We start from the raw sequence: 57,671 nt of genomic DNA, 5'->3' as shown, positions 1-57,671 counted from the left end.
AATCAGGCCGATCTCGCTGGAGACGAAGTTGGGGTCCAGCCGGTCGATGGTCTCGGTCAGCATCGAGTGGCCGAAGCGAAAGACCGTGTGTGCGAACTCGGCGACGATCGACGGATCGATTGTGTCATCGAAGTCAACGAAGGCATCGACCTGCGGTTGAATGGTACGCGCGAACTCTTCGAACACCAGATGCTGATACTGCATCTCGGTGCCGAATTTCGCCGCCTGGAACAGGCGCTCACCGTTCCAGTTCAAGGTCGACAGATCAGCAGGAACAGCCGTGACGGGCGTCAACAGCCACTGGTTCAGGAACGTCAGGTCGCCGGCGGCCGCCGAGGCGAGGACCGTGTCCTTGGTCTGCTGGACCAGCCGGTTGTGCTCCGAGTGGAAGATGGAGTGGACGGTGGTCAGGCCGATGTTCTCGTTGACCCGGCCGTCACCGGCGATGTAGTGCGCGTCGAGCAGTTCGTTGTCGTAGAAGCCTGCGGCCACCGGGCCGCCGGCAACGAGGTCGGCATCGGCCGTCAGTGGCGCACCGGACTGGCTGTCCACCGGGCTGGCACTGTGCGCGATGTCGATGAGGAACTGGTGACCGGTGCGGATCGCCAACGATGCGTCGATCGGCGCCAGCGGATTGCCCTCGACCAAGCCGGTCGCGGTCACGATCTGCGCAAAGCCGTTCGCCCCCCGAATGAAGTTGCCGTACGCGTCGGTCGCCAACAGCGGCAGGTCGAGGACGTCGAGATCGTCGAGATCGATGCCGAGCATGTCGCGCGCCTGCGCCTTCACCACTTTCCAGGTGGCCATGCCGCCGATTTCGACGTCGTCGGCAGTGCCGAACAGGCCATCGGCGCCCAGGTCACGATTGGTGATCAGCTTGCCGGTCGCCACCGGCTTGCCGGCGGCATCGAGTTCATAGGCGCGCAGGAACACCTGGTGCGAGGGATGGGAGCTGTAGGTCTGGTTCTGATCGACGAATGGCGTGGTGGTGTTTGAAGCCTCGTGGATGTCGTCGGCGGTGCCGAGGATGCCATCAGGCCCGGGCAGGTTGGTGGCCCGCGTCAACACCATGAAATTGGTCGGGCTGCCCGGGACGAACAGCGGATCGTCCGGCTGCAGCGGGATGAACACCGTGCCGCTGGCGCCCTTGGTCACCAGGTCAAGGCCGTGGTCGAAGAACTGACCGAAGAAGGTCATCCAGGGATTGAAGGGTGCGGACAGACCCACGTCCGGCGACTGGTTAGGAATGAAAAAGGTCTGGAAAGTCGTGCCGTCAGTGCGGGTTCCAGTAACGACCTGCGCACCGGCCTTGAGGACATCGTCAACCGTGCCGAGGATGCCATCCAGACCGGGATCGAACGTGGCCGCGACCGCTGCCGGGTTGTTGGCGGTATTGTCGACGATCAGGTTGCTGATGGTGCGTGGCTGCGAGTCGATCACCAGGCCGCTGGGCTGGGTGTAAGAGGTGCCCGCCTCAGCCGGGAGGAAGACTGGAGTGGTCAAGCGCGGGAAAATGTTGTCGGCTGCGCCGAACTCGCTCTGACCGAGTCTCAGGTTGTTAAACGTCCCGTCGACCGTGCGTAGACCGAAAGCAAATTCCGGGTTCGGTATCAGGCTGGCGAGCGACTGGCCGGCAGCATTCGCTTCCGCGATGAAAATCTGCTGGAGAACGAACTCCAGGTCCGACTTGTTGAAATTGGCCATTTTGTATTGCCCTCGATCTGTCTGGGTAAAGGCACGGGACGAGAAAAGCCGCCCGCGCCCAGTCAAGTGCTGGCTTGCGCAGTTTTTCAGTCGTGATTTTTTGGCGAGATATCTGGCGTTACCCGGGACCCGGGATACACGCCTGGAATTCGCGTAGTGAATTGCTCGCCGGTCGATCAGGCAGAGCGGATACGAGCCCTGGGCGGGCCATGGAATCTGGAAGTGAAGGCGAACGTCCTGTACAGCCCCGTCCCTCTGAAAAAGCACGCAATGGGCGACATGACTCTGCTCCTCTCGGGAGAATCACCGCGCCTTGCGTTGCCAAAGCGATGGCAAGCTTCAGGCGGGTGGTCCCCCCCGATAACTAAGACTAAAGTCCTATCGCAATTTTTTGTCAATATTACGTCATCAAAACAGACGACCGGTGCTAAAGCCATACAACTGGCTGTTTTTAAAAGACATATAGGCGGTTGAGTGCAGGTATAGAGCGAAATGTTATTTCGAATTGTTACTCCGCCACCTACGCTGCTGCATAAGGGAGCAACGCAGCGATTTCGGAAGACTCGCCATCCACAGAGCGACCAGCCTGCGTGTGCATAAGCTGTTAGAGGAACTACATTTATCGTTAGCTGTTGCGCCACAAGGGCGACCGGCATTTCGATGTGGGAGGACCAACATGCCCAAGCAGGCGAGCATCCGTTCTGAACTGGCCGACGCGCTTTTTCGCATGCGCCGCAGTTTTTACTTGCTGGCAGGGTTCAGCGGCGTCATAAACGTCATGATGTTGACGCCAGCCGTTTATATGCTGCAGGTCTATGATCGAGCCCTGGTCAGTCGAAATGTCACGACACTGACGATGCTGACTGTCCTGGTGGTAGGACTGTTCCTGCTGATGTCCACACTCGAAATGGTCCGCACCCGCGTGCTGATCCGGGTCGGCAACTGCCTCGACATGGACCTCAACCGGCGCATTTTCACCGCGGCATTCGAGCGCAACCTGAGCCGCGCCGGAGGTAATCCGGCCCAGGCCCTGCAAGATCTCGCCCAGGTTCGTCAGTTCGTCACCGGCAATTCCCTGTTCGCCTTCTTCGATGCACCGTGGACGCCGATCTACCTGCTGGTCGCCTACCTGATCCACCCACTGCTCGGACTGCTGACACTGATCGGCTCGCTGATTCTGATGGGCCTGGCTTATCTCACTGAAAAGGCGACGCAGAAGCCGCTGGCCGAAGCCAACCAGGCTGCCCTCTCCTCCGCCCAATACGCCAACAACAACCTGCGCAATGCCGAGGTCATCGAGGCCATGGGCATGTTGCCGTCGATCAGCAAGCGCTGGTACCTGAGCCATTTGCGCATTCTGGAAATGCAGACCCTGGCCTCCGACCGCGCCGCCTTGATCAGCAGCACCGGACGCTTCGTGCGGATCACGTTGCAGTCCCTGATCCTCGGCGCCGGCGCGCTGCTGGCAATCGAAGGCAAGATCACCCCGGGGATGATGATTGCCTGCTCGATCCTCACCGGCCGCGCACTGGGGCCGGTGGAACAGGTCATCGCGTCGTGGAAGCAACTGCTCGGCTGCCGCACGGCCTGGGGCCGGCTCAACGAGATGCTGCACGACTATCCGCGTCGGCCACCGAGCATGTCGCTGCAGCGGCCGCAGGGCATGCTGGCGGTGGAGAATGTGTATGCCGGTGCCCCCGGCACCAACAACACGATTCTGCGCGGGGTAGGCTTCAGCCTTGTTCCCGGCGAAAGCCTTGGCATCATCGGTCCGTCCGCCTCGGGCAAATCCACCCTCGCCCGCCTGCTGGTTGGCGTCTGGCCGGCCCAGGCCGGCAAAGTGCGCCTGGACGGTGCGGACATATTCACCTGGAACAAGGGCGAACTAGGCCCATGGCTCGGCTACCTGCCACAGGACGTCGAGCTGTTCGAGGGCAACATCGCCGACAATATTGCGCGCTTTGGCGAAGTGGACAGCGAAGCGGTCATCCGCGCCGCCAAGACCACTGGCGTGCACGAGATGATCCTGCGTTTTCCGCAGGGCTATGACACCCGTCTGGGCACCGATGGCAGCCCGCTTTCCGGTGGCCAGAAGCAGCGCATCGCCTTGGCCCGGGCGTTGTATGGCGAGCCCAATCTGATCGTGCTGGATGAGCCGAACGCCAACCTCGACGACCTCGGCGAAAAGGCCTTGGTCGATGCGCTGGCCGAACTCAAGGGCCGTGGCGCTACCGTCATTCTGATTTCCCACCGCCCCAACGTACTCTGCGCCGTCGATAAGGTGCTGATGCTGCGCGACGGCGGCGTGCAGATGCTCGGCACGCGCGATGAAGTATTCGCAGCGCTGCGCAAGGCCAGTGTGATGCCGGCAGGCGCATCGACTCCGCTAGCCTCCGTCAAAGCACGGGAGTGACCGATCATGCAAATGAGCCAACACACCGAGATGATCAAAGCCGATACCAAGAGCGTGGTAGATCTGGACGTCGGTAAACCCGCGCGGTGGGGCGTGTGGCTGGTGCTCGCCGGCTTCGGCGGTTTCCTCCTGTGGTCCTGGCTGGCGCCGCTGGATGCCGGCGTAGTAGCGACAGGCACGGTCAAAGTCACCAACAATCGCAAAGCCGTGCAGCACCTCAGCGGCGGTACCGTAGAAGCCATTCTCGTTCGCGAAGGCGATCTGGTGGTAAAAGGTCAGGAGGTGGTCCGCCTCGACTCGTTGCGTGCCACTGCCGAAGAGGGTGCGGTCAGCGCCCAGTACATCGTCAGCAAGACCGTGGAAAACCGCCTGGAAGCGGAACGTGACGGCCGCGACGTGGTGAACTTCGACCCCGATTTGCTCCAGCGCTTCAAAGGCGACCACCGTCTGGAAGCCGCCATGGACCTGCAACAGCGCCTGCTGGACACCCGGCGCGCCGGTCTCGCTGGCGAAATCAGCATCCTGCAGGAGAACCTTGCGGCGTCAGCAGTGCAGCTCAAGGGCTTGCAGCAGGTCTATAGCGCCCGCGCCTCACAGATCAGCTTCCTCAACCAGGAACTGCAAGGCACTCGCGTGCTGACGGCCGAAGGCTATGTGCCGCGCAACCGCCTGCTTGAGCTGGAACGCAACAATGCCGAGCTCTCCGCCGGCCAGGCCGAGAACCTCAACAACATCGCCCGCGTGCGCAGCCAGACCACCGAAATCAAGCTGCGCATCCTGCAGCGCCAGCACGATTACCTGAAGGAAGTCGAGTCGCAGCTGACTGAAACCGCCAAGGAAAACACGACCCTGGCCGACCGCTTGCGCTCGCTCGACTATGAAGTGACCCACACGGTGATTCGTGCGCCAATCGACGGCATGGTCCAGGCACTGAGCATTGCCACCGTCGGCGGGATCATTCAGCCCGGCTTCAAGATCATGGAAATCGTTCCGCTCAACGAACCACTGCAGGTCGACGCGATGATTCCCGTGCAGGCCATCGACAAGATGGTCCCCGGCCTGCCCGTGGACATTTCCTTCCCGGCCTTCAACCATGCCAGGACGCCAAACATCCCCGGCCGCGTGAAGACCATCTCCGCCGACCGTCTGATGGACGAGGAAAGCAAGCAACCGTTCTATCTGGCCCAGGTGGAAGTCACACCCGATGGCATGGGCCTGCTTGGCAGCAATCACATTCGCCCCGGCATGCCCGCCAGCGTCACCATCAAGACAGGCGAACGCAACATGATCAGCTATCTTCTTAAACCAATGCTCGATCGTGTGGACAGTTCATTCAAGGAACAATGAGATGGAACGTCATTGCCTGTTCTTCTGCCTGCTGGGGTTGGCCCTGCCGGCCGGTGCCATGGACCTCAAGCAAGCCTGGGACCTGTTGCAGTTCCAGGGCCCCATCTACCAGGCCTCCGTGCATGAAAAAGAGGCCGGCCAGGAAAACCGCGCCATTGGCAAGTCTGGCCTGCTCCCGCAGATCAATGCCTCGGGCTACCACAACAAGGTCAATGGCTCCCAAAGCCAGAGCGGCATCGACAGAGATCTCCATTACGACTCCAAGGGCGCCAACGTGCGCCTGCGCCAGCCGCTGTTCAACAAACAGAAGATGGCCGAGTACCGCCAGGGTCAGCAGCGTGCCGACTACAGCAACGCGGTATTCGATGCCAAGACCCAGGACGCTGCGGTGCGCTTGTCCGAAAGCTATTTCGATGTGCTCCTGGCCAGCGAAACCATCGTCCTGGCCAAATCCAAACTGACCGCCTTCGAAGAGCAACTCGCTTCGGCAAAGCGGCGCATGGAGCTGGGGGCCGGCACCGTCACCGACATCGACGAGTCGGCCGCTCGCCGCGACCTCGCTGACGCCGAGCTGATCGAAGCGCAAGACAACCTGATCAACGCACGCCGCAAACTTGAGGAATATATCGGTGAAACCCCCGAGTCACTGACCACTTTGCGCCCGAGCTTCGATACCCCCCCGCTGCTACCGAGCAGCCTGCAGGACTGGCTGGTCAAAGCCCAGACCGACAGCCCGCTGATCCATGCGCGCCGTTACAGCAGCGACCTCGCAGCAGAAGAAGTGAATCGTGCCAGGGCCGGCCACTGGCCAACACTGGATTTCATTGCCGGCTACACCGCGGGTGAGAGCCAGTCACTTTCCGAGTTGAATCAACGCAACCACTACGGCTCAATCGGGCTGGAGGTCAATATCCCGCTGTACAGCGGTGGCGGCGTCAGCGCGCTGACACGCCAGGCCAGTGCCAATAGCGATAAGGCCATGGACGAACTCGACGCCGCGCGACAGGAAGTCATCACCGAAACCACCCGTGAGTATCAAGGCATTCTGAGCGGCGCCAAACGCATTCGCGCACTGGAGAAGGCCGTTGAGTCCAACGAACGCTCACTGGCATCGTCACGCAAGGGCTTCAAAGAGGGCGGCACCAGCACCAACTCGGACGTCCTCAATGCCGAAGAGCTGCTCTTCGTTGCGCGCCACGATCTGTTCGAAGCCAAGATACGTTATTTGCTGTCGCGCCTGCGTCTGGCCTCTTCGGTAGGCAGCCTGGGCGACGACGATATCGATCAGATCAACAACTACCTCGGCCCGGAACTGCTGGTCACCAAATGATGCTCACCAACTGGGCTGGTCTAGCGAAGTGATGGCTGAACGGCACTTCCCGCCCATGATCCCCGCCTGTCAATGCACTTCTCGCTTGCCCCCTTCGTTCATGACTGCATCCCGGTGCAGAACGACAGCCGCCAGCGAAAAGACCGCCAACGTTGAAATTTGCCCACTAAGCCCTTGATTCCCTTTATGCTCGATCCAGCCCCTAATGAAAAGCCAAGCCCGGCTCCAGGCTGTAAACTGTTTCCCCATGCGCAAACTTTTGTACCTGACATTCTCCATGGCGTTACTCGCCGCCCTCACGACCTACGCGATGTGGGCCGCGGACCGGCCGGTGGGGCATTACCTTTCGGACCTGCGGATCAACCTGGCTGTCGACCGGGGTACGCCTGCGGACCGTGGCAATCTGTTGGGCATTCAGCCCGAGTTGTTTCCTACCGATTATCAAAGTCCCGAGCGTTTGCACCGCAAGCTTGCGGCCTATCTGCAAGCAGCCCGGGACCAGGGTTTGTTGAACGGCAAGACTGTCGTGGTGTTGCCGGAACATGTCGGTACCTGGCTGATGGTCAGCGGCGAGAAGGATGAGCTGTATCAGGCCAGCACCCTCAAGGAGGCCATGAACTGGCTGGCGGTGAGCAATCCCCTCAAGTTCGCCAAGGCGCTGATCAGCGCCGAGGGTGGCAACCGTCTGGACGATGCCCACCTGCGCATGAAAGCCAAGGCGATGGCCAGGGACTACCAGGCATTGTTCGGAGGGCTGGCCAGGGAATTTCATGTGACGCTGGTGGCAGGCTCCATTGTGCTGCCCGAACCGAGCATCATCGACGGCACTTTGAAAATCGGCCGCGGCGCGCTGTACAACAGCAGTGTCGTATTCGACAACGAAGGCCTGCCGATTGGCCAGCCCCAGCGCCAGATGCATCCGTTCTTCGCAGGACATGCCGGGATCAAGGCGAACGGCGAGCACTCGCTCAACGTCGTTGATACCCCGGCAGGAAGGCTGGGTGTTTTGATCGGCCGCGACAGCTGGTACCCGGAAAACTACCTCAAGCTCAACGAACAAAGCGTTCAGCTGGTTGCGGTACCGGCCTTTGTCGCCGGCCGTGGCACCTGGGATCAGCCGTGGCGCGGCTACAGGGGGTCGCCTGCGCCTTCCTCGGTCAACTTGAAGCCAGGAGAAGTCAGTGAAGGCCAGGCCTGGCAACACCTGACCCTCACGACCCGGAAACCGGACAGTCAGGCTGTCGCCGGCATGAGTGTGTTCCTGCGGGGCCGGTTCTGGGATCAGGGCAGCGCCGGGAACAGTTTCCTCAGCAGCAACGGCCAACACTTTGCCGACGGCAACGCCCAGGGTGCGCGCTTGCTGAACCTCTGGTTGTAAGCCATGAAACCGCAGCCGATGCGCCTGGGCGATCTGTCGGTGGGCTTCGTTCATAGCCTGGCCGATGCGGTGGGCAGTCATGGCGTCGATCCGCTGCCACTGCTCGATCAATACGGCCTCGATGCCGCGCGCCTGAGCGAAGCCGGTGCCCGGCTGTCGATACCGCGCTACATGCGCCTGGGCCACAGCGCCATTCAACTGACCGACAACCCGGCCCTTGGCTTGCGCATGGGACAGCTCAGTCGCCTGAGCCAGATCGGCCTCGCTGGAGTCACCGCCGCCCAGGCGCCGACAGTACGTGAAGCCGCCCGGTGCCTGATTCGATTCGAAGCCTTGTATGGTTCCAATTATCGGGGCCAATCAAGTTTTCACGAAGATGCCCAGGGCGCCTGGCTGCGTTTCTATTCGATCAGCCCCTATAACGCCTACAACCGCTTCGTGGTGGATTCGATCATCGCTGGCTGGTTGCAACAATTATCCAGTGTCAGCCCTGCCCCGCTTCGCGCCGAACGTATCGAGATCGAATTCGAGGAGCCCGGTTACCGCGCGGCCTATGACGTTTTGGGTGACTGTCCGATTCAGTTTGGCGGCGAGCGCAATCAACTGCGCCTGAGCCTGGCAAGTCTCGCCCAGCGCAACCCCGAGCATTGCCCGAGCACCTGGCGGCATTTGCTGCAACTGTGCGAGCGGGAGCTGGAACAATTGACACGCACCCGCAGCCTGCGTGAACGCATCATCGCGCTGCTGGGGCCGTTGCTCAATGGTGGCCGGGAACCCGAACTGGAAGAAGTGGCGGCACGCCTGAAGCTGCCCACCTGGACCTTGCGCCGCAAGCTTGCCGAGGAAGGCACGCAATTTCGCGCAATCCTCAATGAAACCCGTCGCGACCTGGCCATGACCTACATACGCGACACCGAACTGGCGTTCGGAGAAATCGCCTACCTGCTGGGCTTTGCCTCAGCCGAAGCGTTTCAACGCGCATTCAAACGCTGGAACGGGCAGACTCCCGGCGAATTTCGCCGCAGCCATCGCCAATCCGCCTGATGCCTACAACTCGGTAGCGTCTTCCGCCGGCTCCAGCGGGTCCAGTTCGAAAGCCTGGTACTCGAGCAGCTCTTCTTGATAATCGTCCATTCTTGAATCCCCCGACCAGTATTGAAAACGTCTGAATAAATGACCCATTCCTTGAGCATAAAGTGCCCGCGTGAAAGAAAAATGACGCGGACACGACACTCTGTCGCTACTGAATAAAACGTAGCAGCTGGTCAGGAATCTATCATCGGCTTTTTCGCGGGAGGCCGCAGAACAGCGGACTTGCTTGATGCGGGTCAATCATTGAGCTGGCCACAGGATCGTTTGATCCGATCCTGTGGCATCACTCTCACTGGCCGGTGACCGGCATCGCCGGAATGGGTTCGCTCGGCGGTGGCAAGTCACTCGGGTTCGACGGTGGCGTGATGATCTGCGGAGACAAGGCAGGCTCTACACTGGCCGGTGTGATCGGCGCCGCTTCAGGAGGCGGCGCAACCGGCTCGGAGGCCGCAGGCGTTGCCTCGACGGGTGCCGACCCGGGAACAACTGCAGCAGGCTCTGCAGCGGGTGCGGCTGCCGGGGCAGGCGCGAGCGGTGCGGTCTTGGCTTCAGGAATGCCCAGGTCTGTTTTCGGCTTTTCGGTGATATGCGCAGCCTTTTTCGCTTCCGGCGGCAGGAACAGTTCGACCAGTGCGAAGAAACGCTCGTAGAACTTGGCAGACGATACGGTTTCGCTGGCGACCTTGACCATCGAGTCATCGGAGGAGCCGATCGGCATCGACACCGAGCCCAACACACCCACACCAAGACTGGCAGAGTTGTTGGTTTTCTTCAGCGCATAACGATCCTGCAGGGCGTTGGCGAATACGGTCGCGTGATGCCCTTCGCTGCCATCATCGGCACACACCACACTGAAGCTGATCTCCATGTGGTTCTCGCCGGTCTGCTGAAAGCTCTTGTGACCGCTGACCAGCTTCGAATCGTTGCTGGTGATGATGTAGCCCTGACTGAGCAAGGCGCGACGGGCGGCTTCGCAGCTCTGGGTATCGGTGACCGGATAATTTCGGGAAAAGGTGCCGGAATCGTCGAAATTCTCATGCTCGTAGATGGCGCCTTTGTTCGATGAACAACCGGCCGCGGCGGCAAGCACGGCTGCCAGCCCGACAATCCGCATGGGAAGTGATTTAAACATTGAACATCCTGAGGAAAACGGTTCGGGGCATATTGTGCAACAGATCGATGCTTAGCGGAGCATCGATTGTGTCTTAAAACGGTTACAGGCTGATTGACCCCGATTTTGCACAGAAGTCACCGCGGCAACTGACGTACGGCCAAACAAAAAGACCCCGGCCTTTCGGCCGGGGTCTCCTGTGCAACGCTAAACCTGGTCAGGCATCAGTAACGCTGGATGTCCGCCTGGCTTTCCAGCTGCTTGCGATAAGCCGCAAAGTCTTGCTGGCCGATGCGCGAAGCGAGGTAGCGACGATACTGTGCTTTCTCCTCTTCGGTCGGTGCCGCTGCTTCGTTCACGCCATTGAGACGCACGATCATCAGGCTGCCATCGGCCAGCGTCACGCTGGTGAAGGTCGGCTTGTCCTTGGCCGCTGGCTTCGCCATGCGGAAGAGCGCTTGCAGCACGGCAGGGTCGACCCCTTCCTGAGCGCGAGTGGCCGCTTCAGTGACTTTCCAGGCCTGGCCGTTGACCGCCTGATCCAGCGGGGTCTTGCCATCGCGCAGGCTGGCAATCAGGGCTTCAGCCTTGGTCTTGGCGTCGGCGCTGGCGTGTTCCTTGGCCAATTGCACACGGATCGCGGCAGAGACGCTCTCCAGCGGCAATTGCGAAGGCTTCAGATGCTCCTTGGCACGCAACACGACCACGGTTTCCGGATCGAGCTCGATGGCGGTGCTGTTCGCACCCTCATCCAGGACTTCCGGGCTGAACGCGGCAGTGATTACGGCACGGTTGGCCGCAATACCCTCACCGCCTTCACGGCCGAACGGCTTGGACGTCTGGACGGTCAGTTTCAGGTCCTGTGCTGGCTGCGCCAGATCGGACGCTTCGAACGAGGCGTCTTCCAGTTGCTTGCTCGCCTCGACGAAACGCTGCTCGACCTGCTGGGTTTTCAGACCACGGGTCAGCTTGTCTTTCAGGCTGGCGAACGTTGGCACTTCCGGGGCTTCCACACCCAACAGCTTGATCAGGTGGAAACCGAAGTCGGTGCGAACCGGCTCCGATACCTGGTCCTTGGCCAACGAATACAGGGCCTTTTCGAACGCGGGATCGTAGACGCCGGGACCTGCATAACCCAGGTCACCGCCGTTGTTCGCCGAACCCGGATCCTGGGAGAACTCCTTGGCCAGCGCCTCGAATTTCTCGCCCTTGGCCAGACGGGCCTGAATCTCTTGGATCTTCGCCTTGGCTTGCGCCTCGGTGGACTTGTCATTCACTTCAATCAGAATGTGCGCAGCCCGGCGTTGCTCGGACAGGTTCGCGATTTCTTTCTGATAGGCCGCTTGCAGGTCTTCGTCCTTGACGCTGACCTGATCGAAGAAGGCAGCCTTCTTCAGCTCCAGGTAATCGATGACCACCTGGTCCGGCGTCATGAACTCCTTGGCATGCTCGTCGTAGTAGGCCTTCACCTCTTCGTCGGTCAGCTTCACAGCCGCCGGGTCGGCCTTGATGTTCAGGGAGGCGAAATCGCGGGTCTGTTTTTCCAGACGGGCAAACGCCAGCACCTGTGCATCGGTCACGAAACCGCTACCTGCCAGGCCGGCACGCAGCTGGCCAATCAGCATTTCCTGAGCCAGCATCTGGCGGAATTGCATGCGGCTATAGCCGAGCTGGCGAATCACCTGGTCGAAACGCTCGGAGCTGAACTTGCCATCAACCTGAAACTCTGGTGTTTGCAGGATGACCTGATCAAGCGCGGCTTCGGAAAAGGCGAACTTCGACTTTTCTGCGCCTTGCAGCAGCAGCTTGCGATCGATCAGGCCCTTCAGAGCCGATTCGCGCAACATTTTTTCATCCAGCAGGGAAGCATCGAAATCCTTGCCCAGCTGTTGCATGAGCTGGCGGCGTTGCATATCGACCGCCTGGCTCAGTTCGTTCTGGCTGATTTCATCGCCGTTGACCTTGGCCGCATCATTGCTGTGCGACGTGGCCTTGAAAATGGCATCGAAACCGGTCAAGGCCATCAGAACAACGATGACCCCGATAATAGTCTTGGCAATCCAGCCTTGTGAATTGTCCCTGATATTCTGCAGCATGCGTCCCCCAGAAACGGTTGAACTTCAAAATTAGGCAACCGTGGAGCGTGGGTAGAATCCGGATAGAAGAAAGGCGCATCCGAGGATGCGCCTTCTCGTAACTGGCGGAGCGGATCAAGGGCTCGAACGGGCGACCCTCGGTGTCTTGAACCGGCGACCTGCAGCCAGGACTGCCGCTCCGCTGCCAAGTCAGGCATGACCCCGACCCGGATGGGTAAAAACCTGAATCGAACTTAGTTGACAGCTTCTTTCAGTGCTTTACCGGCTTTGAAACCTGGTTTTTTGGCTGCTGCGATTTCCAGCGTCTTACCGGTCTGAGGGTTACGACCAATGCGAGCTGGACGATCAGTTACGGAGAAAGTACCGAAACCAACCAGAACAACAGAGTCGCCAGCCTTGAGAGCGCCAGTGACGGATTCGATTACAGCGTCCAGCGCACGGCCAGCAGCAGCTTTCGGGATATCAGCGGATGCAGCGATAGCATCAATCAGTTCCGACTTGTTCACTCTAAGTCCCCTTATATCTATTTGAGTATGATTCTAAGTTTTTTTGGTGAAAGCAAAAACGAGTGCTGAATGGCCTACAGACACTTAAGAGCCGCTTTATAACAAGGGCTCTAAAAAGCTGTCAAGAAAGCCCCCCAGGCAAATACGTACTAATGCGTGCTAATTCTTTCCTTAGAATCTGCGTCGCGTTTCTCATCCTTCGCGACTATCTCCGGAGCCACATCCGGCAAGGGCTCCGGCGCGTATTGCAGCGCAATTTGCAGGACCTCGTCAATCCATTTAACCGGTTTAATCTGTAGATCCTGCTTGATATTGTCCGGAATCTCTTTGAGATCGCGCACATTCTCTTCAGGAATGATCACGGTCTTGATTCCGCCACGATGGGCAGCCAGCAGTTTTTCTTTCAAACCGCCAATCGCCAGTACCTGGCCACGCAAAGTGATTTCACCGGTCATGGCGACATCCGCGCGTACAGGAATACTGGTCAATGCCGACACCAGGGCCGTACACATGCCTACACCGGCGCTAGGACCGTCCTTGGGAGTTGCCCCCTCCGGCATATGGATGTGCGTGTCGCGCTTCTCATGGAAGTCCAGGGGAATGCCCAGGCTTTTCGCCCGACTGCGAACAACGGTCAAGGCTGCGGTGATCGACTCGACCATCACGTCACCCAGGGAACCGGTCTTGATCAACTGGCCCTTGCCCGGCACCACAGCGGCTTCGATGGTCAGCAGTTCGCCGCCCACCTGAGTCCACGCCAGCCCGGTCACCTGGCCGATCTGATCCTGCTGCTCGGCCAGGCCGTAGCGGAATTTGCGCACGCCCAGGAAGTGCTCCAGCATGTCTGCGGTGACCTTCACCGAGAAGCGTTTTTCCAGCGCATGCTCCTTGACCGCCTTGCGGCAAACCTTGGCAATCTGACGCTCAAGCCCACGTACACCGGCTTCACGGGTGTAGTAACGAATGATGTCGCGGATCGCTTCTTCGTCAAACTCCAGCTCGCCTTTCTTGAGGCCGTTGGCTGCAATCTGCTTCGGCGAAAGGTATTTGACGGCGATGTTGATCTTCTCGTCTTCGGTGTAGCCCGGCAGACGGATCACTTCCATCCGGTCCAGCAACGCCGGCGGGATGTTCATCGAGTTCGAGGTGCACAGGAACATCACATCGGACAGGTCGTAATCGACCTCCAGATAGTGATCGTTGAAGTTGTGGTTCTGCTCGGGATCGAGCACTTCCAGCAACGCCGACGCCGGGTCGCCACGCATATCGCTGCCCATCTTGTCGATTTCATCGAGCAGGAACAGCGGATTGCGGACCCCCACTTTTGTCATCTTTTGAATCAATCTTCCTGGCATCGAACCGATGTAAGTACGGCGATGACCACGAATTTCCGCTTCATCACGCACACCGCCGAGGGCCATGCGCACGAATTTACGGTTGGTGGCGTGAGCAATCGACTCCGCCAGGGACGTTTTACCTACCCCTGGAGGACCGACCAGGCACAGCACCGGACCACGAATCTTCTTCACGCGCTTTTGCACGGCGAGGTATTCGAGGATGCGTTCCTTGACCTCTTCCAGGCCATAGTGGTCGGCATCCAGAATGTCTTCGGCGCGCGCCAGATCCAGGCGCACCTTGCTCTGGGCCTTCCACGGCACTTGAACCAGCCAGTCGATGTACGAACGCACCACGGTCGCTTCCGCGGACATTGGCGACATCTGCTTGAGCTTGTTCAGTTCAGCCGTCGCCTTGGCCAGCGCGTCTTTCGGCAGGCCGGCCTCATCGATACGCTTTTTCAGCTCTTCGACTTCGTTGTGACCTTCGTCGCTGTCGCCGAGCTCTTTCTGAATGGCTTTCATTTGCTCATTCAGGTAGTACTCGCGCTGACTGCGCTCCATTTGCTTTTTGACGCGACCGCGAATGCGTTTCTCGACTTGCAGCAGATCGATCTCGGCATCCAGCAACGCCAGAACGTGCTCGACCCGGGCCGACAAATCGATGATTTCGAGGATTTCCTGCTTCTGTTCGATCTTCAGGGCCATGTGCGCGGCCATGGTGTCCACCAGGCGGCCCGGCTCGTCGATGCTGTTGAGCGACGACAGGACTTCAGCCGGGACTTTCTTGCCCAACTGCACATATTGCTCGAACTGCGACAGCAGGCTGCGAACGAACACTTCCGACTCGCGCTCTGGCGCTTCGACTTCGTCGATCAGGGAGATTTCGGCACGGCAGTGGCCGTCCACTTCGCTGAAGCGCTCGACGGCGCCCCGCTGCTCGCCTTCGACCAGAACCTTGACCGTGCCGTCAGGCAGCTTCAGCAGCTGCAGAACGGTAGCAATTGTACCAACGCGATACAGGGCATCTTCACCGGGATCGTCGTCAGCCGGGTTTCTCTGGGCCAGCAGAAGAATCTGCTTGTCGCCCGTCATCGCAGCCTCGAGGGCTTCGATAGACTTCTCGCGCCCCACGAACAGCGGGATAACCATGTGCGGATAAACCACGACATCACGCAATGGCAGGAGAGGCAATTCGATGGTTGTCTTCATGATTTCGCCTCTACGGCGGCCATAAGGCCGTAAACAGATGGAAGTAAGCTTGAAACCAAGATGGGGGCTGCCTTGAAAAAAAACAAGCACAAAGACGGTGTTAAAACCCGCAAAAAGCAAAGGGGCCCGAAGGCCCCTTCTTTATTCAAGCTGCGTGACGCTTAAGCGTCTGGCGCGGCCTTGGCGGTCGGCTCACTGTTTTCATAGATATACAGTGGCTTGGACTTGCCTTCTATCACGCTTTCATCGATCACTACTTTGCTCACCTCCGATTGCGAGGGGATTTCATACATAGTGTCGAGCAATACACCTTCGAGAATCGAGCGCAGGCCACGGGCACCGGTTTTACGCTCCAGGGCACGCTTGGCGACCGATTTCAGAGCGTCGGAACGGAATTCCAGATCAACGCCTTCCATCTCGAACAGCTTGGCATACTGCTTGGTCAGGGCATTTTTCGGCTCGGTGAGGATCTGCATCAACGCAGCCTCGTCAAGCTCGTCCAGTGTGGCAAGTACCGGCAGGCGACCGACGAATTCCGGGATCAGACCGAACTTGACCAGATCGTCAGGCTCGACTTCACGCAGGGATTCACCGACTTTCTTGCCTTCTTCCTTGCTGCGCACTTCTGCATTGAAACCGATGCCACCCTTGGTGGAACGGTTTTGAATAACCTTTTCCAGACCGGAGAACGCACCGCCGCAGATGAACAGGATGTTACGGGTGTCGACCTGCAGGAATTCCTGCTGCGGATGCTTGCGACCACCTTGAGGCGGAACGGAAGCGACCGTGCCTTCGATCAACTTGAGCAGGGCCTGCTGCACGCCTTCACCGGAGACGTCCCGGGTAATCGACGGGTTGTCAGACTTGCGCGAAATCTTGTCGATTTCATCGATGTAGACAATGCCCATCTGGGCTTTTTCCACGTCGTAATCGCACTTCTGCAGCAGCTTCTGAATGATGTTCTCGACATCTTCACCCACGTAACCCGCCTCGGTGAGGGTGGTTGCGTCAGCGATGGTGAACGGAACGTTCAGCAAGCGGGCCAATGTTTCGGCAAGCAGGGTTTTACCCGAGCCTGTCGGGCCGATCAGCAGGATGTTGCTCTTGCCGAGTTCGACGTCGTCATTCTTTTTGTCACGCTGATTCAGGCGTTTGTAGTGGTTGTACACCGCTACGGCCAGAACCTTTTTCGCGCGTTCCTGACCAATCACATACTGATCGAGGATGCCGCTGATTTCTTTAGGCGAAGGCAATTTATGCGCGCTGCTTTCGGCCTGTGCTTCCTGCACCTCCTCGCGGATGATGTCATTGCACAGGTCGACGCACTCGTCGCAGATAAAGACCGAGGGGCCGGCAATCAATTTGCGCACTTCATGCTGGCTTTTGCCACAGAAGGAGCAATAGAGCAGCTTGCCGTTGTCCTCGCCGTTGCGGGTGTCAGTCATTCGTTCGATCCAAATCCGATAGGCTTGCAACACAAGATGAAGGCTATTGCGGGCTTTTTCAAGCCCGCTGGTGTCGGACCTGCCGACCAAGCCTGTTTTGAGCTGCTTATTTTAAACAGGGCGCCGGCTGATCACTTCATCGATCAAGCCGTACTCACGTGCAGCGTCTGCACTCATGAAATTATCGCGGTTGGTATCGCGCTCGATTTCTTCAAGCGTGCGCCCGCTATGCTTGGCCATCAGCGTGTTGAGACGCTCGCGGATAAACAGGATTTCCTTGGCATGGATTTCGATATCCGATGCCTGGCCCTGGAAACCGCCCAGCGGCTGGTGAATCATCACACGCGAGTTCGGCAGGCAGTAACGCTTGCCCGGGGCACCGGCCGTCAGCAGGAACGCGCCCATGCTGCACGCCTGACCGATGCAGGTGGTCGACACGTTGGGCTTGATGAACTGCATGGTGTCGTAGATCGACATGCCCGCCGTCACCGAACCGCCCGGGGAGTTGATATAGAGATGGATGTCCTTGTCCGGGTTTTCCGCTTCAAGGAACAGCAGTTGCGCACAGATCAGGTTGGCCATGTAGTCCTCTACCGGGCCAACCAGAAAGATCACTCGCTCCTTGAGGAGGCGCGAGTAGATGTCGTAGGCGCGCTCGCCACGAGCGGACTGCTCGACAACCATCGGGACCAGGCCGCCTGCGGCCTGGATATCAGAGTTCTGCTGAATATACGAATTACGGAACATGCTCTGCAGTCACTCCCAAATAGTTATGTCTTGAATACGCATAAGCCAGCTCGAAGGCTGGCTTATGGTGTTTGCTTCTTACCGCAAAAGTGATCAGTCGGCTTGTGGTGCTTCTACCGGCTTGACCGCTTCTTCGTAAGAGACCGATTTGTCGGTCACGCTAGCTTTCTGCAGAACAGTATCCACAACTTGCTCTTCCAGCACAACCGAACGAACTTCGTTCAGTTGCTGGTCGTTCTTGTAGTACCAGGACACAACTTGCTCAGGTTCCTGGTAGGCCGAAGCCATTTCCTGAATCATCTCGCGAACGCGGGTTTCGTCAGGCTTGAGGTCGAACTGCTTGACCACTTCAGCCACGATCAGACCCAGCACTACGCGGCGCTTGGCTTGCTCTTCGAACAGCTCGGCCGGCAGTTGGTCAGGCTTGATGTTGCCGCCGAACTGCTGAACAGCCTGCACGCGCAGACGGTCAACTTCGTTGGACAGCAGAGCCTTTGGCACTTCAATCGGGTTGGTGGCCAGCAGACCGTCCATTACCTGATTCTTGACCTTGGATTTGATCGCCTGACGCAGCTCACGCTCCATGTTCTTGCGAACTTCGGCACGGAAACCATCCAGACCGGTTTCCTTGATGCCGAATTGAGCGAAGAACTCTTCGGTCAGTTCTGGCAGCTTCGGCTCGGAAACGGTGTTTACAGTCACGGTGAACTCGGCGGTTTTGCCAGCCAGGTCCAGGTTCTGATAGTCCTCTGGGAAGGTCAGGTTCAGAACGCGCTCTTCACCAGCCTTGACACCCACCAGACCGTCTTCGAAGCCAGGGATCATGCGGCCGGAACCCAGAACCAGCTGAGTACCCTTGGCGGAACCACCGGCGAACACTTCACCGTCGACCTTGCCGACGAAATCGATGTTCAGCTGGTCTTCGTTTTGAGCAGCGCGATCGGCCACTTCGAAACGGGTGTTCTGCTTGCGCAGGATGTCCAGCATCTTGTCCAGATCGGCATCAGCCACGTCAGCGCTCAGGCGCTCGACGGTGATACCTTCGAAACCGGCAACGGTGAACTCAGGGAACACTTCGAATACGGCTACGTATTCCAGGTCCTTGCCAGCTTCCAGGGATTTTGGCTCGATCGAAGGCTGACCAGCCGGGTTCAGCTTCTGCTCAACCACAGCTTCGTAGAAGGAAGACTGGATCACGTCGCCTACAGCTTCCTGGCGAGCGTCAGCACCGAAACGGCGCTTGATTTCGCTCATTGGCACCTTGCCTGGACGGAAGCCGGCAATCTTGGCCTTTTGGGCGGTCTGCTGCAGACGCTTGTTGACCTGGCTCTCGATGCGCTCAGCCGGCACGGTGACGCTCATGCGGCGCTCAAGAGCAGTAGTATTTTCAACAGAAACTTGCATGGATATTCCTCGTTGCACAGACGTTAGCCGGCCGTTTCCGACCCCAGAATCAAGGGCATGCATTCTAGTGGGTCAAACTCAAGAAGTCACCCTACTGAAAACGGGTAAAAAAGCAGCAGGCAATTTATAGGGGGGAATGCACCAATGCACCTCACCCCAATGGCAAATACAACCAATCACGCCAGGGCTCTGCACCGACCTTTTCATATATGGAAGAGGTCGCCAATCATCTCCCTGACAGCCGATCTCGCAAGCAAGGCCGGCGGGCAGGACAGCATCATCGAGAAACATAAATACGACGAAACGCCCTGCCCCTGCGACCCGCAACCGGCGGCCGCTGAAACAAAAAAGGCGCCAGACTTTTCAATCTGGCGCCTTTCGAAATATGGGGTGGACGATGGGGATCGAACCCACGACAACGGGAGTCACAATCCCGTGCTCTACCAACTGAGCTACGCCCACCATATTGCCTGTTAAAGAAGCCAAACAACTTCTTTATGAAGATCCAGCCAGGCCGACAGCCTGAATGAAGCTTTATTTGGTGCGGATGAAGAGACTCGAACTCTTACGCCTCGCGGCGCTGGAACCTAAATCCAGTGTGTCTACCAATTCCACCACATCCGCGGATGAAGCCTTTAAAGCAAAGGCGCCAGACTGTTAATCTGGCGCCTTTCGAAATATGGGGTGGACGATGGGGATCGAACCCACGACAACGGGAGTCACAATCCCGTGCTCTACCAACTGAGCTACGCCCACCATATCGCGCTACTTGTGCCAATGCTGCCTAATGGCGCACCCGGCAGGACTCGAACCTGCGACCATCCGCTTAGAAGGCGGATGCTCTATCCAGCTGAGCTACGGGCGCCTTGTTAGCTGTACCCTTGGAGGACTACAAACTAAGTGCTTTCCAGTCTCGCAGAATCGTAATCCTGCTCAACCTTCTTAACCAGTGCTAGGCTGTGCCCGACAAGTGCGACGAATAGTATAGAGCCCCCCGATGGTCGTCAAATCCTTTTTAAAAAAAATTCATTTAATTAAAGGAGTTAGGGGAATTTGCAGACCAAGCGCCTTTGCCCTCACCGCATGACATGCGAGAATGCGTTCTCTTTTTTTCCCCTCTCGATGGTTAATCACGCGCAATGACTGCACAACTAATCGACGGCAAATCGATCGCCGCCAGCCTGCGCCAGCAGATCGCCCAACGTGTCACCGAGCGTCGCCAGCAAGGCCTGCGCACGCCCGGCCTTGCGGTGATCCTGGTCGGCAGCGATCCAGCCTCTCAGGTTTATGTCTCGCACAAGCGTAAAGACTGTGAAGAGGTCGGCTTTCTATCCCAAGCTTATGACCTGCCTTCCGAAACCACTCAAGAAGCGCTGACCGAGCTGATCGATCGCCTGAACGACGATCCTGCAATCGACGGCGTTCTGCTTCAGCTGCCGCTTCCCGAGCACCTGGACGCCTCCCGTCTGCTGGAGCGCATTCGTCCGGACAAGGACGTCGACGGGTTCCATCCTTATAACGTCGGTCGTCTGGCCCAGCGTATCCCGCTGCTGCGCCCATGCACCCCAAAAGGCATCATGACCCTGCTGGAAAGCACCGGTGCCGATCTTTACGGGATGAATGCCGTGGTTGTCGGCGCGTCCAATATCGTTGGCCGCCCGATGGCGATGGAATTGCTGCTGGCCGGTTGCACTGTGACGGTCACCCACCGCTTTACCAAGGACCTGGCCGGTCATGTCGGCCGTGCGGACCTGGTCGTCGTCGCCGCCGGCAAGCCGGGCCTGGTCAAGGGCGAATGGATCAAGGAAGGCGCGATCGTGATCGATGTCGGCATCAACCGTCAGGACGACGGCAAGCTGGTCGGTGACGTGATCTATGAAACCGCCCTGCCCCGCGCCGGCTGGATCACTCCGGTACCCGGTGGCGTTGGCCCGATGACCCGTGCCTGCCTGCTGGAAAACACCCTGTACGCCGCTGAAACCCTGCACGGCTAAGCTTCAACGCGCACGCTCACAGCGAGTCAAGAAACCCCGCCACTGGCGGGGTTTTTTTTGCCTGCGAAAAACCCTCGACCGCTCGCCGGAAAATGACTTTTTTTTCATGTTTCTCAGGACTTTCGCCTGTTACTTGAACAACCATCGACAGTTATTCAGCCATACTCCAGAATGTCGCGCTTTTACGAAATAGCCCGTTACAGAACGGCTTATCAACACTTTACGAGTCTGCCAGCGTGAAAATCCGACTTTCCATCCTGAGCCTATTTTTTGCAGTTACAGGGTCTTTCATCACGCCTGTTGCCAGCGCTGGCGACACCACGGCTGCACCTCGAGATACCGCACATCTCAAGATCGCCTCCGGCAGCGCCCTGCTCATGGATCTACAGACCAATAAAGTCATCTACGCCAGCAATCCTGACGTCGTCGTCCCCATTGCGTCGGTCAGCAAGTTGATGACAGGTCTGGTGGTGGTTGAAGCCCGCCAGAACATGGACGAGTACATCAATATCAACATCAGCGACACGCCAGAAATGAAAGGTGTGTTCTCCAGGGTCAAGCTCAACAGCGAAATGCCGCGCCGGGAAATGCTGCTGATTGCATTGATGTCTTCGGAAAACCGTGCCGCCGCCAGCCTGGCGCACCACTATCCGGGTGGCTACGCCGCGTTCATCGCCGCAATGAATGCCAAGGCCAGGGCGCTGGGCATGACCAACACGCACTTTGTCGAGCCAACCGGTCTCTCGCCACGCAACGTATCCACCGCCCGCGACCTGAGCAAACTGCTGGTCGCCGCACACAAGTATCCGTTGCTGACCGAATTGAGCACCACCAAAGAAAAAACCGTATCGTTCCGTAAACCCAATTACAGCCTGGGTTTTCGCAACACCGACCATTTGATCGGCAAACCGAACTGGAACATCGAGTTGACGAAAACCGGCTTCACCAACGAAGCAGGCCACTGCCTGGTACTGGTGACGCACATGGGCAACCGCCCGGTTACGCTGGTGATCCTCGACGCCTACGGCAAATACACCCACTTTGCCGATGCCACGCGCATCCGCAACTGGGTTGAAACCGGCAAGGGCACTACCGTGCCGTCGGTTGCCCTGCAATACAAATCGGATAAAAACCTGAAGCACCGCCAAAGCGGTGTGGTTGAAGCCTCGAAGTAACAACGCGGCAACGCACGAAAAGCCCCGATCATTCGGGGCTTTTTTTCGCCTGGCATTCAATCGTTGGGCAATGGCATCTGGTCGTCATCCGGAATGCCATCACCGGTACTCGGATCTCTCCAACCCTTCGGCGTCGTTGGCCGCACCAGAGGATCCCTCAACGGGCTTTCAGGATCCATCACCGGATCGGTGCTTTGTTCGGGAGTTGTGGGGACAGTTTCCGGACGTTTGTCGTCAAAACCGGAATCAGCAGACATACGCACCTCCATTGGACCTAAGGCTTCAGATTACCCAGTGGATCATAGGGCTTTGCCGGAGCCTTGGGGTCGTCACCCGGTTTCACGTCCCTCGGTGCCTTGGCAGGCCCGATGGGGTCGACCTGTGGGTCGGCAAGGTCCGGGGAATCGGGGTCGAACCCCAGCTCATTGCCAGACGAATGTTCAGACGAGTGCGGGCCGACGGGCGTTTTTGAATGAGCCATGGGCGCCTCCTGATCTCGACCCGGATAATGCTCCGGGCCCATAAGGATAAGAGGCCGGCGACGGGCGAAGGTGCCCGTCGGGTGACAAACGGACTTAGTGCGCGGCCAAGGCTTTTTTCGCCTTGGCGGCGGCCTGCTCCTGACCCGCCTGAGCCAGATCGTTGGCGGACTTGAGCCAGCGTTGCTGATCGACCTGAGCCGGGATCTGCGCCGGATTCTGGATCAGCACGGCCCAACCACCGGCGTCCTTGAACGCCGACTCGAAGGCGCTGAAGCTCATCATATCGCGGCGATCCATACCGGCGCGCAACAGGACCGTCTGCTTCTGGCGGTTGTAGCCGCTCAGAATGGCGTAACGCGGTTCGGCCCACATGGCCGAGCCTTCGGTAAAGCGCACCATCACCGGATAACCGGCGGCGACTTGCGTCAACAAGGCCGCTAGGTTGCTGTCGAGGGGATACACGACCATCCCGTACTCGCGCGCCAGGTTCTGCATGTTCTGTTGCAACTGAGCTTCGCCCCCTGGCAAATGCAAGGGTTTTTCCAGCAAGCCTGGAGTGATCACGATGCCCTGCTGGGACAGCATGCTGGCCAACACCTGTGGCCCGCTTTGATACGCATCGCCGCGATAGAAACGGCCGCTGAGCTCGACTCGCTCCGGCAATCGCTTGATCTCGGGCGCAACGCTCCCGGCACAGCCCGCCAGACCTGCCACGCAAACGGCCACCAGCATGGCCGACAAAATCCGAGAAAATACCCGCACCATCATCTCTCTCTTGTTCAGTTTCAGACGCCAGGCAATCCCATTCCCGGCTGGGTCATCGATCATAGGTCGCCGCGCCGCTACGGTATAGCTTTAAACGGTAGTCGAGTGCATTCGATAGAGCGAACTGGTTGATGACTGCCGACTTTCGGTCAATAGCCTGAAATACAGCAGCGGCTAGACTGTTTTCTGAAGAGACGACAGCGAAGCGTGATTGCCCGCAGCAGGGCAAAGAGGAGGCACAGATGAGCCTGGCAATGATCATTGCGATATTGATTTGCAGTTGGCTGGCGATAGCCGCCGCCATGTTGTGGGGCGTGCTGCGCATCACTCGCCGCCACCACCACCCTGTTCAGCCTGCTCCTGCGCCAGAAGCGGACGAGGCATCGAACCAACACGCCAACGCTCACTGACACTACTGTTGCCCGATACCAACAAAAACGGCCGCCTGCACTCCCGGGAGTTCAGGCGGCCGTTTCTTTCAACGACGGTCAGGCTTCAGCGGCTAACCGCTTCGCCCTGGCCCGGCGGGACATCATGTTCAACACCTCGATCGAAGCCGAGAACGCCATGGCCGCATAGACGTAGCCTTTTGGTACGTGGGCGCCGAAGCCTTCGGCGATCAGCGTCATGCCGATCATGATCAGGAAGCCCAGGGCCAGCATCACCACCGTCGGGTTGTCGTTGATGAACTTGGCCAGCGGATCAGCCGCCAACAACATCACCAGTACCGACACCACCACCGCGATGACCATGATCGGCAAATGCTCGGTCATGCCGACAGCGGTAATGATGCTGTCGATGGAGAACACCATGTCCAGCATCAGGATCTGACCGATCGCCGCAGCGAAGCCCAGGGTCACCGTCGAGGTCGCCGATTTCGGGTCTTCCGGTGCCGGGTCCATGCTGTGGTGGATCTCGGTGGTCGCCTTCCACAACAGGAACAGACCACCGGCGATCAGGATCATGTCTTTCCAGGAGAACGCGTGGCCGAGAATCTCGATCACCGGCGCGGTCAACTGAACGATGAACGCGATGGTGCTGAGCAAGCCCAGGCGCAGGATCAACGCCATGCCGATACCGATGCGCCGCGCCCTCTGACGATTGTGCAAGGGCAGCTTGTTGGTCAGGATCGAGATAAAGATCAGGTTATCGATGCCGAGCACGATTTCCATCACGATCAGGGTGGCCAGGGCAACCCAGGCGGTGGGGCTGGCGGCAAGTTGTAAAAGGTAGTCCATGGGTCAGTCCTGACTCGTTGTAATACGGTTTAGATTTCCTGGGAGGAAGATGCGGATTTTTCCGTCTCTTTTTCCGATGATTCTTTTTTGCCACTCAAGCTGCCGGTGGCATCGCTGAGTGCCTGCTCGGCGGCCTTGTGAGTATCGTCAATCGCCTGTTTGGCGCTTTCGGCGGCCTTGCCCATCAACTGCTGCGCGCTTTTCTCGGCTTGGTCGCAACCGGCCAGTACCAGTAAAGACGTGATCAACAGTGCCGTGGTTTTCAGCTTCATGATGTTTTCCTCGATAGAACAAACGGGACCAGAACGATGGCCCGTTGATAGCGATGCATTCTAGGGAAGTGAATACTTCAGGAAAATTCGTATTTTCAGCGGTTATACTTCGATTTTTACGAACTGTAGATCATCATGCTCAACTATCGGCAATTGCATTACTTCTGGGTGGTGGCCAAGACCGGCAGCATCGTGCGCGCCTGCGAGCAACTGAACCTCACGCCGCAAACCATCAGCGGGCAGATTTCATTGCTGGAACAGACCTTTGGCATCGAGTTGTTCCGGCGCGTCGGGCGGCAACTCGAACTGACCGAGGCCGGACGCCAGGCACTGCCCTACGCCGAGCAAATGTTTCAACTGGGTGGCGAACTGGAACTGATGCTGCGGGCACAACCCAATGAGCAGCAGATTCTGTTTCGCGTCGGCGTGGCCGACGTGGTGCCCAAATCCATCGTCTACCGTCTGATCGCGCCGACCATGGAGCTGAGCGAACCGCTGCGCATCACCTGCCGCGAAGACAAACTCGAACGCTTGTTGGCCGACCTGGCGATCCAGCGCCTGGACCTGGTGATTTCCGACAGCCCGATGCCGTCGCACCTGGACATCAAGGGCTACAGCCAGAAACTCGGTGAGTGCGGGATCAGCTTCTTCGCCACCCCTGAGCTGGTGGCACGTTACGGCCGGGACTTCCCGCACAACCTGCACGGTGCGCCGCTGCTGATTCCCGGCCCGGAAACCGTGGTGCGCAGCCGTCTGCAGCGCTGGTTCGCCGAACAGCAGGTCCAGCCGCAGATTGTCGGCGAGTTCGACGACAGCGCCCTGATGCAGGCCTTTGGCCAATCCGGCAGCGGGATCTTCATCGGCCCGAGCGTGATTGCCGATGAAGTGCAACGCCAATTTGGCGTGGAGGTGATCGGCCAGACCGACGCCGTAAGCGAGTCGTTCTATGCCATTTCAGTGGAACGCAAGGTCAGGCACCCCGGCATCGTTGCCATTACCGAAGGTGCCCGACGCGAGCTGTTTACCGCGTTTTAAACGTTCAGGCGCAGACTTCCCGGGGTTTGAAGGTCATCAGCGCAATGGCCAGCAGGATCGAGGCGAGGATGAAAGCCGCCGCGGCGAAGCCCAGGCCTTGCAGGCCGACGCTGTCGATCACGCGACCGCCGATCATCGCGCCCAGGCCGATACCGAGGTTGGCCCCGGCGATGTTCAGCGACGCAGCAAACGCTGGCGCCTCGGGCGCAGCTTTCATCAGGCGCACATGGCTGACCAGGAACAAAGCCGCCTGGGTCACGCCCCAGATGCCCATCGCCGCCGCCAGACCGAGCGGCGAATGGATGTTCGGCACCAGCGCCACCAGACCGGCAATCATGAACGCGCAAAACATCATCGACGCCATCAACGGATGACGATCCACCGCCCGGCCGCCCAGGGAGTTGCCGATCAGCCCGACCGCGCCGAAGCCCATCAGGCACCAGCCGACCACCGTGCCGTTGAAACCAGCCAGGCGTTCGAGGATGTCGGCCAGGTAGGTGTAGGCGGTGAACATACCGCTGAACACCACCACCGACAGCAGCACGTGACCGAGCATCAGCGGGCTGCGCAGAATCTTGAACTGCGACAGCAGGCTCACCTGATGCTGGTGCAGATTAGTCTTCGGCAGGTAGATAAACAGCAGCAGCGCCTTGGCAAAGGCGATGACCGCCAGAATGGCAAAGGCACTGCGCCAGCCGAACGCATCGGAAATCAGCGTGCCCACCGGAATGCCGAATACCGTGGCGCACACGATGCCGAAGCCGATCTTGGCGATGGCGCGACCGGCGTAATCCGGCCCGACGATGTCCACCGCCGTTTCACTGGCCAGCGCCCAGAACACCGGCAGCCCCAGCGCCGGGATCAACCGGGCAAACGCCATCACCCAGATGTTCGGCGCCAGTGCCGCCAGGGTGTTGGCCAGGCCAAACAGGATCAGCACCGAAATGAACAGCTTGCGGCGCTCGAAGCGGGCGAAATACGCCGTCAGGAACGGCCCGAACGCGGCCACGGTGAAGGCGAACAATGTCACCAGCAAACCCGCTTGCGGGATGCTGACGTCCAGGTCGCGGGCGATGGCCGGCAACAGGCCAACGATGATGAATTCCGTGGTCAGCACCGTGAAACCGGCGGCAGACAACAGAAGAATGGGCAACAGCATGCAGAACTCCAGAAAAAACGACGACACCAGCGATGACCCGAAGGCCCACTGGCAGAGATGAAAATGAGGATGGCGAATCTTAACAGACTGTTTCCACACGCGGTTGCACGAACCTGCCTGTCTCGTTGAATGCCAGGGTGGCAGTTCGTCACAGGTCTGAAAGATCGTGCCTGCCCGTGATAAAGTCCGCGCCCTGAAAAACGTACCCCCCGTATTGCCCTTTCGGTTTCCTGCCTGCGGCCTGCCCTGTTTGTTGCCGCGCACCTGCGAAACCCTGCACCCAAAAAATCAGAGATGCCGTTTTATGACCGTTTCATCCCCTTCTCTATTGCAACGCCTGAAACGCTTGAGCCTGGTCACGCAGATCCTGATCGGCCTGATCGCCGGCATTGCCCTGGCCCTGTTTGCCCCTGACGTGGCCAAGTCCACTGCATTCATCGGCAAAGTATTTGTTTGCGCGCTGAAAGCGGTCGCACCGATCCTGGTGTTTGTGCTGGTCATGGCATCGATTGCCAACCATAAACACGGGCAGGAAACCCATATCCGGCCGATTCTGTTCCTGTATCTGCTGGGTACTTTCGCCGCCGCTGTGGTCGCGGTGGTTGCCAGCATGATGTTCCCGTCGAGCCTGGTGCTGTCGACCCAGGACGTTGCAGTGACGGCGCCGGGCGGGATTGGCGAAGTGCTGCAAAGCCTGTTGCTGAGCGTGGTTGAAAACCCGGTCAGCGCGCTGATGAATGCCAATTTCATCGGCATTCTGGCGTGGGCCATCGGCATGGGCATTGCCATCCGCCACGCCGGCGACACCACCCGTGAGGTGCTGGGCGACTTGTCCAACGGCGTGACCGTGATCGTGCGTCTGGTGATCAGCTTCGCCCCGCTGGGCATCTTCGGCCTGGTGGCCTCGACGCTCGCCATCTCCGGTTTCGGCGCCCTGATCGGCTACGCGCACCTGCTGGCCGTGCTGCTGGGCTGCATGCTGTTCGTGGCGCTGGTGATGAACCCGATCATTGTTTTCTGGAAACTGCGCCGCAACCCGTACCCGCTGGTCCTGACCTGCCTGCGCGAGAGCGGTATCACCGCGTTCTTCACCCGCAGTTCGGCGGCGAACATTCCGGTCAACCTGGAATTGAGCAAGCGACTGGGCCTGCATGAAGACACCTATTCGGTGTCGATCCCGCTGGGCGCGACCATCAACATGGCCGGTGCGGCGATCACCATTACCGTGCTGACCCTGGCAGCCGTGCATACCCTGGGCATCGCCGTGGACATCCCGACCGCGATCCTGCTGAGCGTCGTTGCCGCGATCTGCGCCTGCGGTGCTTCGGGGGTGGCCGGTGGGTCGCTGTTGCTGATTCCGCTGGCGTGCAGCCTGTTCGGCATCCCGAGCGAAATCGCCATGCAGGTGGTGGCGGTCGGTTTCATCATCGGTGTGTTGCAGGATTCGGCCGAGACGGCGCTGAACTCGTCTACCGATGTGCTGTTCACCGCGGCGGCTTGCCTGGGTGAAGAACAGAAAGCCGAGCGCCTGGCCTGACACCCGACCTTGTAGGAGCGAGCTTGCTCGCGATGGTGTGTCAGTCAACCCTACGTGGCTGACACACCATCGCGAGCAGGCTCGCTCCTACAGTTTTTTAGAACGCGCCCATGTAGTCGCGCTTGCCCACTTCCACGCCGTTATGGCGCAGCAGTGCGTAAGTGGTGGTGACGTGGAAGAAGAACTGCGGCAGGCCGTAGGTCAGCAGGTAGGCCTGGCCGGTGAAGCGTTTCTCTTTAGGCGTGCCCGGGCGGGTGACGATCTCGATGCCTTCCTTGCCGTTGATCTGCTCCGGCTTGATGCTGCCAACGAAGGCCAGGGCCTTGGCGATCAATGCTTGCAGCTCGGCGAAGGTGGTTTCGTTGTCGTCGTACTTCGGCAATTCGACTTCGGCCAGGCGACCGGTAACGCCCTTGCTGAAATCTACGGCGATCTGCACCTGACGCACCAGCGGGAACATGTCCGGGAACAGGCGCGCTTGCAGGAATGCGTTAGGGTCGATGTTTTTTTCGGTGGCGTGAGCCTCGGCCTTTTTCAGTACATCGCTCAGGGCGTTGAGCATTTGCTGGAAAACAGGCACGGAAGCGTCGTACAGGGAAATGGTCATGGCAGGTCTCATCTGGAGTGAACATGGGTCATTTGCAGGAGCGAGCTTGCTCGCGATGGACGTGAACGATAACGCGTTCTGTCTGAATAAACGCGTAGCGCCGGAGTCCATCGCGAGCGAGCTCGCTCCTACAGGTGATCGGCATCAGGGGCCGATTATAGCCATGCACGCCCCTCCCGAGACCGGTCTTTTTCAGCTGCCGTACACTTTCGCCGCCGGAACGGCCTGAGCCACCAGTTGTGCCACGGCTTCGCCCATCTCGCCAACCGCCCAGCGGCCCTGGCGATCCAGTTGCGGACCACGGCGCCAGCCGTCGGCGATCGACAACTTGCCGCCCTCGACTTCGAACATCTGCCCGGTCACCCCGGCGGAAGCCTCGGAGCCAAGCCACACCACCAGCGGCGCAACGTTTTCCGGAGCAAAGTAATCGAAGCCCTCTTCTGGTTTTTTCATGGTGTCGGCGAACACTTGCTCGGTCATCCCGGTCCGCGCGGCCGGCGCCAGGGCGTTGGCGGTGATCCCGTAGCGACGCAGTTCAGCCGCCTGCACCAGCGTCAGCGAAGCAATACCGCCCTTGGCCGCCGCATAGTTGGATTGACCGATTGAGCCCTGCAAACCGGCGCCGGAACTGGTGTTGATGATTCGCGCATCGACCTTGGTGCCGCCCTTGGCCTGCTCACGCCAGTACTTCACGGCGTGGCTGGAAATGCAGAAGTGGCCCTTCAGGTGCACGGCCACTACGGCGTCCCAATCGGCTTCACTGAGGCTGGCGAACATGCGGTCGCGGCAGATTCCGGCGTTGTTGACCACCACGTTCAGGTCGCCAAAAGTTTCGATGGCCTGGCGCACGATCAGCCCCGCCGAGTCATAACGGGTGATGTCGTCACTGTTGGCCACGGCACTGCCGCCCTGCCCGAGGATTTCGCCGACCACGGCGAGCGCCGCCTCGCGGTTGATGTCGTTGACCAGCACTTTCGCGCCTTCAGCGGCGAAGGCCAGTGCGTACGCCCGGCCCAGACCACCGCCGGCACCGGTGATGATGACGACGCGGTTTTCACAGATCTTCATGTTCTACATCCTTCAAATTCATCACGAGTCGCACAATCCCCCCTGTAGGAGCGAGCTTGCTCGCGATGGTCGTTAACGAATACGCGGGGTATCTGGATAACCGCGTCGTTCTTGAGTCCATCGCGAGCAGGCTCGCTCCTACAGGGGCGGTGTGTGTTCTGAGTTACAAACGCTCGATAATCGTCACGTTGGCCTGGCCGCCGCCTTCGCACATGGTCTGCAGGCCGAAGCGACCGCCGCTGCGCTCCAGCTCATGCAGCAGGCTGCACATCAGGCGGGTACCGGTTGCGCCCAGCGGATGGCCGAGGGCAATTGCGCCGCCGTTGACGTTGGTCTGTTCGTGCGGATAGCCGGTCTCTTTCAACCAGGCCATGGCCACCGAAGCGAAGGCCTCGTTGATCTCGACGCGATCGATGTCTTCGAGCTTCATCCCGGCGCGCTTGAGTGCGTAGGCGGTGGCCGGGATCGGCGCGGTGAGCATCCAGATCGGGTCTTCGGCGCGCACGCTCAGGTGATGGATACGCGCCCGAGGCGTCAGGCCGTAACGCTTGAGCGCCGCCTCCGAGACGATCAGCATCGCGCTGGCCGCGTCGCAGGTCTGGCTGGATACCGCGGCGGTCACCCGGTCACAGCCGAACAGGAATTCCAGCTCGGCCATTTTCTCCAGGCTGGTCTGGCGCGGAGTTTCGTCGTGCAACACACCGGCCAGCGGCACGATCTCGCGGTTGAAGCGGCCTTGCTCGATGGCCTGCAAGGCACGTCGGTGGGACTCAAGCGAGTAGGCCTCAAGCTGCGCCCGAGACAGGTCCCATTTTTCCGCGATCATCTGCGCCGACCGGAACTGGGTCGGCGGTTGCGCGCCATAGCGCCGCACCCAGCCCTCGGACCCGCTGAACGGATCGCTGAAACCCAAGGGTTCGGCGGCGATCATGGCCGAGGAAATCGGGATCTGGGTCATGGTCTGCACGCCACCGGCCACCACCACATCCTGAGTGCCGCTCATCACCGCCTGGGCGGCGAAGTGCACCGCTTGCTGGGATGAACCGCACTGGCGATCGATGGTGGTGCCCGGCACCGATTGCGACAAACCGGCCGCCAGCCAACTGGTGCGGGCGATGTCACCGGCCAGCGGGCCGATGGTGTCGACACAGCCGAAGATCACGTCGTCGTAATCCTCATCGGGAATGTCATTGCGCTCGACCAGCGCACGCAATACGTGGGCGCCCAGATCGGCGGCGTGGATCTGGCTCAGACCACCCTTGCGCCGCCCGGTGGGCGTACGCAGGGCGTCGACTATGTAGGCTTCAGGCATGGTCTACCTCGGTGAAAAAATTGAAATCAGGCGCCGATAACCTGTGGGAGCGAGCCTGCTCGCGAATGCGGCATGGCAGGCAACATCCATTTCGAATGTGCCGGCCTCTTCGCGAACAGGCTCGCTCCCACAGTTCCACTCAACGGACGCCGCTAGAACGTACTGCCGGCACCCAGTGCGGGTTGGCCATCGAACAGCGCCCCGCGAATCCGCCCCTTGTGCAGGCCGCGATCGCCCCAGACCTTGTCCAGCGCCCAGGCGCGTTTCATGAACAGCTGCAAGTCGACTTCCCAGGTGTACCCCATGGCGCCATGGGCCTGGATGCTGTTCTTCGCGGCGAGCATGGCCGCTTCCGCCGTGGCCAGCTTGGCGTGGGAAACCAGCGCGTCCTGCCCCGGTTGCCGCTCGGCCAGCGCGTAAGCGGCGCGGTACAACGGGCCTTTGGCGAACTCGATCTGCACCGCGACGTTGGCCATCAAATGCTTGACTGCCTGGAACGAGCCGACCGGTTTGCCGAACTGTTTGCGCTCGAAGGTGTAGTCCACCGCCAGGTCGACCATGCGTTTGGCCAACCCCAGCAATTGCGCGGCACTGGCAAGGGCGCCACGGTTGAAGGCGGCCGCCCACAAACGCCGGCCTTGCTCGCCGCTGGCGACGCAGGTGGCGGGCGTTGGCGTCCACTCGACCTGGAACAACTGGCGGCTCGGGTCGACCGACTCGTTGCGGGTCAGGCGCACGGCGTCGCGCTCCAGCGCATGCACCTCGTCGCCGTTGGCCAGCAACAGCAGATCGGCGACATGGGCATCGCTGACCAGCGGGTTACCCGGCTCGCCGACCGCCAGCCGCGCATTGCCCTCGGCGACCCGCGACAACCAGTATTGCTTGAGCGTGGCCTGTTGCTCATCAAGGGCAGCGAGCAACGGCACGCCGACCAGCATGGTGTCCACCAGCGGCTCAGGCAGACCGGCGTAACCGCATTCCTGGGCAATCAGCACGAAATCCAGCTCATTCATGCCCAGGCCATCCTGCGCCTCGGGCACGGTCAGCGCGGTCAGGCCCAGTTCAACCAACTGGGCCCACAGGCGCTCACTGCGCCCGCTGTCGCTCTGCCACAGTTCGCGAATGCGTTCGGGGGTGACTTCGTTGATCAGGAAGCTGCGGACGTTGTCCTGAAACAGCAGTTGGTCGCGGCTGAAACTAAAGTCCATGGTCTATTCCTCAGGCACGCGGCATGCCGAGCATGCGTTCGGCAATGATATTGCGCTGGATCTCGTTGGTGCCGGCGTAGATCGGCCCGGCCTGGGCAAACAGGAAACCTTCCAGCCAATGGCCGACGTCACCGGCGGCCGGGGCATCGGGCAGCAGCTCGCCGCGCAATCCGAGAATGCTCATGGCGGTGTCGTGCATGCGCTGGTCGAGTTCGGACCAGAAGATCTTGTTGGTCGACGATTCCGGGCCGATCTTGCCGCCCTGCACCAATTGCGAAGCGGTCATGTAGGTGCCCAGTGTGTAGGCCTCGGCATCGAGCCAGGCACGCATCACCGCCTCACCGATGGCCGGGTCGCGGTCGGCCTGCTCGCGGTTGGCCTGGTACAACTGCACCAGACGCCTGGCGGTTTCCTGGAAGCGTGCCGGTGAGCGCAGCAGCAAACCGCGCTCGAAACCGGCGGTGGACATCGCCACGTGCCAGCCCATGCCTTCGCCACCAAGGGCGTTTTCCACCGGCACCTTGACGTCGTCAAAGAAGATCTCGGCAAAACCCGGCAGGCCGTTGAGCTGCGCAATCGGCCGCACGGTGATGCCCGGCGTATTCAGCGGCAGCAGGATGAAGGTCAGCCCGTTATGGCGCTGGGACTGCGAGTCGGTACGGAAAATACCGAACGCCCAATCGGCCCATACCGCGCGGGTCGACCAGGTTTTCTGGCCGTTGATCACGTAGTGGTCGCCCACCCGTTCCGCCTTGGAGCGGATCGCCGCCATGTCGGAGCCGGCACCCGGCTCGGACCAGGCCTGGGCCCAGATGTCTTCACCGGTGGCCATGCGCGGCAGAAACCGTGCCTTCTGTTCTTCGCTGCCGTACTCCATCAGGGTCGGGCCGAGCAGGAAGATGCCGTTCTGGTTGACCCGTGCCGGCGCCCCGGAGCGGTAGTATTCCTCTTCGAAAATCAGCCACTCGATCAGGTCGCAGCCGCGCCCGCCGAGTTCGGTCGGCCAGGTGACCATGCCCCATCGGCCTTCGTTGAGCCTGGCTTCCCAGGCACGGTGCTGGGCAAAGCCCTGTTCGGTGTCGAACGATTGCAGCGGTTCACTCGGTACATTGGCCGCCAGCCAGGTCCGCGCCTCGGCGCGAAAGGCCTGCTGGGCCGGGGTATAGGTCAGGTCCATGAATATGCCTTCAGCCGTTGAATCGGGCATCGCGTTTCTCGACGAACGAGTCGCGTGCTTCCTGAGAGTCCAGTGAGCGGTAGGCTTCGAGGGTGAAGCCCTGCTCCCAGCGGTATTTGTCTTCCAGATTGCCGTCTTCGATGCCGGTCAGCGCTTCCTTGGCCAGGCTGATCATGCCGGGGCTCTTGGTGGCGATGGTGCGGGCGATCTGCAACGCGGCTTCGCGCAGGTCTTCGCGCTTGACCACGCGCTCCACCGCACCCAGGCGGTATGCTTCGGCGGCGTCGATGGCTTCGCCTGTGAAGTACATGTGGCGGACCTTCTGCACCGGGAACAGCCGCTGCAAATGCGCGCCGCCGCCCATGGCCCCGCGATCCACTTCCGGCACGCCGAAGGTGGCGCACTCGGACGCGACAATGATGTCGGCCGCACCGCAAATGCCGATGCCGCCGCCCAGCACGAAGCCGTGCACGGCGACGATCACCGGTTTCGGGTTGCGGTGGATCGCCTTGAAGCTGTCGTAGTTGCCTTTGTTCACCGCGACGATCAGGTTGCCGTCGGCGGCCAGTTCCTTGATATCGACCCCGGCGCAGAAGCCGCGCCCTTCGGCTCGGATCACGATCACCCGCACGTCGCTGTGGCGGCCCAGGCCCTCGATCTCGCTGGCGATATCGGCCCAGCCCTGGCAATTGAAGGCGTTGACCGGTGGCCGGTTGAAGACCAGTTCGGCAATGCCGTTATCGATGCTGACGCTAAATGGTTTCATGCCTTTTTTCCTTCACGACACACGGCGGCACAGCTCGCCCAGACGCGCTTCGGCGTCGCGGACGATCTGTTCAATCAATTGGGCGCAGCTGGGCAAGCTGTCGATGGAGGCGGCGATCTGCCCGGCGGGCAGTACTCCGGCGGCCGGTTGCCCGTCGACCATGGCTTTCTGGATCACCATTGGCGCGTTGGCGGCCATGATGCTTTGCGCGGCGGTCAACTCTCCGGCGCCGCGCATCTTCAAGGCACTGCCGAGCAACTGAGTCAGGCTCATGCCCGTGTGGCGGCGGTAGGCCAGGCCACTGCGCAACGCCAGCAACAGGCGCTTGAGGCCGCCGCTGTTTTCCAGCTGGTTGAGCAATTCGTTGCGGATCATCCGCTGCGGCATGCCGTCGATGGCACGGCTGATGATGATCGCCGCCGGATCCTTGACCGCGAGGTAACGCGCCAGTGTTTCCTGGGGCACCGGGCTGTCGGTGCACATCAAAAAGCGCGTGCCCATGGCGATGCCCTCGGCACCATAGGCCAGGGCCGAGACCAGCCCCTTGCCGTCCTTGAAACCGCCAGCTGCCACCACGGGCACCGACACGGCGTTGACCACCTGATCGAGCAGCATCGAGGTTGGCACGGAGCCGGTGTGCCCACCGCCCTCGCCGCCTTGCACGGTCACCGCATCGGCCCCCATTTCCACGGCTTTCTGTGCATGCTTGAGCGCGCCCACCGTGGGAATGCACACCACGCCGGCGTCCTTCAGGCGGCTGATCATTTGCTTGCCGGGCGAACGGCTGTAGCTCACCGCCCGGACTTTGTGGCGCAATACCAGCTCGACGATCTCGCCGGCATTGGCCTGGTACATGTGGAAGTTCACGCCGAACGGCTGATCGGTCAGGCGCCGGGTCTCGATAATCGCCGCCTCCATCTGCTGCGGTTCGATGGTCGCCCCGGCGAGAAAACCGAAGCCACCGGCATTGCCCGTGGCCGCCACCAGTTTCGGGTCGGCGACCCAGCCCATGGCGGTCTGGATGATCGGATAACGGCAACCGAGCAGTTCGGTCAATCGGGTATTCAACGATATCGCCATGCTCACGCCCCGCCCGCTTTGCGTTGCGAACTGGCCATGGCCTTGGCGTCGTAGCCACCGAGACGGTCGCCGGACACCAGTTCGTTGTGGGCGTGGGCGAAGTGATGCAAGCCGAACACCATGTCCATGGTCGCGCGCTTGCCCATCAAGTCTTCGGCGTTGTTCACCGCCTGCTTGCTCAATTGCAGGCCCAGGCGCGGCATCTGTGCGATGCGCCCGGCGATGTCGAGGGTCTGTTGTTCCAGCTCGTCGCGAGCAACCACCCGATTGAGCATGCCCATCTGATAGGCCCGTGGCGCTGGCATGCGCTCGCCGAGGAAGAGGAATTCCTTGGCGATGCGCGGGTTCAATTCATGCACGTGGGCGAAATACTCGACCCCGGGAATGCCCATGCGCACCACCGGATCGGCGAAGTAGGCATCCTCGCTGGCGACGATCAGGTCGCAGACCCAGGCCAGCATCAGCCCACCGGCAATGCACGCGCCCTGGACCATGGCGATGGTCGGCTTGGGCATCTCGCGCCAGCGCCGGCACATGCCCAGATACACCTCTTGCTCGCGGGCATAAAGAAACTCGCCGCCCGGTTTGTTCACATGGTCGTACCACAGGCTGGCGCGGTCGAAGCTCTTGTCGACATCGCGGCCCGGGGTGCCGATGTCATGCCCGGCGGAGAAATGCTTGCCGGCGCCGCGCAGCACGATGACTTTCACTTCATCGTCATCGCAGGCCCGGCGAAACGCCGCGTCCAGCGCATAAGTCATCTGCGAGTTCTGCGCGTTGTGGTACTCGGGGCGGTTCATGGTGACCAGGGCCACCGCGCCTTGCACCTCGTACAGCACCACGTCGGCCTGGTTGTTATCGTTATCTTCAGCCATCACTTGTCTCCGCAACGCGTTGCTCAGCGTTGGCCTGGCGGGTTGTCTTTAAGTTGCAGGGCACGCAGGTTGTGCGGGTCCAGGCGCTGGATCAGCTGCAACTGCTCGGCCGTCGGGGCCGCAGTGGTCGGGCAATCGTCCGGCACGTGCAACTCGAACCCGGTGTTGTCCTGGACCTGCGCCGCGGTCACGCCGGGGTGCAGCGAACGGATGCGCATCTGCCGCTGCGGGCCCTGGAAATCCAGCACGCAGAGGTCGGTGATGATCAGGCGGATGTCGATGTCGTCCAGCGACCAGCCACGCGCCAGGCGGGCCGGGTTGTAGCCGACCGAGGCGACCATATCGACCTCGCCTTCGACGAACACCCGACGGTTGTGGCTCGGCACGCAAAACGAGTTGGCGTGGCTGATCGAGTTGCCGGGGAAACCGCGCACGCCGAGCATCTGCGCCTTGGGTTTGGCGTAGTCGCCGATGCAGGAAATGTTTGCCTGGCCGAAGCGGTCGATCTGGGTCGGGCCGACCAGCGCGTGGCGCTTGCCACCCCAGACGTTGTCGAAAATCCGTGAGAAGCCCATCCAGCTGTCGCGCTTGGGTTCATAGCCTTTGCGCGCGCCCAAGGGCACCGGTTCGGCGACCATGTAGGCTTCGGAGTCGGTCATCAGCAGTTGCGGATTGCTGGTCAACATGGCCAGCGAGGCGGCCAGTCGCGGGATCACGCCGATACCGGAGGCCAACACTTCGCCGTCTTCGCGCCAGGCTTCGGAGGCCGCGCAGATCATCAGTTCGGCGAGGCTGTAAGTAGTAGTGCTCATCGGAAGGTTCCCTTAGAAAATCGGCAACGGCAGTTCACGGATCGCAGCCAGGCCGCCGACCTTTTCCAGATACTGTTCGTGGGTGCAGTCGACGTAGTCGCGCACGTAGCCCTGCCAGCCATCGGCCGCCTGGACCGTGGCGTTGTAGGCCTTGAAGTGCGCGACGTCGAAACCGTACAGCGGTGCGCAGGACGACGGGTGCGCCCCGCCCGGTACGTGGGCCACGGCGGTGGTCAGGTTGCGCTCCCAGAACACTTGATGGGCGTGGGCGCTGTCCTGATGGAAGTAATCGCTGTCGACCAACTCATCGCAGGTCACGTAGCTGTGGGTCGCGGCGCGCACGAACAGGTCGTCCATGTAGTGATCCGGACCGCTGATCTGGCACACGCCGCGCTTGTCGGCACGGTCAACGTGGACCAGCGCCGCGTCGAGTTTGAGCGCCGGCATGGCGACCCAATCCTTGCCATCGGCATAGGGCGAGGCGATCAACTTGATCTGGCGGTTGTGGCGCAGCACATCGGTGCCCAGGCCCACTGCGGTGGGAATAAACGGCACGTTCATCGCCGCCGCCCGCAGACCGAGCAACAGCATGCCTTCGTCGATCTCCATCACTTCCAGCGCCGCTTCCTGGCGCGCCTTGCGGAAGTACGGCTCGAGCGGAATGAAATCCAGGGAGACAAAGGCGAACACCAGTTTCCTGATCTTGCCGGCCGCGCAGAGCATGCCGACATCGGCACCGCCGTAGGCGACCACGGTCAGGTCCTTGAGGTCCGAGCGCAGAATCTCGCGCACCAGCGCCATCGGCTTGCGCCGCGGGCCCCAGCCACCGATACCGATGGTCATGCCGTCACGCAGTTGGCCGACGATCTCGGCAGTGCTCATTTGCTTGTCCATCGTCTTGTTCCTCATTGGCGACCGACACTGAAGTCGTGGCCCCAGTGGCTGACCACGGTGCTTTCGAACGGCGTGTGGCGATCCCAGTCGACCACCAGGCCGTCGCAGCCGTACTCCAGGTCAAACCCGGACGGGGTCTTGATATAGAAAGAAATCATCTGGTCGTTGGTGTGCTGACCGAGGGTGGCCGACAGCTTCACACCGTTGGCGTGGACGCGGTCCAGGGCGCGACCGACTTCGTCCAGCGCATTGACCTCGACCATCATGTGCACGCAACCGTGGGGCATCGGGCACTCGAAAATCGCCAGCGAGTGGTGGCGGCCGTTGTTGCAGTGCAGGAAGTGGATGCGCTTTTGCGGCTCGGCCGGGTCCGGGGTGAAGCGGACTTTCATCAAGTCCGACAGGCCAAAACCCATCACCTGCTCATAGAAATCGCGACAGCGTTCGAAGGCCGGGGCCGGCAATACGACGTGGCCCATGCCGAGGTCGTTGGTGACAAAACCCTTGACGCCCACCGGCGAGATGAAACGGGCGAAGTCCTGCAACGGGCCCCAGAAGATTTCGTGGCGATTGCCGTCCGGGTCGCTGAAGTGCACCAGCTCCTGGACCTTGCGCAACTCGGCCTCGGCCGCGGTACCGCGAGTGACTTGCACATCGGCTTGCTGCAGCTCACTGACCGCCTGTTCCAGCGCCGCCTTGCCGGCCACTTCCCAGCCGCAGGCACCGAAACCGTTCCCGACACTTTTTTGCACCAGGATGCGGTAGTGGCGCTCGTCCATTTTCAGGTACAGGTGCTCGTCGTCATCGCTGCCGATGACCATCATGCCCAGTACCTGGCTTGCGTAGTGGCGCCATTGCGCCAGGTCGCTGGATAACAGGGTGACGTAACCCAGACCGCGGATATCCATGGATGCACTCCTCGTTTTTCTCAGGCGGTGCCGCCCTTCGGCGACTGCCGGGGGAGACTTTATGTAGGGCCTATTCAAACGGGTTCGGCGAGGGGCAACATCGTCCAATGGGACTAGCGAAAAACAATGCTTGCGCGCATAAAAAACCCTGTAGGAGCGAGCCTGCTCGCGATGGACGACCAGACTCCACGGGGCATCAGACAGCCCGCGTCATCGTTGACGACCATCGCGAGCAGGCTCGCTCCTACAGAGTTTTCATTTGCAGTTATTCAGGTGGGTTCAGCTGATCCAGTGCGCGGTTCACCGAGAGTTCGCCGAGCATGATGATCTGGGCGATGCCGAGCAGGAAATTGCGACTGGGGCCCTCGGTACGGTCGGCCAGGTTCAGGGTCATGACATTGGCCGAGGCCAGTGATTCGCAGGCATCGCCCAGAAGGGTTTGTGCATCGAGTTCGGCGTTGATGGAGTACATCGTGCTGGGTTTGCGCGGCATGGCGCGGATGTCGGCGAGTGAGGGGATGCGTTCGGTTTCAGGGGGACTAGGTGAAGGTTTGACCATGGTTTGGTTCTCCAAAAAATGGAGCCGTCACCGACCTGCGACTAAACAGTGGGTGGCAGCCGTACGCAGGTTAGTCGACCGGGGGAGTACCAAAACCGGCGCGCCCGAAGGCGCCCTGCGCACAGCTACCATGAAGTGCAGGCCTGAAATGACCTGACTGTCTGACTGCATTTGCGCTTTGGTACTTCCCGGGCGACTAAACCCGATCACTGATGGGCAGTGACACGAATCAAGTTACCGAGGGGGTCCAAGGCGCACAAGCCGGCGGATTCTGGCTTACCTGTAGGCAACGACGCAAGGCGTTGTAGCTTTCATCAAGTAACACTGACAGCCGTTAAACAGGCGCCATTTAAAGGCCAAATCGGTGACGCGAATTTGCGCAATAACCTGTAGGAGCGAGCCTGCTCGCGATGGTCGCCAACGATAACGCTGCAAGTCTGACACCCCGCGGCGTTCTCCGGTTTTTCGCGAGCAGGCTCGCTCCTACAAGGGGTATGCGGTGTTCAATCTTATTCGGCAGGCATAAAAAAACGGGCCTTGGGGACCCGTTGGAAAGGTGGCCTGGAATCCATACCAGACCTGAAATGCGATCAAACTGTAGGAGCGAGCCTGCTCGCGATGGTCGTCAACGATAACGCTACAAACCTGGCACCCCGCGGTGTTCTCCGGTTTTTCGCGAGCAGGCTCGCTCCTACAAGGGTGATGCGGTGTTCACGCGTTTAGCGTCAATTATCAACCCTTGCGGAAGTGCGGAATCACCTTCTCGCCAATGTTCTTCAGGGTCTCCAGCTGTGCCCACTGCGGCACGGTGCCCATCTGGCAGATGAACAGGATTTCGTCGGCGCCGGCATCGATCAGGCGCTGCACGTAGCCGATGCAATCCTCGACGGTGCCGTAGGCGTGGTTGGGGTTCATCATCGCCATGGTCGGGTCGGAGAAGTCGACGCTGACTTCTTCCGAGGCGAAGCGCGACTTGATCACGCTCTGGCCGTTGCCATCGACGAAGGTGTCGTCCTTCCACTTCTCAGGGTCCGGGCGCTCGCCACCGCCGTACCAGTAGCCCAGGGATTCCATGAAGTAGCGCTGGCCACGGATACCGATGCGGCGCGCTTCTTCGTTGTCCTCCAGCACGATGGCCGGGCACAGGGCGGCGATGTGGCGGTTGGGACGGAAGCCCACTTGCTTCTTCTCATCGCGGTTGTCGTAGGCCGTGTGATACACCTCGACCTTCTTGGCGATTTCTTCCGGGCCACCGAAGCCCAGCACCAGCGCGCCCATGCCGCGACCGCCGGCATTCTTCAGCGACTCGGTGTTGGTGCATGCAAGGTACATCGGCGGGTGCGGATCCTGGTAAGGCTTTGGATGGATTGGGCGCTTGGGGATCTGCACGAAGTCGCCGTTGTGCTCGATCTCGTCCTGCACGAACATTTTCGGGATCAGGTACATCATCTCGTCGATCTGCGGCTGCAGGGTCGCCAGGTCGTAGCCGAAGGTACCGGCTTCCTGCTGGGTGCCGCCCTTGCCCACGCCAAAGTGCACACGGCCCTTGGACAGCAGGTCGAGGGTGGCGATGCGCTCGGCGACTTTCACCGGGTGGTTCATCGCCGGCGGCAGGCAGACCACACCGTGGCCGATGCCGATACGCTCGGTTTTACCCGCCACGAAGGCCAGCATGGTTTCCGGCGCGGACATGTGCGAGTAGTTGCTCAGCGCGGTGTGCTCCACGCACCAGAACGTGTCGAAGCCAAGCTTGTCGGCCAGCACCGCCTGCTCAACGGTGTCCTGGAAAATCTTGCGGTCGCCTTCGCGGCTGGAGTCCACCGTCTGGGCTTCGTAAATCAGGGAAAATTTCATGGTTGATCCTTGTGCTTATTTGGATGCGCAGTCGGCGCCAGAGACCTGTGCCTTGCGCCCATGCTCGGGTATTGGCAGGCCGCTCGAATCACGCAAACGGACTAGCTGATTCAGCAGAAACCATCAGAGGAAAAAGTCGTTGCTGTCCTGCCCCATGCTCACGCCGCCGAGGTTCCACGCATACTTGGCCGGACTGTTGGCGACGTGGGCGCGACCGGTGTGAATATCGCGGAAGGCGCGGTTGATCGGGTGGCTGCGGAAGATCGTCGAAGCACCGCTGTTGAACATCAGGTCGCCAACGGCCTTGGCGCATTTGTCGGCCACCAGCGCCGAGTCGTAACGCATCTTCACCCGCTCGGGCATGCTCAACGGCTCGCCTTTCTGCGCGCGTTCCAGCATCAAGGCGAAATTGCGCAGCAGCACGGTCTTGCACTCATCGACGCAGACCATGGCGTTGGCCAGCGCCGATTGCGCGGCCGGGTCCTGGACCATCTTGCGACCGTCATTGACCCCGACGCGGGCGCGGTTGTGCTCGACAAACTGATCCACCGCGCCTTGCAAGGCACCGATCGCGGACGACGAAACCGCACGCACGAAAATCTGCCCGAATGGCAGGCGGAACAACGGCGCGGTGTTCACCGCGTTACCCGGACTGTTCTGCATGAATCCGTCGAACGCGCGATGGGTGCGGTACTCGGGAACGAAGGCGTTTTCCACCAGGATGTCGTGGGAGCCGGTGGCTTCCAGGCCCATGACGTTCCAGTTGTCGAGAATCTGGTAGTCGCTGCGCGGCACCAGGAACGTCCGGTAATCCGGCGCCCCGCCCGCCTCTGCCGGCGGTACCAACGCACCGAGGAACGCCCAGTCACAATGCTTGCTGCCGGAAGAAAAGCCCCAGCGTCCGCTCAACTTGAAGCCACCTTCAACCCGCTCGACCTTGCCCACCGGCATATAGGAAGACGAGATCAACACGCTTGAATCGCTACCCCAGACATCCTGCGCCGCGCGGTCGTCGAACAGCGCCAACTGCCAGTTGTGGATCGCCACTACCCCCAGCACCCAGGCCGACGACATGCAGCCCTCGGCGAGGGTCATCTGCACGTCGAAGAAATCCTTGGGCTCCAGCTCGTAACCTTCCCAACGGGCTGGTTGCAGGATGCGAAAGAATCCGGCGTCGTGGAAATCCTTCAGGGTTTCTTCGGGCAACTGGCCGGCTTGCGCGGCATTCAGGGCGCGCTCACGCAGGATAGGCACCAGCTCGCGGGCACGTTGGCTCAGACGCTGGCGAATCAGGTCTTGGTTGAGCATTTTTATTGTTCTCCTTTGTTCACCCCATCCGCCGGGGCGCGCGTGCAACGGGGCGGGTGTAGCGCCCCTACACTGGCATTCAAGCAATGCATGACAGGGCGGGCATCCCTCAAACGGACCATATGGTTTTGGGGGAACAGGTATCGGGGGCATCTGAAAGGGGGGTGTTGGCTCACAGGCTGTGTGGGTTTTTCAGGGTGTACATATCCATTTCTGCGGTCATGGCGGCTTAGGGTTCCGCCCTTACGGCGGGTTACTTGGAAGAGCGGAGCGCCGCCCGGCCCCAAGTAACCAAGGGCTCTTGCCCCTTTCGTTCGGTGCCTCGCCAAGGCTCGGCATTCCCTCGCTCCGGTCCTGCTCCGTGGGCCCGCCGCGATCGGCCATCCATGGCCGTACGCGGCTAACCCGGCATCCATGCCGGGTTACCCACTGCGCAGAACCGGAACGAAGCCTCTCGAGGGGGCAAGAAGATCAAAAGCCAAAGCGAGGCGGCCTACCGGCCGGCCTGATCACAATTGAACACGTTTCTCTGTAGGAGCGAGCTTGCTCGCGAAAAACGCCAGAACACCGCGGGCATTCAGGCAGCCCGCGTTATCGTTGACGACCATCGCGAGCAAGCTCGCTCCTACAGAAGAGAAGAGCAGGCCGAGCGTTAGCTCGCCTGCCGCTCTTGATCTTGATCCACCCGCCCCCTCGGCAGGTCGAGCGAAGCGGACCGGAGGGCAATGCCCCCGGATGAATGCCGGAGCGAAGGAACCCCGAGCCCAGGCGAGGGGCCGGACGTTCGGGGCGAGCGTTTTTTTGCTTACTTTTTTTAGGCGCTTGTAAAAAAAGTGAGTCGCCGTCAGGGCGAAACCATAAGTGGCCGTTACCGCAGAAACGGATATGTACACAGTCAACCAAGGCCTAGTCCCCTCGGACGATGTTCAAGACCAGAGCCAGAGCAAGAATCCATCGCACTCAATCCCCAACAAAAAGGCCCAGTGCGATGAACGACGCCAACCTCAAAGCCGACATGCTCCAGGCCATGCGCCGCCTGGCCAAGTCAGTCACCATTATCAGCACCAGTAACGGCTCCGAACGCTTCGCCATGGCCGCCACCGCGGTCGACTCGCTGAGCACCGAACCACCGTCGCTGCTGATCTGCGTCAACAAGACCGCCTCGCCCCACGCCGCACTGGCGACCGGCGCGGACTTCTGCGTCAACATCCTCGGCGTCGAACAACAAGACCTCGCACACCTGTGCAGCGGCGCAATCAAGGGCGAAGCGCGTTTCGACCGTGGCAACTGGCTGACCAGCCCCGGCGGCATTCCCTACCTGGGTGACGCACAATCGGCAATCCTCTGCCGCCAGGACGGCCACTTCAGCTACGGCACCCACACCGTGTTCATCGGACGCATTTTGCAGATCCACACCAGCGACGCCATCACCCCGCTGGTCTACCTCGACGGCAGCTACACCACCACCGCCAAACCCACCCCCTCCTTCGCTGTCGCCGGCTGAGGCCTGGGCATGGACGGCGTGAACGGGTTGACGGCGTTGCGAGTGAACAGCGCCGACCAGTTGCCATGGGATGACCGCTGCGATTTGCTGGTGGTCGGTTTCGGCGGCGCCGGCGCCTGTGCCTCCATCGAAGCGGCCAGCCGAGGCCTCTCGGTGCTGGCCCTGGACCGTTTCGAAGGCGGCGGCGCCACCGCACTCAGTGGTGGCGTTGTTTATGCCGGAGGAGGCACGCCGTATCAGCGCCAGGCCGGTTATGAAGACACCAGCGAAGCCATGTTCAATTACCTGCGTCAGGAAGTGGGCGAGGCTGTCAGTGGTGAAACCCTGAAGGACTTCTGCGAAGGCAGCCGCGAGCAACTGGCCTGGCTGGAGCGTCAGGGCGCAGCCTTCGAAGCCAGCGTGCCACCGCATAAAACCTCGTACCCGAGTGACCAGTACTACCTCTATTACTCCGGCAACGAAGCCGTGCCGGCCTATGCCGCCAGCGCCAAACCGGCACCCCGTGGCCACCGCACCAAAGGTCCGGGCATGTCCGGCGCCAGCCTGTTCGCCCCGCTCAAGGCCAGCGCCTTGCGTCACGGTGCACGCCTGCGCAGCCAGTGCGAAGTACGGCGGCTGGTGCTCGACCGCGACGACAAGGTCATCGGTGTCGAAGCCTGGCAGTTGCCTTCCGGCAGCCGCGCGGCCCGGCAACATGCGCGTCTGTCGCGCTGGGCCGCGGCCGTTCATATGTACGCTCCGGCGTTGGCCGATCGCTTGCGCGCCCGTCAGCGTCGCATCGAACAGACCAGCGCCATTCGCCAATTGATTCGTGCCGAACAGGCGGTGCTGTTGAGCAGCGGCGGTTTTATCTTCAATCGCGATCTGGTGCGCCAACACGCGCCGCAGTACCTGGCCGGCTTGCCGCTGGGCGCCACCGGGTGCAATGGCAGCGGCATCGCCCTGGGCCAGAGTGCCGGTGGCAGCGTGGCCCGGCTGGACAAGGTCAGCGCCTGGCGCTTCATCAACCCCCCACTGGCCTGGGCCCGCGGGCTGATCGTCAATGCCCGTGGACAGCGCTACGTCAACGAAGAAATCTACGGCGCGACCCTCGGCCACGCCATGGTCGAGGAACAGGACGGCCGGGCCATTCTGATTCTCAATCGGGCACTGGTTCGGGAAGCACTCGGTCAGGTCGGCCCGGGCAAGGTGTGGAATTTCCAGCGGCTGCCGGTGCTGCTCAACCTGCTGTTCAACGCCAAACGCAGTAACAGCCTGGCCGGGTTGGCCAAACGCTGCAACCTGCCGCCGGAGCTGCTGCGCCAGAGCGTCGAACGTTATAGCCGCGCGGCGCGGGGCGAGCTGGCGGACGAGTTCGGCAAGTCCTCGGCGATGCTCGCCAACCTCGACCAGGGTCCGTGGTACGCCCTCGACCTGTCCTTCACCAGCCGCCTGTTCCCCTGCCCGGTCATCACCCTGGGCGGGCTGAAGGTCTGCGAGGCCAGCGGGCGGGTGCTGGACCACGCCGGTCAGCCGATCCAGGGCCTGTACAGCGCCGGCCGCAACGCCGTCGGCGTTGCCTCCAACCTGTATGTCTCCGGCCTGTCCCTGGCCGATTGCATCTATTCCGGTCGCCGGGCTGCCGCCCATGTGGCCGACCAATTCGCACTTCAAACCGCACGATCAGGAGAACAACAATGCAACGTGTAGAAGGCAAAGTCTGCATCATCACCGGCGCCGCCAGCGGCATCGGTCGCGAAGACGCCCTGCTGCTGGCCCGCGAAGGCGCCAAAGTGGTGCTGACCGACCTCAATGAAGAAGCCGGTCGCCAGGTCGCCGCGGAAATCGGCGCCAATGCGCTGTTCATCCGTCACGACATCGCCAGCGAAAGCGACTGGCAACACGTGGTCAAGACCACTGTCGAACACTTCGGCCGTCTCGACGTGCTGGTCAACAACGCAGCAATCCTGGCCCTGGGCAGCATCGAAGACACCACGCTGGAACTGTGGCAGAAGGTGCAGAAGATCAACGGCGACGGCTACTTCCTCGGCTGCAAATACGCGATCCAGGCCATGAAGGAAACCGGTGGCGGCTCGATCATCAACATGTCGTCGGTCGCGGCCTTGGGCGCGATGCCGATGTTCTGCGCCTACTCGGCGTCCAAGGGCGCGGTGGCGGCGATGACCCGTTCCATTGCCCTGCACTGCAAGCAACAGGGTTATCGCATCCGTTGCAACAGCGTGCACCCGGACGGCGTGAACACGCCGATGACCCAGGCGCTGGCCGGTGGTCAGGCGATCCCGCAGGAAGCGCTGGACCAGGACCCGATGAACCGCATGGCCGCGCCACGGGACATTGCCAACGTGGTGCTGTTCCTCGCCACCGACGAGTCGCGATTCGTCAACGGTGCCGAGATCCGCGTCGACAACGCCCAACTGATCAGCGGGCTCTGAGGTCGAGGTGAACATGGGCACGCAACAACAGAACCTGAAACCGGCCGAATCAACGACGGGAAGCGTCTCATTGCAAGTGTGCGCGGTGATCGACGAGACCGCCGACGCGCGCTCGCTGGTGCTGGACGTACCGCCAACCCTGCGTGAGCGCTTTCGCTACAAACCGGGCCAGTTCCTGAGTTTTCGCGTGCCCTTGGCCGGCAAACTGTTGACCCGCTGCTATTCCATGGCCAGCTCGCCCCTCGCAGACGCGCTGCCCAAGGTCACGGTGAAACGGGTCGACGGCGGCCGGGTATCGAACTGGATGAACGAGGTGCAGGTCGGCGACTGGCTGGAAGTACTGCCACCGGCCGGGCTGTTCTGCCTGGACCCACAGGCGGACACCGAAAAGCCCCTGGTCCTGTTCGGGGGAGGCTCGGGCATCACCCCGGTGTTTTCCATTCTCAAATCGGTGCTGCACAGCAGCCGGCGGCCGATCAAGTTGATCTACGCCAACCGCGATGAAGCGTCGGTGATTTTCAAGGACGAGCTGTGCCGGTTGATCAAGGCGCATCCTGATCAACTGCACGTGGTGCACGTCCTCGATTCGGTGCAGGGTTTTCTGACGGACTCTCAGGTCCGTCACCTGCTGCGCGGATCGGCCGGCGGCGACTACTTCATCTGCGGGCCGGGTCCGTTCATGGACACCGTTGAGCGCACCCTGCTGGCATTGGGCGAGGCCGCCGACCGCATCCATGTCGAACGCTTCGTTTCACCACCGGACCCGGATGAACTGCTGGCCGAAGAAGCCCTGGCTCGCGATGCAGCGATGGGGTCGCAGTGCGAAGCGCTGATCGTCGAACTCGACGGCCAGCAACACGAAATTGCCTGCCAACCCGGCGATACCTTGCTGCAAAGCTGCAAGGCGGCGGGCCTGGACGTGCCGTCGTCCTGTGAAGAAGGCTTTTGCGGGGCGTGCATGTGCGTGGTCAAGGAAGGTGAAGTGCAGTTGGCGCGCAACGATGTCTTGACCCCGAAGGAGCTCGCCGACGGCTGGACCCTGGCCTGCCAGAGCCGCCCGACCGGGGCCAGGGTGCGCCTGAAATTCCCGGATTGAGGGTACGCGTACCTCTGTAGGAGCGAGCCTGCTCGCGATGGACGTCAACGATAACGCGCCCTGCCTGAAAGAACGCGGTGCCCAGACGTTTTTCGCGAGCAGGCTCGCTCCTACAGTTGAAATGTGCCAGACGGGAGACCTGTTGCTTAGTCCCAATGGACGATCACTCGGGCCGGGTCTGCGGTTAGACTCGGCCACAGCATTAGCCCACAACAATAAAGAGGTGCAGTTATGGCTCGTTTGCAGAATAAGGTCGCGGTGGTCACCGGCGGCGCTTCGGGGATCGGCCTGGCCTGCGTGCGCCGCTTCGCGGCCGAAGGCGCGCAAGTGGTCGGGCTGGACATCGGCAGCGCACCGGCAGACTTTCCCGGCCTGTTCATGAACCTGGACGTGCGCGACGAAGCGCAGGTGCAGCAGGTCATGCAAGAAGTCATCAGCCGCTTCGGGCGCATCGATGTACTGGTCAACGCCGCCGGCGTCGCCGACCAGGGCAGCGTGACCCAGACCACCACCGCCAACTGGCAACGGGTGATGGACATCAACCTGACCGGCAGCATGCTCACCAGCAAGTACGCGCTGGAGTCGATGGTGTCGCAACGCAGCGGCTCGATCATCAATGTCGGCTCGATCTTCGGCCTGCAAGGCTGCGACGGTAACGTGGCCTACAACGTGTCCAAGGGCGGCATCAACCAGCTGACCCGCTCGATGGCCATCGACTACGGCTACGCCAACATTCGCGTCAACGGCCTGTGCCCGGGCCTGATCGAAACGCCGATGACCAGCATGGTCCGTGACAATGACGCGTTCCACGCCTTCTTTGCCTCGCAGCACATGCTCAGCCGCTCCGGGCAACCGGAAGAAGTGGCCAACGTCGCGCTGTTCCTGGCGTCCGACGAAGCCTCCTTCGTCAGCGGCCAGATGATTGCCGTGGACGGTGGCTTCTCCGCCGGTCGCCGTTTCGCCCCGCCCGCCCAGTAACTCGCAATCCGGCCGGGCGCCCTGCCCGGCCTACTCCCTTTTCCGTACTTGTCTTCTAACCGGGGAGGCCCCATGCCGCCTGTCGCCACCGCACTGACCATCGCTCAACTGTTCGCCAACGCTGCCCAGGCCTACGGCGACCGCCCGGCCATCGAGGACGCGGGCCACAGCATCAGCTACCGACAACTCGACCAGCTGCGCCGCCAGGCGGCCCGGGCGCTGCTGGCCCTCGACGTACAGGTCGGGGACCGCGTGGCCATCTGGGCACCCAACGTCTGGGAATGGATCGTCGCCGCTGGCGCCCTGCAAAGTGTCGGCGCCGCCCTGGTGCCGCTCAACACCCGGATGAAGGGCAGCGAAGCCGGCTACATCCTGCGCGAAAGCGGCACCTGCGTGCTGTTTGCCATCGGCGAATTCCTCGGCGCGGACTACCCCGGCATGCTCGCGTCGGAAGACCTGCCTGAGCTGCGCCACATCGTCAGCCTGCGCGGCGCCAATGCGGGCACCCTGGCGTGGGAGCGCTTTATGGACCTGGCGACCGACGTGCCGCAACTGGCCTTGCGCACCCGCGAACAAAGCGTTGGCCCGCAGGCCTTGTCCGACGTGCTGTTTACCTCGGGCACCACCGGCAAGCCCAAAGGCGTGATGACCAGCCACGGCCAGAACCTGCGCATCGTGCGTGACTGGAGCGATATCGTCGGCTTGCGCGAGAGCGATCGCTACCTGATCGTCAACCCGTTCTTCCATTCCTTCGGCTACAAGGCCGGCTGGCTGGCAGCGCTGATGCGCGGCTGCACCCTCCTGCCGCAGCAGGTGTTCGACGTGCAGGCCGTGCTCGAATGCGTGCAGCGTGAACGCATCACCGTGTTGCCCGGGCCACCGACGCTGTATCAATCGTTGCTGGCCCATCCGCAACGCAACGAATTCGACCTGAGCTCCTTGCGCGTGGCGGTGACCGGGGCGGCGGCGATTCCAGTGGAAATGATCCACCGCATGCGCGACGAACTCGGGTTCGCCACCATCGTCACCGCGTATGGCCTGACGGAAGTCTGCGGTTTCGCCACGATCTGCCGCTCCGGCGACTCGGCAGAACTCGTCGCCAACACCAGTGGCCGGGCAATGCCGGGGGTGCAAGTGCGCTGTGTCGGCAGCAGCGGTCGCAGCCAGCCGGCCAACATCCCCGGAGAAGTACAGATCCGCGGCTACAACCTGATGCAGGGTTATCTCAACAACCCCGAAGCCAGCCAGGAAATACTCGACGCCGACGGCTGGCTGCACACCGGCGACATCGGCATGCTCGACGAACAGGGTTACCTGCGCATCACCGACCGCCTCAAGGACATGTTCATCACCGGTGGTTTCAACGTGTACCCGGCGGAGATCGAACAGTGCCTGCTGACCTATCCGGGCGTGGCCCAGGCAGCGGTGATCGGTATTCCCGATGAGCGCATGGGTGAGGTGGCGATGGCATTCCTGCTGCCCGCGCCGGGAGTGGAGATCGAACAGGCGCGGTTCCTCGCCTGGTGCCGTGAGCAGATGGCCAACTACAAGGTTCCGCGCCGGGTGCAGGTGTTGCAGAGCATGCCGATCAATGCGGCGGGCAAAGTGACCAAGAATGTGTTGCGCGAGTGGGCACTGCAGCCAGCCGACTAAACGCAATCCCACTGTAGGAGCGAGGGTGTACACAAATTTCCTACCCGACAGCGTTCAACTGTAGGAGCGAGCCCGCTCGCGATGGTGTGTCAGTCGACGCCAATGCAACTGATAGACCATCGCGAGCAGGCTCGCTCCTACAGGGTTTTGTGTTTTAGCGACCTAGACCACCCGCGCCGGATGCTGCTGGCGCGGGTCGCCGAGCATGGCGCGGTGGGACGGAGGCTGACGGCCTTCGGCTTCGCTGATGCCGTAGCCGGGGGCGATTTCGGCGGTGATCAGGGTCTGCCCGGATAACGCCATCAACTGCGGATCATTGAGCAAGGCATGAATCACCCGTCCGTTGAATTGCGGGGTTTCCGCGTGGGCCAGAAACGCCTGGTACTGCTCGCCATGCTGTTCGCCGGCAATCTTCGTGCGTTCGGTCAGTTGCGGGCCGAGCCACAGCGACAGCGCCGCCACGCCCTGCCCTTCGAAATCGATCGCCATGTCGGCCGCCAGCTTGTCGACTCCGGCCTTTTGCGCGCCGTACGCCGGGCCGTGCATGTAGCAGCCGGCACCGAATGACGAAGTGAAGCAAATCAGGCCTTGAGCACTTTTCAGCAACAGCGGCGCGGCGTAATAGCTGGCGATGTAGGCCGAGCGCAGACCGACGTCGAGAATGCGCACCAGCTCCAGCGGCTTGGCCCAGAACGGTCCCGGCTCGATCAACTGGTCATGGATGAACGCGGCGTTGTTCACCAGCAAGTCCAGATGCCCGCACTCATCTTCCACACGGGTAAACAGCGCGCGAACCTGCGCGTCGTCGGCGTGGTCACAGACCACCGCGATCCCGCGTCCACCGGCGGCGGTAATCGCCGCAGCGGTGTCCTCCAGCGAACCGCACAAGGCGTGCCCGTACAAGTTCGACCCGCCCTGCGCCGGCGCACGGCCGGTGACATACACCGTCATGCCCGCCGCCCCCAGGGCCAGGGCAATGCCCTGCCCCACTCCGCGACTGGCGCCGGTGACTACGGCTATCTGTGAACGCTGGCTGTTCATTCAACACTCCCGAACAAGGTTTTCGCTGAAGCGGTTTCGCTCTGGCGCTTGATGTGATTGGCCGCCAGGTAACCAAAGGTCATGGCCGGGCCGATGGTCGAACCGGCGCCCGGATAGGTGCGGCCCATCATCGAAGCGGCGCTGTTGCCGATGGCGTACAGGCCGTTGATCGCTTGCCCGTCCTCGTGCAACACACGGGCGTGCACGTCGGTCAGCAGGCCCCCTTTGGTGCCGATGTCGCCGGCGTCGATGCGCACGGCGTAGAACGGCCCCTTGAGCAACGGTGCCAGGCACGGATTGGGTTGCACGTTCGGGTCGCCGTAATAGCGGTCGAACAGTGATTCGCCCTTGTGGAAATCCTCATCGACGCCCTGCACGGCCATGCCGTTGAAACGCTGCACGGTACGCACCAGGCCCGCGCCGTCGACGCCGATTTTCGTCGCCAGCTCTTCCAGGCTCGACGCCTTGTGGAAGTAGTCGCGCAGGTGCTCGGGCAATTGCCAATCGCGCTGGGCATAACCTGGCAGCAAGGCGCCACACGGATACTTGCGCCGGAACTCGGCGTCGAACACCATCCAGCACGGTACGCTCGCGGCGCCTTCGCGGTTGTTGGCGTACATCGCATAAACGATATCGGTATAGGGTGCAGCTTCGTTGACGAAACGCTCTCCCGCCGCGTTGACCATCACGCACCCGGGCAAGGTTCGTTCGACAAACAGCGCCCGTTGCTTTTCTTCGCCCTTGACGTAAGTGGTCGGCGCCCACCAGCTGTGTTCCATCAACGCGGTCCGCGCACCGATGGCCTGGCCGGCGCGAATGCCATCGCCGGTATTGTTGGGCGGCGTGGCACTCCAGTTGGCCTGGGACGGCTGTGGCAAGTACTGCTCGCGCATCGCCTGATTGCGCTCGAAACCACCGGCGGCGATGATCACCCCGTAGCGCGCCTTGACGTTGAGCAACTGACCGTTGCGATTGACCCGCGCCCCACCGACCCGGTCGCCGACCAGTAGCAGTTCTTCCAGCGCACAGTTGAGCCACAGCGATTTGCCGCGATCCTGCAACGAACAGCGCAAGGCACCGATCAAGGCATTGCCCAGGGTCAGGTAACGGTCGCGGCGGGACAAGCGTCGCCCCTCGCGGTCACGCCAGTAGCGCCACATCACCCGCAGGGTCAGGCGCAACCAGCCGGGGCCACGGCACAGCAGCACTTGCGCTTCTTTCATGGTCATCGCCATGCGCCCCATCATCAGGGTGCCGGGGGACGGCGCGCGCATGCGTAAAAATTCTTCGCCCAGTTCGGCGGCGTCAAACGGTTGCGGATCCATCGAGCGATAGCCCGGTTTGCCGCCCTCGACTTCCGGGTAGTAATCGGCGTAACGCGGTTGCGCCTCGAAGCGCACGCGGGTGTGTTGTTCCAGGTACTCGACCATCTCCCGACCGTGCTCGACATAGGCTTCGATGCGCCCGTCGTCGATCTCGCCGTGGGTCACCGCACGGATATAGGCGATCGCTTCGGCCGCCGAATCACTGCCGCCGATCGCATGGATCCGGTGGTTGTTGGGGATCCAGATGCCGCCACCGGATACCGCCGACGTGCCGCCGTATTCGCCGCTCTTCTCGATCAGCAGCGCATTCAGGCCCAGGTCATGGGCGCGCAGCGCAGCGGTCATGCCCCCGGCTCCCGAGCCAATCACCAACACATCACAGCACTCGTCCCATTTGATCCCGGCAGCGTTCATGCGATCACCCTTGTTCAGCGCCCATCAGGCAGAAACCGCCACCGCCGGATCTTCGCCCGGTGCAGTCGGTCTCGGGATTGTTCGCCGCGCGCGCCCGGTGTTCATCGTCCGATGGGACTAAGGCGAACAGCGCAACCACCCCCTGCAAATCGCGTAGTCCGCTTGGACGATGTTGCGCGCAAGTCGTGACTCCATAGTCGCCCACAGCACCAATCACCCCCCTGAAATGCAGGTCGGGCAGGTCTGACCTGGGCCATGAGGACGACATGATAAAAACAATAATCGCCCCACCAACACAGCACCCTCGCGTACAGCTGGCCTTGCTGTTGCTGGCTGGCGGATTAAGCGCTCACGTTAACGCCATGAGCTTTCAGCCAAGCGAAGACTTGAGCATCGACTGGGACACCACACTGACCTACAGCCTCGCCTGGCGGACCGAGTCTCGCGATCACAAACTGACGGCCAATGCCAACGGCAACGACGGCGACAACGCGTTCGACAAGGGCAGCCTGATCAACAACCGCAGCGGCTTTCTCACCGAAGCCAACATCAAGTGGCAAGACGATTACGGCGTGTTCGTCCGGGCGACGGGTTTCTACGACAACGTTTACGATCATGACAACGACAACACCACCGGCACCTCGAACTGCTTTGCCGGCGGCCATTGCAGCCAGCCAGACCGTTTCTCCCAGGACACCATCGACCAGCATCGCAATGAATTGCGCATGCTCGATTACTACGCCTATGGCACCTGGGACGTGAGCGGCCACGCCCTCAACGCGCGCCTGGGTAACCAGGTGGTGAGCTGGGGCGAGAGCCTGTTCTACCCGGGCATTTCCGCGGCCCAAAGCCCGGTGGATGCGACCAAGGCGACCACCCCGGGTGTCGAGGTCAAGGAAATCCTGCTGCCGGTCGGCCAACTGTTCACCCAGTTCGCCCTGACCGAAAGCCTGGGTATCCAGGCCTACTACCAATACAAGTGGGAAAAGACCGAGCTATTCGGCGTGGGTAGCTACTTCTCCACCACCGACTTCATCGATGAGGGCGGCTTCAACGACGCCTCCGGTTTCGTCACCCGCCTCAAGGACGACAAGCCGAGCGACAGCGGCCAGTACGGTCTGGCCTTCACCTACGCCGCCGAGTCGCTGAACAACACCGAGTTCGGCATCTACTACTCGCGTTATCACGACAAGACCCCGTCGCTGGACTTCGCCTCGACCCTGGGCCGCTACCAGGTGCGCTACTTCGACAACATCGACCTGTTCGGTGCGAGCTTCGCCACCGTGCTGGGCGACGTCAGCTGGGCCGGTGAAGTCAGCTACCGCGACGGTACGCCGGTGATGGTCAACAACGGCTTCTCAAGCCCTGTGCGTGGCAAGACCATGCAGGCGCAAACGTCGATGATCTACGTGCTCGGCCCGACGTCCTTCGCCGACAACACCACCCTGACCGGCGAGCTGGTCTACAACACCGTGATCAGCAACGACAAGTCGCAGCCGGTCGCCCTGGCGCCAGGCTTCGCGCTGCCGGGCACCGACAGCCTGGTCTATGACCGCGATGCCTGGGGCTACACGGTGCAGGCGAACTTTGACTACAACGACGTGTTCAGCGGATGGGACATGTCGGTTCCTGTCACCTTCAGCGCCGCCGCCCACGGTGACAGTTCGATGGTCGGTTCGATCAACGCCGGCCAGAACGATAACCGCGCCAGCATCGGCAGCTCGTGGCGTTACCTCGGCAACTTCACCGTCGAGGCGCGCTACAACGCCTACCTCGGCAACGCCAATAACAGCCCGCTGGCCGACCGCGACAACGTCGCGCTCAATTTCAAGTACCGGTTCTGATTCCCCAATCGGAGGAGCACAGCATGTCCAGATTCACCCAAACATTATTGAGCACCGCCCTGACCGTCGGCCTGCTCGGCAGTGGCCTGGCCTACGCCAAGGTCAGTCCCGAAGAAGCCGCACGCCTGGGCCAGGACCTGACCCCGATGGGCGCCGAAAAGGCCGGCAACGCCGACGGCAGCATCCCGGCCTGGTCGGGCAAATGGCGCGGCCTGCCACCGGGCCTCAAATACGCCGGCCCCGGCACGCCGTACCCGGATCCGTACGCGGCGGAAAAACCGCTGTTCGTGATCGATTCGAAGAACATGGACAAGTATGCCGACAACCTGACCGATGGCCAGAAAGCGCTGCTCAAGCGCTACCCTGATACCTTCAAGATCCCGGTGTACCCGAGCCACCGCGACTTCCGCCTCGATCAGAAGCTGGAAGAGCAGATCAAGAAAAACGCCGTCACTGCCGAACTCGACAATGACAACAACGACACGAAAAACGCCTGGGGTGCCTCGCCGTTCCCGATCCCGAAGAACGGCAGCGAGTTGATGTTCAACCATACCTTGCAGGGCCGCGCCAACACCGAAGAGGCCAACTACGGCCAGGCCGTGGTGTACGCCAACAAGGAAAAGGTCCTCGAAGAGGTCAATTACAAGATCTTCTCGATCTGGTCCAGCCCGGACAAATCCCTGGAGACGGCCAACGGTGTGCTCACCAACTTCCTGATCACCACCCTGGAGCCGGTGCGCAAGAAAGGCGAGATCGTCGTCGGTCACGAATTCATCAACCCGACCGCCGCCCCGCGCCAGGCCTGGCAGTACAGCCCGGGCCAACGCCGGGTACGTCGCGCACCGACCGTGGGCTACGACTCGCCGACCGGCGCCGGCGGTTTCCGCGTGTACGACGAAGACCGCTTGTTCAACGGTGCGCCGGACCGCTACAACTGGACCATCGTCGGTAAAAAGGAAATCTACATTCCGTACCACAACTACAAGATCGACGACCCGAGCGTAACGGCCGACCAGATCCTGTCCACCACCGGTCACGTCGATCCGCAGTACATGCGCTACGAGAAACACCGGGTCTGGGTGTTGCAGGCCAACCTCAAGGAAGGTGCTCGTCACGTGTACGCCAAGCGCGTGCTGTACCTCGACGAGGACACCTGGTCCGCGACCATGGCCGACAACTATGACAGCCGTGGCCAGTTGTGGCGCACCAACATGCAGACCTCGATCTACGCCTACGAGATGCAGCGCTACCACGCCCGCCTCGGCATCTACCACGACCTGATCGCCGGCTCCTACCTGGTTGACCGCATGCTGGTCGATCAGAAACCGGCCAAGCTCAACGCCACCGCCTTCACCGAAGACGAATTCACCCCTGGCAACCTGCGCAAACTCGGCACCCGCTAAAAACACCGCGCCCCGACCGATTCATTCGGTCGGGGCGTTGTGCTTTGTAAAATCCGCGCCTCCTACGGAAGACTGCCCATGAACAAACTCCTCACCGGCATCATCGCCATGGCCAGCGTTGGCCTGTCGATGCAAGCCAACGCCCTGAACATCCTGCTGACCAACGACGATGGCTGCCGCGCGCCGGGCATCGATGCGATGTACCGCGCCCTGACCGCAGCCGGGCACAAGGTCACCCTGGTCGGACCATTGAACGACAGCAGCGGCATCGGTGCCGCCAGCGTGGTCGTGCCGGGCCAGGCCCTGGCGGTGATCGAACTGGCGCCGGGCAAATTTTGCGTCGGGCCGCCGCAGGGCTACACCCCGCCTGCCGGCAAGACCTCTGCCATTGGTACGCCGGTGGATGCGGTCAATGTCGGACTTGATGTGATCCTCAAGGATTCACCGCCAGACCTGGTGGTGTCGGGCAGCAACTTTGGTGAAAACGTCGGCCCGCTGACGCAGATATCCGGCACCCTGAACGCTGCGGTGCGCGCAATGTTCAAGGGTATTCCGGCGGTGGCGGTGTCGACGGGTATCGACATGGACCTGATCATCCGCGACCAGCAGGCCGGTTACCGCAAGACCCTTGGTGCCATGGACGATACGGCGCGGTTTGCGGTGAAGGTCATTGAACAGGCGAGCCTGGCCGGGGCAGAAGCCAGACAGGCTTGCGCCAAAAACCAACACTCGTGCGAGCTGAACGTACTGGGCCTGCCGGGGGTGAACGGCTTGAAC

49 protein-coding genes and 4 tRNA genes (2 of these 53 running past the window's edge) are annotated in these 57,671 nt (G+C 61.1%); 19 read left to right on the top strand and 34 right to left on the bottom strand.

Annotation, left to right across the window (positions count from 1 at the left end; all coding sequences use genetic code 11):
• A protein-coding gene (locus ACEN8E_RS09120; protein WP_495592318.1) for a peroxidase family protein crosses the window boundary here: on the bottom strand, positions 1-1,704 show its 5' end (the start). It extends 8,844 nt beyond the left edge of the window; 1,704 of the gene's 10,548 nt are visible here — the first part of the coding sequence; the start codon lies at positions 1,702-1,704; its stop codon lies beyond the left edge, outside the window.
• A 676-nt stretch (positions 1,705-2,380) separates the two neighbouring features.
• Here ACEN8E_RS09120 and ACEN8E_RS09115 point away from each other — a divergent pair.
• The 5 genes from ACEN8E_RS09115 to ACEN8E_RS09095 all read left to right on the top strand — a co-directional run bounded on the left by ACEN8E_RS09115 (position 2,381) and on the right by ACEN8E_RS09095 (position 9,216).
• Positions 2,381-4,117 carry a type I secretion system permease/ATPase gene (locus ACEN8E_RS09115; protein ID WP_495592317.1) on the top strand — a complete coding sequence of 579 codons (1,737 nt, stop codon included), beginning with the start codon at positions 2,381-2,383 and terminating at the stop codon, positions 4,115-4,117.
• A gap of 6 nt (positions 4,118-4,123) precedes the next feature.
• Positions 4,124-5,464, top strand: coding sequence for an HlyD family type I secretion periplasmic adaptor subunit (locus ACEN8E_RS09110; RefSeq protein ID WP_495592316.1), 1,341 nt, complete (start codon positions 4,124-4,126; stop codon positions 5,462-5,464).
• Position 5,465: 1 nt separating this feature from the next.
• Positions 5,466-6,794: a TolC family outer membrane protein gene (locus ACEN8E_RS09105; protein WP_495592315.1), complete on the top strand. Its 1,329-nt coding sequence runs from the start codon at positions 5,466-5,468 to the stop codon at positions 6,792-6,794.
• 247 nt (positions 6,795-7,041) lie between these two features.
• Positions 7,042-8,172 (top strand): nitrilase-related carbon-nitrogen hydrolase, encoded by a 1,131-nt coding sequence (locus tag ACEN8E_RS09100; RefSeq protein ID WP_495592314.1) that lies wholly within the window; start codon positions 7,042-7,044, stop codon positions 8,170-8,172.
• A 3-nt stretch (positions 8,173-8,175) separates the two neighbouring features.
• On the top strand, positions 8,176-9,216 hold the full coding sequence (locus ACEN8E_RS09095) for an AraC family transcriptional regulator (protein WP_495592313.1): 1,041 nt from the start codon (positions 8,176-8,178) through the stop codon (positions 9,214-9,216).
• Between the two features lie 337 nt (positions 9,217-9,553).
• Here ACEN8E_RS09095 and ACEN8E_RS09090 read toward each other — a convergent pair whose 3' ends face one another.
• The 11 genes from ACEN8E_RS09090 to ACEN8E_RS09040 form a co-directional block, all read right to left on the bottom strand.
• On the bottom strand, positions 9,554-10,396 hold the full coding sequence (locus ACEN8E_RS09090; protein WP_495592312.1) for a DUF2242 domain-containing protein: 843 nt from the start codon (positions 10,394-10,396) through the stop codon (positions 9,554-9,556).
• 203 nt (positions 10,397-10,599) lie between these two features.
• Positions 10,600-12,471, bottom strand: coding sequence for a SurA N-terminal domain-containing protein (locus ACEN8E_RS09085; protein WP_495592311.1), 1,872 nt, complete (start codon positions 12,469-12,471; stop codon positions 10,600-10,602).
• A gap of 233 nt (positions 12,472-12,704) precedes the next feature.
• A complete protein-coding gene (locus ACEN8E_RS09080) occupies positions 12,705-12,977 on the bottom strand; it encodes an HU family DNA-binding protein (RefSeq protein WP_002552737.1) in 273 nt (90 codons plus the stop codon).
• Positions 12,978-13,126: 149 nt separating this feature from the next.
• Positions 13,127-15,523: an endopeptidase La gene (lon, locus tag ACEN8E_RS09075; protein ID WP_495592310.1), complete on the bottom strand. Its 2,397-nt coding sequence runs from the start codon at positions 15,521-15,523 to the stop codon at positions 13,127-13,129.
• A gap of 161 nt (positions 15,524-15,684) precedes the next feature.
• On the bottom strand, positions 15,685-16,968 hold the full coding sequence (gene clpX / locus ACEN8E_RS09070) for an ATP-dependent Clp protease ATP-binding subunit ClpX (RefSeq protein WP_007982210.1): 1,284 nt from the start codon (positions 16,966-16,968) through the stop codon (positions 15,685-15,687).
• Between the two features lie 111 nt (positions 16,969-17,079).
• Entirely contained in the window at positions 17,080-17,715 is a 636-nt protein-coding gene (gene clpP / locus ACEN8E_RS09065) for an ATP-dependent Clp endopeptidase proteolytic subunit ClpP (RefSeq protein ID WP_495592309.1), read from the bottom strand.
• Positions 17,716-17,808: 93 nt separating this feature from the next.
• Positions 17,809-19,119, bottom strand: coding sequence for a trigger factor (gene tig / locus ACEN8E_RS09060; protein WP_495592308.1), 1,311 nt, complete (start codon positions 19,117-19,119; stop codon positions 17,809-17,811).
• 386 nt (positions 19,120-19,505) lie between these two features.
• Positions 19,506-19,581: transfer RNA gene (locus tag ACEN8E_RS09055), tRNA-His, on the bottom strand.
• Between the two features lie 77 nt (positions 19,582-19,658).
• A tRNA-Leu gene (locus tag ACEN8E_RS09050) sits at positions 19,659-19,743 on the bottom strand.
• Positions 19,744-19,799: 56 nt separating this feature from the next.
• Positions 19,800-19,875: transfer RNA gene (locus ACEN8E_RS09045), tRNA-His, on the bottom strand.
• A gap of 32 nt (positions 19,876-19,907) precedes the next feature.
• Positions 19,908-19,984 (bottom strand) — tRNA-Arg (locus ACEN8E_RS09040).
• Positions 19,985-20,258: 274 nt separating this feature from the next.
• Between ACEN8E_RS09040 and folD the strand changes: the two genes are divergently transcribed.
• Together folD and pbpG are read left to right on the top strand one after the other, a co-directional pair.
• A complete protein-coding gene (folD, locus tag ACEN8E_RS09035) occupies positions 20,259-21,113 on the top strand; it encodes a bifunctional methylenetetrahydrofolate dehydrogenase/methenyltetrahydrofolate cyclohydrolase FolD (protein ID WP_322615469.1) in 855 nt (284 codons plus the stop codon).
• Between the two features lie 236 nt (positions 21,114-21,349).
• Positions 21,350-22,288 carry a D-alanyl-D-alanine endopeptidase gene (gene pbpG, locus ACEN8E_RS09030; protein WP_495592307.1) on the top strand — a complete coding sequence of 313 codons (939 nt, stop codon included), beginning with the start codon at positions 21,350-21,352 and terminating at the stop codon, positions 22,286-22,288.
• Positions 22,289-22,344: 56 nt separating this feature from the next.
• On the opposite strand, the gene ACEN8E_RS09025 is transcribed toward pbpG, so the two are convergent.
• From ACEN8E_RS09025 to ACEN8E_RS09015, 3 genes are all read right to left on the bottom strand, one after another.
• Positions 22,345-22,545, bottom strand: a complete 201-nt coding sequence (locus ACEN8E_RS09025) for a hypothetical protein (protein ID WP_495592306.1) — start codon at positions 22,543-22,545, stop codon at positions 22,345-22,347.
• 17 nt (positions 22,546-22,562) lie between these two features.
• Complete coding sequence (locus tag ACEN8E_RS09020) at positions 22,563-22,769, bottom strand: DUF6021 family protein (RefSeq protein ID WP_495592305.1); 207 nt, start codon at positions 22,767-22,769, stop codon at positions 22,563-22,565.
• Between the two features lie 94 nt (positions 22,770-22,863).
• Positions 22,864-23,598, bottom strand: coding sequence for a C39 family peptidase (locus tag ACEN8E_RS09015; RefSeq protein WP_495592304.1), 735 nt, complete (start codon positions 23,596-23,598; stop codon positions 22,864-22,866).
• A gap of 179 nt (positions 23,599-23,777) precedes the next feature.
• Here ACEN8E_RS09015 and ACEN8E_RS09010 point away from each other — a divergent pair, with 179 nt between their 5' ends.
• A complete protein-coding gene (locus tag ACEN8E_RS09010) occupies positions 23,778-23,945 on the top strand; it encodes a hypothetical protein (RefSeq protein WP_495592303.1) in 168 nt (55 codons plus the stop codon).
• A gap of 78 nt (positions 23,946-24,023) precedes the next feature.
• On the opposite strand, the gene ACEN8E_RS09005 is transcribed toward ACEN8E_RS09010, so the two are convergent.
• A complete protein-coding gene (locus tag ACEN8E_RS09005; RefSeq protein ID WP_413427829.1) occupies positions 24,024-24,773 on the bottom strand; it encodes a TerC family protein in 750 nt (249 codons plus the stop codon).
• Between the two features lie 29 nt (positions 24,774-24,802).
• A complete protein-coding gene (locus ACEN8E_RS09000) occupies positions 24,803-25,045 on the bottom strand; it encodes a hypothetical protein (protein WP_495592302.1) in 243 nt (80 codons plus the stop codon).
• A 135-nt stretch (positions 25,046-25,180) separates the two neighbouring features.
• Between ACEN8E_RS09000 and nhaR the strand changes: the two genes are divergently transcribed.
• Positions 25,181-26,080, top strand: coding sequence for a transcriptional activator NhaR (gene nhaR / locus ACEN8E_RS08995; protein WP_495592301.1), 900 nt, complete (start codon positions 25,181-25,183; stop codon positions 26,078-26,080).
• Between the two features lie 4 nt (positions 26,081-26,084).
• On the opposite strand, the gene ACEN8E_RS08990 is transcribed toward nhaR, so the two are convergent.
• Positions 26,085-27,239 (bottom strand): MFS transporter, encoded by a 1,155-nt coding sequence (locus ACEN8E_RS08990; RefSeq protein WP_495592300.1) that lies wholly within the window; start codon positions 27,237-27,239, stop codon positions 26,085-26,087.
• Between the two features lie 304 nt (positions 27,240-27,543).
• On the opposite strand from ACEN8E_RS08990, the gene sstT reads away from it, so the two are divergent.
• Entirely contained in the window at positions 27,544-28,776 is a 1,233-nt protein-coding gene (gene sstT / locus ACEN8E_RS08985; RefSeq protein WP_495592299.1) for a serine/threonine transporter SstT, read from the top strand.
• Between the two features lie 97 nt (positions 28,777-28,873).
• On the opposite strand, the gene ACEN8E_RS08980 is transcribed toward sstT, so the two are convergent.
• The 14 genes from ACEN8E_RS08980 to ACEN8E_RS08915 all read right to left on the bottom strand — a co-directional run bounded on the left by ACEN8E_RS08980 (position 28,874) and on the right by ACEN8E_RS08915 (position 43,204).
• Positions 28,874-29,383 (bottom strand): DUF1993 domain-containing protein, encoded by a 510-nt coding sequence (locus tag ACEN8E_RS08980; RefSeq protein WP_495592298.1) that lies wholly within the window; start codon positions 29,381-29,383, stop codon positions 28,874-28,876.
• A 192-nt stretch (positions 29,384-29,575) separates the two neighbouring features.
• The gene (locus ACEN8E_RS08975; RefSeq protein ID WP_495592297.1) at positions 29,576-30,451 is read right to left on the bottom strand and encodes an SDR family oxidoreductase; all 876 of its coding nucleotides are present in this window, start codon (positions 30,449-30,451) and stop codon (positions 29,576-29,578) included.
• A gap of 163 nt (positions 30,452-30,614) precedes the next feature.
• Entirely contained in the window at positions 30,615-31,763 is a 1,149-nt protein-coding gene (locus tag ACEN8E_RS08970; protein WP_495592296.1) for an acetyl-CoA C-acetyltransferase, read from the bottom strand.
• 152 nt (positions 31,764-31,915) lie between these two features.
• Positions 31,916-32,971 (bottom strand): acyl-CoA dehydrogenase family protein, encoded by a 1,056-nt coding sequence (locus ACEN8E_RS08965; RefSeq protein ID WP_495592295.1) that lies wholly within the window; start codon positions 32,969-32,971, stop codon positions 31,916-31,918.
• A 10-nt stretch (positions 32,972-32,981) separates the two neighbouring features.
• Positions 32,982-34,148 (bottom strand): acyl-CoA dehydrogenase family protein, encoded by a 1,167-nt coding sequence (locus tag ACEN8E_RS08960; protein WP_495593293.1) that lies wholly within the window; start codon positions 34,146-34,148, stop codon positions 32,982-32,984.
• Positions 34,149-34,158: 10 nt separating this feature from the next.
• A complete protein-coding gene (locus ACEN8E_RS08955) occupies positions 34,159-34,914 on the bottom strand; it encodes an enoyl-CoA hydratase family protein (RefSeq protein ID WP_495592294.1) in 756 nt (251 codons plus the stop codon).
• 12 nt (positions 34,915-34,926) lie between these two features.
• Positions 34,927-35,994 carry an NAD(P)H-dependent flavin oxidoreductase gene (locus ACEN8E_RS08950; RefSeq protein WP_495592293.1) on the bottom strand — a complete coding sequence of 356 codons (1,068 nt, stop codon included), beginning with the start codon at positions 35,992-35,994 and terminating at the stop codon, positions 34,927-34,929.
• 2 nt (positions 35,995-35,996) lie between these two features.
• A complete protein-coding gene (locus ACEN8E_RS08945) occupies positions 35,997-36,869 on the bottom strand; it encodes an enoyl-CoA hydratase (protein ID WP_429372884.1) in 873 nt (290 codons plus the stop codon).
• Positions 36,870-36,892: 23 nt separating this feature from the next.
• Positions 36,893-37,681, bottom strand: a complete 789-nt coding sequence (locus tag ACEN8E_RS08940; RefSeq protein ID WP_495592292.1) for a CoA-transferase subunit beta — start codon at positions 37,679-37,681, stop codon at positions 36,893-36,895.
• A gap of 12 nt (positions 37,682-37,693) precedes the next feature.
• A complete protein-coding gene (locus ACEN8E_RS08935; RefSeq protein ID WP_495592291.1) occupies positions 37,694-38,575 on the bottom strand; it encodes a CoA transferase subunit A in 882 nt (293 codons plus the stop codon).
• Between the two features lie 11 nt (positions 38,576-38,586).
• A complete protein-coding gene (locus ACEN8E_RS08930) occupies positions 38,587-39,483 on the bottom strand; it encodes a VOC family protein (protein WP_495592290.1) in 897 nt (298 codons plus the stop codon).
• 265 nt (positions 39,484-39,748) lie between these two features.
• Positions 39,749-40,042, bottom strand: a complete 294-nt coding sequence (locus tag ACEN8E_RS08925; RefSeq protein ID WP_495592289.1) for a DUF6124 family protein — start codon at positions 40,040-40,042, stop codon at positions 39,749-39,751.
• Positions 40,043-40,774: 732 nt separating this feature from the next.
• On the bottom strand, positions 40,775-41,896 hold the full coding sequence (locus ACEN8E_RS08920; protein WP_096510012.1) for an LLM class flavin-dependent oxidoreductase: 1,122 nt from the start codon (positions 41,894-41,896) through the stop codon (positions 40,775-40,777).
• 123 nt (positions 41,897-42,019) lie between these two features.
• Positions 42,020-43,204, bottom strand: coding sequence for an acyl-CoA dehydrogenase family protein (locus tag ACEN8E_RS08915; RefSeq protein WP_495592288.1), 1,185 nt, complete (start codon positions 43,202-43,204; stop codon positions 42,020-42,022).
• 988 nt (positions 43,205-44,192) lie between these two features.
• Between ACEN8E_RS08915 and ACEN8E_RS08910 the strand changes: the two genes are divergently transcribed.
• The 6 genes from ACEN8E_RS08910 (at position 44,193) to ACEN8E_RS08885 (ending at position 50,867) form a co-directional block, all read left to right on the top strand.
• Positions 44,193-44,708: a flavin reductase family protein gene (locus ACEN8E_RS08910; RefSeq protein WP_085718732.1), complete on the top strand. Its 516-nt coding sequence runs from the start codon at positions 44,193-44,195 to the stop codon at positions 44,706-44,708.
• A 9-nt stretch (positions 44,709-44,717) separates the two neighbouring features.
• A complete protein-coding gene (locus tag ACEN8E_RS08905) occupies positions 44,718-46,397 on the top strand; it encodes an FAD-binding protein (protein WP_495592287.1) in 1,680 nt (559 codons plus the stop codon).
• Positions 46,385-47,140 (top strand): glucose 1-dehydrogenase, encoded by a 756-nt coding sequence (locus ACEN8E_RS08900; protein WP_110963911.1) that lies wholly within the window; start codon positions 46,385-46,387, stop codon positions 47,138-47,140. The genes ACEN8E_RS08905 and ACEN8E_RS08900 overlap by 13 nt, the downstream gene beginning before the upstream one ends.
• Positions 47,141-47,153: 13 nt before the next feature.
• Positions 47,154-48,236, top strand: coding sequence for a 2Fe-2S iron-sulfur cluster-binding protein (locus ACEN8E_RS08895; protein ID WP_495592286.1), 1,083 nt, complete (start codon positions 47,154-47,156; stop codon positions 48,234-48,236).
• A 231-nt stretch (positions 48,237-48,467) separates the two neighbouring features.
• Positions 48,468-49,214 carry an SDR family NAD(P)-dependent oxidoreductase gene (locus tag ACEN8E_RS08890; RefSeq protein ID WP_495592285.1) on the top strand — a complete coding sequence of 249 codons (747 nt, stop codon included), beginning with the start codon at positions 48,468-48,470 and terminating at the stop codon, positions 49,212-49,214.
• 72 nt (positions 49,215-49,286) lie between these two features.
• Positions 49,287-50,867 (top strand): FadD3 family acyl-CoA ligase, encoded by a 1,581-nt coding sequence (locus ACEN8E_RS08885; RefSeq protein WP_495592284.1) that lies wholly within the window; start codon positions 49,287-49,289, stop codon positions 50,865-50,867.
• A 162-nt stretch (positions 50,868-51,029) separates the two neighbouring features.
• Here the strand turns inward: ACEN8E_RS08885 and ACEN8E_RS08880 are convergent, their stop codons facing one another.
• Both ACEN8E_RS08880 and ACEN8E_RS08875 read right to left on the bottom strand, forming a co-directional pair.
• On the bottom strand, positions 51,030-51,908 hold the full coding sequence (locus ACEN8E_RS08880; RefSeq protein WP_495592283.1) for an SDR family NAD(P)-dependent oxidoreductase: 879 nt from the start codon (positions 51,906-51,908) through the stop codon (positions 51,030-51,032).
• Entirely contained in the window at positions 51,905-53,647 is a 1,743-nt protein-coding gene (locus tag ACEN8E_RS08875) for an FAD-binding protein (protein WP_495592282.1), read from the bottom strand. Before ACEN8E_RS08875 ends, ACEN8E_RS08880 begins: the two co-directional genes overlap by 4 nt.
• Before the next feature lie 266 nt (positions 53,648-53,913).
• On the opposite strand from ACEN8E_RS08875, the gene ACEN8E_RS08870 reads away from it, so the two are divergent.
• The 3 genes from ACEN8E_RS08870 to surE form a co-directional block, all read left to right on the top strand.
• Positions 53,914-55,491 (top strand): DUF1302 domain-containing protein, encoded by a 1,578-nt coding sequence (locus tag ACEN8E_RS08870; protein ID WP_495592281.1) that lies wholly within the window; start codon positions 53,914-53,916, stop codon positions 55,489-55,491.
• Positions 55,492-55,514: 23 nt separating this feature from the next.
• Positions 55,515-56,894 (top strand): DUF1329 domain-containing protein, encoded by a 1,380-nt coding sequence (locus tag ACEN8E_RS08865; protein WP_495592280.1) that lies wholly within the window; start codon positions 55,515-55,517, stop codon positions 56,892-56,894.
• A gap of 78 nt (positions 56,895-56,972) precedes the next feature.
• A protein-coding gene (gene surE / locus ACEN8E_RS08860) for a 5'/3'-nucleotidase SurE (protein ID WP_495592279.1) crosses the window boundary here: on the top strand, positions 56,973-57,671 show its 5' portion. The gene runs 279 nt beyond the window's last position; 699 of the gene's 978 nt are visible here — the first part of the coding sequence; the start codon lies at positions 56,973-56,975; its stop codon lies off the right edge, out of view.

It is taken from the genome of Pseudomonas sp. Pseusp9 (assembly GCF_059491265.1).
The sequence above is the reverse complement of the archived record's forward strand: the minus strand, read 5'-3'. Positions and strand labels throughout refer to the sequence as shown.

Coding starts and splice junctions, on each gene's coding strand:
- ACEN8E_RS09115 (WP_495592317.1), top strand. CDS start 2,381: ATGCCCAAGCAGGCGAGCATCCGTTCTGAACTGGCCGACGCGCTTTTT.
- ACEN8E_RS09110 (WP_495592316.1), top strand. CDS start 4,124: ATGCAAATGAGCCAACACACCGAGATGATCAAAGCCGATACCAAGAGC.
- ACEN8E_RS09105 (WP_495592315.1), top strand. CDS start 5,466: ATGGAACGTCATTGCCTGTTCTTCTGCCTGCTGGGGTTGGCCCTGCCG.
- ACEN8E_RS09100 (WP_495592314.1), top strand. CDS start 7,042: ATGCGCAAACTTTTGTACCTGACATTCTCCATGGCGTTACTCGCCGCC.
- ACEN8E_RS09095 (WP_495592313.1), top strand. CDS start 8,176: ATGAAACCGCAGCCGATGCGCCTGGGCGATCTGTCGGTGGGCTTCGTT.
- ACEN8E_RS09090 (WP_495592312.1), bottom strand. CDS start 10,396: ATGTTTAAATCACTTCCCATGCGGATTGTCGGGCTGGCAGCCGTGCTT.
- ACEN8E_RS09085 (WP_495592311.1), bottom strand. CDS start 12,471: ATGCTGCAGAATATCAGGGACAATTCACAAGGCTGGATTGCCAAGACT.
- lon (WP_495592310.1), bottom strand. CDS start 15,523: ATGAAGACAACCATCGAATTGCCTCTCCTGCCATTGCGTGATGTCGTG.
- clpX (WP_007982210.1), bottom strand. CDS start 16,968: ATGACTGACACCCGCAACGGCGAGGACAACGGCAAGCTGCTCTATTGC.
- clpP (WP_495592309.1), bottom strand. CDS start 17,715: ATGTTCCGTAATTCGTATATTCAGCAGAACTCTGATATCCAGGCCGCA.
- tig (WP_495592308.1), bottom strand. CDS start 19,119: ATGCAAGTTTCTGTTGAAAATACTACTGCTCTTGAGCGCCGCATGAGC.
- folD (WP_322615469.1), top strand. CDS start 20,259: ATGACTGCACAACTAATCGACGGCAAATCGATCGCCGCCAGCCTGCGC.
- ACEN8E_RS09025 (WP_495592306.1), bottom strand. CDS start 22,545: ATGTCTGCTGATTCCGGTTTTGACGACAAACGTCCGGAAACTGTCCCC.
- ACEN8E_RS09020 (WP_495592305.1), bottom strand. CDS start 22,769: ATGGCTCATTCAAAAACGCCCGTCGGCCCGCACTCGTCTGAACATTCG.
- ACEN8E_RS09015 (WP_495592304.1), bottom strand. CDS start 23,598: ATGATCGATGACCCAGCCGGGAATGGGATTGCCTGGCGTCTGAAACTG.
- ACEN8E_RS09010 (WP_495592303.1), top strand. CDS start 23,778: ATGAGCCTGGCAATGATCATTGCGATATTGATTTGCAGTTGGCTGGCG.
- ACEN8E_RS09005 (WP_413427829.1), bottom strand. CDS start 24,773: ATGGACTACCTTTTACAACTTGCCGCCAGCCCCACCGCCTGGGTTGCC.
- ACEN8E_RS09000 (WP_495592302.1), bottom strand. CDS start 25,045: ATGAAGCTGAAAACCACGGCACTGTTGATCACGTCTTTACTGGTACTG.
- nhaR (WP_495592301.1), top strand. CDS start 25,181: ATGCTCAACTATCGGCAATTGCATTACTTCTGGGTGGTGGCCAAGACC.
- ACEN8E_RS08990 (WP_495592300.1), bottom strand. CDS start 27,239: ATGCTGTTGCCCATTCTTCTGTTGTCTGCCGCCGGTTTCACGGTGCTG.
- sstT (WP_495592299.1), top strand. CDS start 27,544: ATGACCGTTTCATCCCCTTCTCTATTGCAACGCCTGAAACGCTTGAGC.
- ACEN8E_RS08980 (WP_495592298.1), bottom strand. CDS start 29,383: ATGACCATTTCCCTGTACGACGCTTCCGTGCCTGTTTTCCAGCAAATG.
- ACEN8E_RS08975 (WP_495592297.1), bottom strand. CDS start 30,451: ATGAAGATCTGTGAAAACCGCGTCGTCATCATCACCGGTGCCGGCGGT.
- ACEN8E_RS08970 (WP_495592296.1), bottom strand. CDS start 31,763: ATGCCTGAAGCCTACATAGTCGACGCCCTGCGTACGCCCACCGGGCGG.
- ACEN8E_RS08965 (WP_495592295.1), bottom strand. CDS start 32,971: ATGGACTTTAGTTTCAGCCGCGACCAACTGCTGTTTCAGGACAACGTC.
- ACEN8E_RS08960 (WP_495593293.1), bottom strand. CDS start 34,148: ATGGACCTGACCTATACCCCGGCCCAGCAGGCCTTTCGCGCCGAGGCG.
- ACEN8E_RS08955 (WP_495592294.1), bottom strand. CDS start 34,914: ATGAAACCATTTAGCGTCAGCATCGATAACGGCATTGCCGAACTGGTC.
- ACEN8E_RS08950 (WP_495592293.1), bottom strand. CDS start 35,994: ATGGCGATATCGTTGAATACCCGATTGACCGAACTGCTCGGTTGCCGT.
- ACEN8E_RS08945 (WP_429372884.1), bottom strand. CDS start 36,869: ATGGCTGAAGATAACGATAACAACCAGGCCGACGTGGTGCTGTACGAG.
- ACEN8E_RS08940 (WP_495592292.1), bottom strand. CDS start 37,681: ATGAGCACTACTACTTACAGCCTCGCCGAACTGATGATCTGCGCGGCC.
- ACEN8E_RS08935 (WP_495592291.1), bottom strand. CDS start 38,575: ATGGACAAGCAAATGAGCACTGCCGAGATCGTCGGCCAACTGCGTGAC.
- ACEN8E_RS08930 (WP_495592290.1), bottom strand. CDS start 39,483: ATGGATATCCGCGGTCTGGGTTACGTCACCCTGTTATCCAGCGACCTG.
- ACEN8E_RS08925 (WP_495592289.1), bottom strand. CDS start 40,042: ATGGTCAAACCTTCACCTAGTCCCCCTGAAACCGAACGCATCCCCTCA.
- ACEN8E_RS08920 (WP_096510012.1), bottom strand. CDS start 41,896: ATGAAATTTTCCCTGATTTACGAAGCCCAGACGGTGGACTCCAGCCGC.
- ACEN8E_RS08915 (WP_495592288.1), bottom strand. CDS start 43,204: ATGCTCAACCAAGACCTGATTCGCCAGCGTCTGAGCCAACGTGCCCGC.
- ACEN8E_RS08910 (WP_085718732.1), top strand. CDS start 44,193: ATGAACGACGCCAACCTCAAAGCCGACATGCTCCAGGCCATGCGCCGC.
- ACEN8E_RS08905 (WP_495592287.1), top strand. CDS start 44,718: ATGGACGGCGTGAACGGGTTGACGGCGTTGCGAGTGAACAGCGCCGAC.
- ACEN8E_RS08900 (WP_110963911.1), top strand. CDS start 46,385: ATGCAACGTGTAGAAGGCAAAGTCTGCATCATCACCGGCGCCGCCAGC.
- ACEN8E_RS08895 (WP_495592286.1), top strand. CDS start 47,154: ATGGGCACGCAACAACAGAACCTGAAACCGGCCGAATCAACGACGGGA.
- ACEN8E_RS08890 (WP_495592285.1), top strand. CDS start 48,468: ATGGCTCGTTTGCAGAATAAGGTCGCGGTGGTCACCGGCGGCGCTTCG.
- ACEN8E_RS08885 (WP_495592284.1), top strand. CDS start 49,287: ATGCCGCCTGTCGCCACCGCACTGACCATCGCTCAACTGTTCGCCAAC.
- ACEN8E_RS08880 (WP_495592283.1), bottom strand. CDS start 51,908: ATGAACAGCCAGCGTTCACAGATAGCCGTAGTCACCGGCGCCAGTCGC.
- ACEN8E_RS08875 (WP_495592282.1), bottom strand. CDS start 53,647: ATGAACGCTGCCGGGATCAAATGGGACGAGTGCTGTGATGTGTTGGTG.
- ACEN8E_RS08870 (WP_495592281.1), top strand. CDS start 53,914: ATGATAAAAACAATAATCGCCCCACCAACACAGCACCCTCGCGTACAG.
- ACEN8E_RS08865 (WP_495592280.1), top strand. CDS start 55,515: ATGTCCAGATTCACCCAAACATTATTGAGCACCGCCCTGACCGTCGGC.